The 47,610-nt window shown below is 61.7% G+C and carries 40 protein-coding genes and 3 pseudogenes; 11 read left to right on the forward strand and 32 right to left on the reverse strand.

What is annotated here, in order from left to right:
- Positions 1 to 155: 155 nt before the first annotated feature.
- The 14 genes and pseudogenes from IWX65_RS13915 to IWX65_RS13980 form a co-directional block, all read right to left on the reverse strand.
- Positions 156 to 365, reverse strand: a complete 210-nt coding sequence (locus IWX65_RS13915) for a toxin (protein ID WP_334683864.1) — start codon at positions 363 to 365, stop codon at positions 156 to 158.
- A 35-nt stretch (positions 366 to 400) separates the two neighbouring features.
- Positions 401 to 673, reverse strand: a complete 273-nt coding sequence (locus IWX65_RS13920) for a ribbon-helix-helix domain-containing protein (RefSeq protein WP_196883728.1) — start codon at positions 671 to 673, stop codon at positions 401 to 403.
- Between the two features lie 617 nt (positions 674 to 1,290).
- Complete coding sequence (locus IWX65_RS13925) at positions 1,291 to 2,031, reverse strand: GntR family transcriptional regulator (protein WP_196883729.1); 741 nt, start codon at positions 2,029 to 2,031, stop codon at positions 1,291 to 1,293.
- 412 nt (positions 2,032 to 2,443) lie between these two features.
- Positions 2,444 to 3,457: a Gfo/Idh/MocA family protein gene (locus tag IWX65_RS13930; RefSeq protein WP_196883730.1), complete on the reverse strand. Its 1,014-nt coding sequence runs from the start codon at positions 3,455 to 3,457 to the stop codon at positions 2,444 to 2,446.
- A 32-nt stretch (positions 3,458 to 3,489) separates the two neighbouring features.
- Entirely contained in the window at positions 3,490 to 4,407 is a 918-nt protein-coding gene (locus IWX65_RS13935) for a sugar phosphate isomerase/epimerase family protein (RefSeq protein WP_196883731.1), read from the reverse strand.
- Between the two features lie 180 nt (positions 4,408 to 4,587).
- Positions 4,588 to 6,093, reverse strand: a pseudogene (locus tag IWX65_RS13940) (CoA-acylating methylmalonate-semialdehyde dehydrogenase); the annotation flags it as partial.
- Between the two features lie 60 nt (positions 6,094 to 6,153).
- On the reverse strand, positions 6,154 to 8,106 hold the full coding sequence (iolD, locus tag IWX65_RS13945; protein WP_196883732.1) for a 3D-(3,5/4)-trihydroxycyclohexane-1,2-dione acylhydrolase (decyclizing): 1,953 nt from the start codon (positions 8,104 to 8,106) through the stop codon (positions 6,154 to 6,156).
- Between the two features lie 7 nt (positions 8,107 to 8,113).
- Complete coding sequence (locus IWX65_RS13950; RefSeq protein WP_196883781.1) at positions 8,114 to 9,043, reverse strand: Cgl0159 family (beta/alpha)8-fold protein; 930 nt, start codon at positions 9,041 to 9,043, stop codon at positions 8,114 to 8,116.
- Positions 9,044 to 9,078: 35 nt separating this feature from the next.
- Entirely contained in the window at positions 9,079 to 10,077 is a 999-nt protein-coding gene (gene iolC, locus IWX65_RS13955) for a 5-dehydro-2-deoxygluconokinase (RefSeq protein ID WP_196883733.1), read from the reverse strand.
- A gap of 311 nt (positions 10,078 to 10,388) precedes the next feature.
- The gene (locus IWX65_RS13960) at positions 10,389 to 11,321 is read right to left on the reverse strand and encodes an ATP-binding cassette domain-containing protein (RefSeq protein WP_196883734.1); all 933 of its coding nucleotides are present in this window, start codon (positions 11,319 to 11,321) and stop codon (positions 10,389 to 10,391) included.
- 13 nt (positions 11,322 to 11,334) lie between these two features.
- Positions 11,335 to 12,390: an ABC transporter permease gene (locus tag IWX65_RS13965; protein ID WP_196883735.1), complete on the reverse strand. Its 1,056-nt coding sequence runs from the start codon at positions 12,388 to 12,390 to the stop codon at positions 11,335 to 11,337.
- Positions 12,391 to 12,442: 52 nt separating this feature from the next.
- Positions 12,443 to 13,435, reverse strand: coding sequence for a substrate-binding domain-containing protein (locus tag IWX65_RS13970; RefSeq protein ID WP_334683865.1), 993 nt, complete (start codon positions 13,433 to 13,435; stop codon positions 12,443 to 12,445).
- Positions 13,436 to 13,534: 99 nt separating this feature from the next.
- The gene (locus tag IWX65_RS13975; protein ID WP_196883736.1) at positions 13,535 to 14,326 is read right to left on the reverse strand and encodes a TIM barrel protein; all 792 of its coding nucleotides are present in this window, start codon (positions 14,324 to 14,326) and stop codon (positions 13,535 to 13,537) included.
- On the reverse strand, positions 14,323 to 15,444 hold the full coding sequence (locus tag IWX65_RS13980) for a Gfo/Idh/MocA family oxidoreductase (RefSeq protein ID WP_196883738.1): 1,122 nt from the start codon (positions 15,442 to 15,444) through the stop codon (positions 14,323 to 14,325). The genes IWX65_RS13975 and IWX65_RS13980 overlap by 4 nt, the downstream gene beginning before the upstream one ends.
- Before the next feature lie 105 nt (positions 15,445 to 15,549).
- Between IWX65_RS13980 and IWX65_RS13985 the strand changes: the two genes are divergently transcribed.
- Positions 15,550 to 16,584 carry a LacI family DNA-binding transcriptional regulator gene (locus tag IWX65_RS13985; RefSeq protein ID WP_196883740.1) on the forward strand — a complete coding sequence of 345 codons (1,035 nt, stop codon included), beginning with the start codon at positions 15,550 to 15,552 and terminating at the stop codon, positions 16,582 to 16,584.
- 79 nt (positions 16,585 to 16,663) lie between these two features.
- Here IWX65_RS13985 and IWX65_RS17855 read toward each other — a convergent pair.
- From IWX65_RS17855 to IWX65_RS14040, 12 genes and pseudogenes are all read right to left on the reverse strand, one after another.
- Positions 16,664 to 16,780 (reverse strand): annotated as a pseudogene (locus IWX65_RS17855) (AMP-binding enzyme); the annotation flags it as partial.
- Between the two features lie 70 nt (positions 16,781 to 16,850).
- Positions 16,851 to 17,246, reverse strand: coding sequence for a DUF4913 domain-containing protein (locus IWX65_RS13990; protein ID WP_196883742.1), 396 nt, complete (start codon positions 17,244 to 17,246; stop codon positions 16,851 to 16,853).
- A complete protein-coding gene (locus IWX65_RS13995) occupies positions 17,243 to 18,931 on the reverse strand; it encodes a type IV secretory system conjugative DNA transfer family protein (RefSeq protein ID WP_196883743.1) in 1,689 nt (562 codons plus the stop codon). The genes IWX65_RS13990 and IWX65_RS13995 overlap by 4 nt, the downstream gene beginning before the upstream one ends.
- On the reverse strand, positions 18,928 to 20,463 hold the full coding sequence (locus IWX65_RS14000) for a hypothetical protein (RefSeq protein WP_196883745.1): 1,536 nt from the start codon (positions 20,461 to 20,463) through the stop codon (positions 18,928 to 18,930). The genes IWX65_RS13995 and IWX65_RS14000 overlap by 4 nt, the downstream gene beginning before the upstream one ends.
- The gene (locus IWX65_RS14005) at positions 20,463 to 21,995 is read right to left on the reverse strand and encodes an SCO6880 family protein (protein ID WP_196883746.1); all 1,533 of its coding nucleotides are present in this window, start codon (positions 21,993 to 21,995) and stop codon (positions 20,463 to 20,465) included. The genes IWX65_RS14000 and IWX65_RS14005 overlap by 1 nt, the downstream gene beginning before the upstream one ends.
- Positions 21,992 to 23,719, reverse strand: a complete 1,728-nt coding sequence (locus IWX65_RS14010; RefSeq protein ID WP_196883747.1) for a hypothetical protein — start codon at positions 23,717 to 23,719, stop codon at positions 21,992 to 21,994. Before IWX65_RS14010 ends, IWX65_RS14005 begins: the two co-directional genes overlap by 4 nt.
- A complete protein-coding gene (locus IWX65_RS14015; RefSeq protein ID WP_196883748.1) occupies positions 23,719 to 24,534 on the reverse strand; it encodes a hypothetical protein in 816 nt (271 codons plus the stop codon). The genes IWX65_RS14010 and IWX65_RS14015 overlap by 1 nt, the downstream gene beginning before the upstream one ends.
- Positions 24,535 to 24,585: 51 nt before the next feature.
- The gene (locus tag IWX65_RS14020) at positions 24,586 to 24,891 is read right to left on the reverse strand and encodes a hypothetical protein (protein WP_196883749.1); all 306 of its coding nucleotides are present in this window, start codon (positions 24,889 to 24,891) and stop codon (positions 24,586 to 24,588) included.
- 16 nt (positions 24,892 to 24,907) lie between these two features.
- Complete coding sequence (locus IWX65_RS14025; protein WP_196883750.1) at positions 24,908 to 25,960, reverse strand: DUF6668 family protein; 1,053 nt, start codon at positions 25,958 to 25,960, stop codon at positions 24,908 to 24,910.
- Complete coding sequence (locus IWX65_RS14030) at positions 25,960 to 27,558, reverse strand: hypothetical protein (RefSeq protein WP_196883751.1); 1,599 nt, start codon at positions 27,556 to 27,558, stop codon at positions 25,960 to 25,962. The genes IWX65_RS14025 and IWX65_RS14030 overlap by 1 nt, the downstream gene beginning before the upstream one ends.
- The gene (locus IWX65_RS14035) at positions 27,555 to 28,190 is read right to left on the reverse strand and encodes a hypothetical protein (RefSeq protein ID WP_196883752.1); all 636 of its coding nucleotides are present in this window, start codon (positions 28,188 to 28,190) and stop codon (positions 27,555 to 27,557) included. Before IWX65_RS14035 ends, IWX65_RS14030 begins: the two co-directional genes overlap by 4 nt.
- On the reverse strand, positions 28,187 to 29,350 hold the full coding sequence (locus tag IWX65_RS14040; protein WP_334683866.1) for a transglycosylase SLT domain-containing protein: 1,164 nt from the start codon (positions 29,348 to 29,350) through the stop codon (positions 28,187 to 28,189). Before IWX65_RS14040 ends, IWX65_RS14035 begins: the two co-directional genes overlap by 4 nt.
- Positions 29,351 to 30,116: 766 nt before the next feature.
- Here IWX65_RS14040 and IWX65_RS14045 point away from each other — a divergent pair.
- From IWX65_RS14045 to IWX65_RS14070, 6 genes are all read left to right on the forward strand, one after another.
- The gene (locus IWX65_RS14045) at positions 30,117 to 30,740 is read left to right on the forward strand and encodes a phosphatidic acid phosphatase (RefSeq protein WP_196883754.1); all 624 of its coding nucleotides are present in this window, start codon (positions 30,117 to 30,119) and stop codon (positions 30,738 to 30,740) included.
- Positions 30,741 to 30,968: 228 nt separating this feature from the next.
- Positions 30,969 to 31,463 (forward strand): hypothetical protein, encoded by a 495-nt coding sequence (locus IWX65_RS14050; RefSeq protein ID WP_196883756.1) that lies wholly within the window; start codon positions 30,969 to 30,971, stop codon positions 31,461 to 31,463.
- Entirely contained in the window at positions 31,460 to 32,434 is a 975-nt protein-coding gene (locus IWX65_RS14055) for a hypothetical protein (protein ID WP_196883757.1), read from the forward strand. Before IWX65_RS14050 ends, IWX65_RS14055 begins: the two co-directional genes overlap by 4 nt.
- Positions 32,409 to 32,987 carry a hypothetical protein gene (locus tag IWX65_RS14060; RefSeq protein ID WP_196883760.1) on the forward strand — a complete coding sequence of 193 codons (579 nt, stop codon included), beginning with the start codon at positions 32,409 to 32,411 and terminating at the stop codon, positions 32,985 to 32,987. The genes IWX65_RS14055 and IWX65_RS14060 overlap by 26 nt, the downstream gene beginning before the upstream one ends.
- 7 nt (positions 32,988 to 32,994) lie before the next feature.
- Positions 32,995 to 33,423 (forward strand): hypothetical protein, encoded by a 429-nt coding sequence (locus IWX65_RS17860; RefSeq protein ID WP_334683867.1) that lies wholly within the window; start codon positions 32,995 to 32,997, stop codon positions 33,421 to 33,423.
- 1,022 nt (positions 33,424 to 34,445) lie between these two features.
- Positions 34,446 to 36,266 (forward strand): MarR family transcriptional regulator, encoded by a 1,821-nt coding sequence (locus IWX65_RS14070; protein WP_334683868.1) that lies wholly within the window; start codon positions 34,446 to 34,448, stop codon positions 36,264 to 36,266.
- Between the two features lie 87 nt (positions 36,267 to 36,353).
- Here the strand turns inward: IWX65_RS14070 and IWX65_RS14075 are convergent, their stop codons facing one another.
- From IWX65_RS14075 to IWX65_RS14095, 5 genes are all read right to left on the reverse strand, one after another.
- Complete coding sequence (locus IWX65_RS14075; protein ID WP_196883762.1) at positions 36,354 to 36,947, reverse strand: hypothetical protein; 594 nt, start codon at positions 36,945 to 36,947, stop codon at positions 36,354 to 36,356.
- A 3-nt stretch (positions 36,948 to 36,950) separates the two neighbouring features.
- Entirely contained in the window at positions 36,951 to 37,610 is a 660-nt protein-coding gene (locus IWX65_RS14080) for a ParA family protein (protein ID WP_196883763.1), read from the reverse strand.
- Positions 37,611 to 39,602: 1,992 nt separating this feature from the next.
- Positions 39,603 to 39,941: a histone-like nucleoid-structuring protein Lsr2 gene (locus IWX65_RS14085; protein ID WP_196883765.1), complete on the reverse strand. Its 339-nt coding sequence runs from the start codon at positions 39,939 to 39,941 to the stop codon at positions 39,603 to 39,605.
- 104 nt (positions 39,942 to 40,045) lie between these two features.
- Positions 40,046 to 40,348, reverse strand: coding sequence for a hypothetical protein (locus IWX65_RS14090; protein WP_196883767.1), 303 nt, complete (start codon positions 40,346 to 40,348; stop codon positions 40,046 to 40,048).
- Positions 40,349 to 40,436: 88 nt separating this feature from the next.
- Positions 40,437 to 40,796: a hypothetical protein gene (locus IWX65_RS14095; protein ID WP_196883769.1), complete on the reverse strand. Its 360-nt coding sequence runs from the start codon at positions 40,794 to 40,796 to the stop codon at positions 40,437 to 40,439.
- Positions 40,797 to 41,052: 256 nt separating this feature from the next.
- Here IWX65_RS14095 and IWX65_RS14100 point away from each other — a divergent pair, with 256 nt between their 5' ends.
- Both IWX65_RS14100 and IWX65_RS14105 read left to right on the forward strand, forming a co-directional pair.
- A complete protein-coding gene (locus tag IWX65_RS14100; protein WP_196883771.1) occupies positions 41,053 to 41,448 on the forward strand; it encodes a DUF6221 family protein in 396 nt (131 codons plus the stop codon).
- Entirely contained in the window at positions 41,435 to 41,797 is a 363-nt protein-coding gene (locus tag IWX65_RS14105) for a hypothetical protein (protein WP_196883773.1), read from the forward strand. Before IWX65_RS14100 ends, IWX65_RS14105 begins: the two co-directional genes overlap by 14 nt.
- A gap of 68 nt (positions 41,798 to 41,865) precedes the next feature.
- Here IWX65_RS14105 and IWX65_RS14110 read toward each other — a convergent pair whose 3' ends face one another.
- Positions 41,866 to 44,385, reverse strand: coding sequence for a hypothetical protein (locus IWX65_RS14110; protein ID WP_196883775.1), 2,520 nt, complete (start codon positions 44,383 to 44,385; stop codon positions 41,866 to 41,868).
- A gap of 1,149 nt (positions 44,386 to 45,534) precedes the next feature.
- Here IWX65_RS14110 and IWX65_RS14115 point away from each other — a divergent pair.
- Both IWX65_RS14115 and IWX65_RS17865 read left to right on the forward strand, forming a co-directional pair.
- A pseudogene (locus tag IWX65_RS14115) lies at positions 45,535 to 46,517 on the forward strand (DDE-type integrase/transposase/recombinase); the annotation flags it as partial.
- A 747-nt stretch (positions 46,518 to 47,264) separates the two neighbouring features.
- The coding region (locus IWX65_RS17865) for a hypothetical protein (RefSeq protein WP_334683869.1) at positions 47,265 to 47,610 on the forward strand (346 nt) is incomplete at its 3' end.

Below are 47,610 nucleotides of genomic sequence, written 5' to 3' on the forward strand. Positions count from 1 at the left end.
CCCGCCACGACGCGGAACTCAATGCTCAAGCACTAGGCCGAGGGGGAGTCGTATCACTGAGTCCCATTCAGCAGATTCTGCAATAGGATCACTTCTACCTGACATAACGATAATTATCGGCGATAAGCGGAAGGGGTGCTCGGCGGTGTTCAGTGTCACTTTGTGAGGAGTTTCAGGTACTGCTTGCGTGCCGGCATGGCATGGATGATGAGCTCGTTGCCGCTGTCGAAGACCAGTAGAACGAGTTCCAGCAACGCTCCTTCGGAGCTGAAGCCGAGAATAAGTCGACGCGCTGGGTTGCCGTCGTCCAGGTAGCTTTCGTGGACCATGTTCGTCACGGCATGCAGGGCGTCTTTTTCGCTCACGCCATGTTTGCCGGCCGACGCGTGAACGCTCCTGATCACGAAGCGTGTAGGTACTGACGCACTGCTTCTCGGACCACGTCTGACTTGCTGACGTGGCGTTCCGCAGCGTTCTGGGTCACCAGGTCCATCAGATCCTTTTCGAAGCGCACCGAGAGCTGAGCTGCAGGCGCCAGACCCATAGTTGGTCGCCCGCGCCGAGGAGCATGAAGCTGGTCGGGTGCGTAGCCAGCCTCCGCTTCGCCTGCCCAGGCTTCAATCATCTCCTCAGTGATAGGCACGCCATCGATGGTTTCCACCTTTTTCGTCATACAAAAAGCATACTCGCCCCAACTTGGTGTGCAACCCGCCCTCGCGGGCTCAGGCGGCAACAGCACCTGGCGGCAGTAGGTTTCCTGCGCTGCATCCCGGCTTGCGCATCGCCGTCGACAAAGATGCTCAGGGAGTGTCGCTGGGCTCCAACATCGCAGTTGTCCAGACGTTGTCTGGACAACTGCGATGTTGACAGAAAAAGCTGTCGGCGCTTCGAGACACGGAGGGAGACGGGTCATTCATGCCGTGTTCGAAACGATCTAAGCCGCTACCTGAAGCGACGTAGTCCGGAACTCTGTAAGTGCGTGACTTGTGCACGCAGCCAGCAATTGAGGTTCGTCAACTCCAGCTGACAGAAGATAGGTTATCGGCGATTCAGGCGTTGCTCGGAAGGACCCGAATTGTGTACATCTCCTGCTCCTATTTAGAACGTGCCGCAGACGTGGGACGGTCTCCACTTAACTGTCCGCACAAGGTATGGCTTATCTTCAGGCCCGTATGGGCGCAGACGTTTACGGTCGGCACAGAATTAGAGGTTCCGAATGAAATGTCCAATGGCCGTTGCCGTCGGTTTCCAGAGGATAGACCCGGTTAGTTATTGGAAAAAGTCCTTGCGTCAGCGCTCTACGAGTGTCATCTCGAAGCTGTAGGAATCGGCGCGGTAGACATGATGACCAGTCTCTATCCGGCGGCCCGTATCGTCCACGGCGGTGCGTTCCATGGTTACGAGAGCGGAATTAATGTTCGTCTCAAGTAGGGGCGCTTGATGGTCGTCGGCGATCGTTGCGCCGATTCGCTGCGTTGCCAGGCGGAAGTCGACACCGGCGCGGCGCAGAATCGGGTAAAGGCCTTCGGCGGCAAGAATGGCTTCGTCGAGGGCTGCGATGTCATCGCGAACCCAGTTCTCCATCAGCGCCAGCGGCTTGCCGGCCACTTTGCGTAGGCGGGTGAAGTGGTAGACCTTGGAACGGGCGGGCAGTTGAAGGCTGGCGAGTATGGGGGCGTCCGCCTCCATATGCGAAAAGCTCAAAACCTGAGTGGTGGGTTCTTTGCCGTTGTTAATAAGGTCGTCGAATAGGCTGGAAAGCTCCAGCGGTCGACGGACCTGACCGGAAACCACCTGCGTTCCCACACCCCGCTTACGGACCACCAAACCGGATCGGACCAATTCGTCCATAGCCCTGCGCATGGTTGGGCGAGACAGGTTGAGCCGAGCCGCCAAATCGATTTCGTTGTCCAAGCGACTGCCCGGTTTTAGGGCGCCGCTGAAGATGGCGTCCTCGATGCCCTGAACGACTTGGTGGTACAAGGGCACCGGGGATGAGCGATTGATGTTGAAGCCAAGGTGGTTGCTCACTGAATGTTCCCCGTGTTCCGTGCTCAGCCCATGGGCCTTCCATGACGGGAAGCGCCGAGCTTGTCACTGTTTGTTCTTTTGATAAGACATATTTCGGACGCCCGCCCCATCGACGTATCAGCCGAAATTCGCAAGGACGATGTTGTGCTGGTCTCCTATGGCTGGACCGGGCTCCGTAAGCGAGTGGCTCTTCAGTGGCAACTCCACCATGGCTGGGTACGGCAAATCGGAGGGGCAGGACAGTTACATCCGGCTGCCATTTGGTGCCTGGCAACGGTGCCGCCGGCAGAAAGTGCCCCTTCCTGAAAACGGTTGGGACGGGGCACTTCTTACGCGAAGACAGCGCTAACAGACCACTCAAATCGTCACCGTGACCGGAACACCACTCAACCGTCCGCACTTCCGCGAGTTGTTAGTTGTAAAGCTCAGGCATGACGTTGAGCTGGACCTTGATCTTTTCGCCCGATTTCTGGGCTTCGACGCCGGCTTCGCAGCAAGCCGCTGTGGCGTAGCCATCCCAGGCCGTGGGGCCACCAACCTCACCTCGGCGGGCAGCATCAACCCAGGCCTGTACTTCCACGTCGTACGCCGCACCGAAACGGTCCTCGAAACCCGGCGTGACCGTGCCGCCCCAGCGGCCGGCGCTGCGGACATAGGCCCCGGTATCACCACCGATGTCCACGATCCCGTCCTCGAAGGACGCCTGCGTGGTCACCTGGTATCCAAACTTGGCGTTGACGAAGATCTCGACATCCGCGAGGATGCCCGACTCACTCTCGATCAGGATGTGCTGGGGATCGTGCTGGCCCTCCGGCGCGTTTCTCGTCGCCTTGCCCTTGCGGACCTGCACCGAGGTGATCTCCTCACCGGTGAGGTACCGGATGACGTCGAACTCGTGCACAACGGAATCACTGATCAGCATCTCGTTTGTGAAGCCGGGCGGGGTAGTGGGATTACGGTGTTGGTGGTGCAGCATGAGCAGCTCGCCGAGCTCGTGATCGCGGATGATCTGGCCCAGAGCGGAGTATTCGGCGTCGAAACGGCGCATGAAGCCGACCTGGATCCGCTTGCGGTCCAGCTCAACCTCCGCCTGGACAATCTTCCAGGAGGACTTGGCGTCCGGAGTCAGCGGCTTCTCGCAGAGTATCGGCAAATCCTTCGCCAGGGCTTTGTAGAGGATGTCCTCGTGCAGGACACCAGGGGTCGCAATAAGCACGGCATTGACGTCGCCGTTGTTAAGGGCTTCATCGGCGTTCACGAGGGCGACGGCCCCGTCGATGCCTTTGATAGCGGCTTCTGCCCGGGCGAGGTCGACGTCCACGACGGCGGCAACTTCGGCTCCATGAATACGTTTGTGGAGACGCTCGATGTGATCAGCGCCCATGCGTCCGGCGCCGATCACAGCTACGCGGAGGGGTTTAGCCATGGTTCAGTCCTTTATGTCTGGCATGGATGCGGTCAGCTGACGCGGGTGCGGGAGCCGCAGGAGAGGAGGTAGTCGCGGGTCCTCGTGGCGATGGGGAGCGGCACGTCGAAGGCAACCGGGTACATGTCCTGCTCCACGATGCCGAAGATCGGACGGTTCAGGGCCTCGACCGCCTCGATCACGGCCCGGAGGTCCGGCAACCCGTGCGGCGGCTCGGTCATGACGCCGGCGAGATTCGCTGCCGCCCACGTCATGTTCTCCTCATTGACCTTCGCCAGGATGTCCGGGTTGATCTGCTTCAGGTGCAGGTACCCGATCCGCTCCGGATAGTTCTTGATCAGCTCGAGGCTGGACGCACCGCAGTACTCGGCGTGGCCGGTGTCCAGGCACAGGTTCAGATATGTAGGGTTCGTGGCGGCTAGGAGGGTTTCAATATCTTTTTGCGCTCCAACGTGGGAATCGGCGTGGGAGTGGAACTGCTGGTGCAGTCCGAAGTCCTCCAGCAACACCTTGCCCAACCGATTGTGCCCTTCGAACAGATCGCCCCATTGCTGGTCATCGAGCGTCCCGGATTCAACGGGTTCACCCGTGACGTCGTCCCGCCACATCGCTGGAATGACGACGATGTGCTTGCCGCCCATGGCCGCTGTCAGCTCCGCCACGTCCCGGGCAGGCTTCCATGCGGCGTCCCACTGGTCGAGTCCCCGGTGGAATGCGGTGAAGACCGTTCCGGCGGAGACGGTCAGGTTGCGCTGGCGCAGTTCGTCGGCCAGGCGGATCGGATCGGTCGGCAGATACCCGTAGGGGCCCAGTTCGATGCAGGAGTACCCGGCTTCGACGACCTCATCGAGGAAACGTTCCCAGGGCGTCTGCTTCGGGTCATCCGGGAACCAGACACCCCAGGAGTCCGGCGCCGTGCCAATGATGAGCTTGTTCTCTATTTCCGTCATAACAGCATTTCTTTCTGTGTGTCCTCGGTGATCGGGTGTGGCAGCGGAAGTTCAGTCGCGCTGCACGCGGCCTTCGGTGGTGTCGTCGGCTCGTCCGGGAACCGTGTCCTGACCTGCAGTGGAAGCGTCGACCAGATGGCCTACAACGCCTTCGGGGCGTGCCGCAGTGTTGTCGTCGGCGTGGGAGGGGAAGTTGAACGAGGCTCCGGAGGCTGCGGATGGTTCGGGCCAGCGGGAGGTGATGACTTTGCCGCGGGTGTAGAAGGAGACGCCCTCGGGCCCGTAGATGTGCTTGTCGCCGAACAGCGAGGCTTTCCATCCACCGAAGGAGTGGTAGGCGACCGGCACGGGCAGGGGTACGTTGATGCCGATCATGCCCACGGTCACGGAGCGCTGGAAGGTGCGGGCGTGGGCGCCGGAGGAGGTGAAGATGGCGGTGCCGTTGCCGTAGGGGTTGGCGTTGATGAGTTTGATGCCGTCGTCCAGGTTGTCGACCCGGACCACGACGAGAACGGGGCCGAAGATCTCCTCGGTGTACGCGGTCATCTCGGTCTTCACGTGGTCGATCACGGTGGGTCCGACCCAGAAGCCTTCCTCGTGGCCGGGGACGACAAGGTTGCGTCCGTCGACCACCATGGCCGCACCGGCTGCTTCTGCTTCGGTGACGATCGTTTTGATCCGGTCCCTGGAGGCGGGGGTGATCACCGGACCCATCTCCGAATCGGAGGCGGTGCCGTTGCCGACCTTCACGGCCAGGGCACGCTCTTCGACGTTCTTCACGAGCAGGTCGGCGGCCTCACCGACGGCCACGGCGACGGAGATGGCCATGCAGCGTTCGCCGGCGGAGCCGAAGGCAGCTGCAGCCAGGTGATCGGCCGCGTTCTCGAGGTCGGCGTCGGGCATGATGATGGCGTGGTTTTTCGCCCCGCCCAGCGCCTGGACACGCTTGCCGTGCGCGGTCGCTGTCTCATGGACGTACTTCGCGATCGGCGTGGAGCCGACGAAGGAGATGCCGTCCACATCGGGGTGGGTCAGTAGCCCAGCGACTGTTTCCTTGTCGCCGTGCAGGACCTGGAAGACACCGTCGGGTAGGCCTGCGTCCTTCCAGAGCTTGGCCAGGAGCATGGACGCGGAAGGGTCGCGTTCGGAGGGCTTGAGGATGAAGGCGTTACCGGTGGCGATGGCCATGGGTGCCATCCACAGGGGCACCATGACCGGGAAGTTGAAGGGTGTGATACCCGCGACGACGCCGAGGGGTTCACGGAAGGAGAAGACGTCGATGCCGGTGGAGACCTGGTCCGAGTAGTCACCCTTGAGGAGGGTGGGAATGCCGCAGGCGAACTCCACGACCTCGAGGCCGCGGCCGATCTCACCCTTGGCGTCGGAGAGGACCTTGCCGTGCTCGGCCGTGATCAGTTCAGCGAGCTCGTCGACGTGGGAGGCGACGAGTTCGCGGAACTTGAAGAGCACCGCGGTGCGCTTGGCCAGGGAGATGTCCCCCCAGGTGTCAGCAGCTTCGCGCGCCGCGGCAACGGTAGCGTCGAGGTCTTCCCGGTTGGCCAGCCGCAGTTCGCCGCTGACGGCGCCGGTGGCCGGGTTGTAGACGGAGGCGGTGCGGTCGCCGGATCCGGCCGTCTCCGCACCGTTGATGAAGTGGTTGATGGTGGTGGTGGTCGTCGTTGACATGGTGGACTTCCTTGGTCTGTGAAGGGGAGTTTCTGTGTGCCGCGGGTGCTCAGGTGTTGCTCAGCGGAGCAGTTTTTGCTGGCGGGACTTGTGGTCGGTGTACGCCTGGTAGGCCTGCTGGGTAGATTCAATATCCGAGACCTGGGAGACGGGGACGTCCCACCACGATTCGGAGCTAGGAGCGTCGAGCAGCGGGTCGGATTCGATGTGGATCAGGATGGGCCCAGAATGATCCGGTGCTGCCTTGGCATCACGGACGGCCTGCTCAAGTTCAGCGATGGCCTTCTCCCCCGGTTCGATCCGGAAGACTCTCACGCCCAGGCTTTCGGCGTTCAGCGCCAGGTCGACGGGCAGGGTTTCACCTTCGTCGAAGCTGTGTCGTTCCTCGTTCAGCTCCCGGTACTGGGTGCCGAACCGTTGTGAACCAAGGGACTCGGACAGGGCTCCGATGGAGGCGTAGCCGTGGTTCTGGATGAGGACGACGATCAGCTTGATCCGCTCGGCGACGGCCGTGACCAGTTCGGTGTGCATCATCAAATAGGAGCCGTCGCCCACCATGACCACGACGTCGCGGTCCTCGCCGCCGGCAGCGGCTTCCGCCAACGCCGCCCGCTTAATCCCGAGTCCGCCGGGTATCTCGTAGCCCATGCAGGAGAACGCGTACTCCACGTGATAACCGAACGGGTTCCGGATGCGCCACATCTTGTGCAGATCACCGGGGAGGGACCCCGCGGCGCACACCACCACGTCCTGGGAATCCATGGCCCGGTTGGTCGCGCCGATGATCCCGTTCTGGGAGGGTAATGGCGCGAAGCGCTTATCGAACACCTCATCCACTGTTGCGTCCCAGCGGGCCTTTTCCGAGGCGATCTGCTCCTGAAGATCAGCGCCCACCCGGTAGCTGCGGCCCAGGGCCTGGTTCAGTTTCACGAGTGCCTTGCGGGCGTCGGCCACGATGGGCAGGGACGTTCCGTGCTTGTAGGCGTCAATTGGTGCGACGTTGATGTTGATGAATTTCACGTCCGGGTTCTGGAACGCGGTGCGTGAGGCGGTGGTGAAGTCCTCGTAACGGGTGCCGATGCCGATGATCAGGTCCGCTTCGGCGGCGATGGCGTTAGCCGCTGTCGTGCCGGTGGAACCTATGGCGCCGAGGCAGTACTGGGAGTCCCAGGGCAGGACGCCTACGCCGGCCTGCGTGTAGCCGACCGGGATCCCCGTCAGTTCAGTGAAGCGGGCGAGTTCATCGTTGGCGTAGGCGTACAGCACACCACCGCCGGCGATGACAAGGGGCCGCTTGGCACTGCGGATCGCCTCGACTGCCCGGCGGATGTCGTCGTGGTCCGCGTCGGGGCGGCGGATTCGCCATTCCCGCTCCGCCAGGAATTCCTCGGGCACGTCCAGGGCTTCGGCCTGGACGTCCTGGGGCAGCGAAATCGTCACCGCCCCTGTCTCGGCCGGATCGGTCAGTACGCGCAGACCGTTGTGGAACGCCGAGAAGATCTGTTCTGGCCGGGAAACCCGGTCGAAGAATTTCGACAGGGGCCGGAAGGCGTCATTGACGGTGAGGTCGTACGCGTAGGGCTGCTCGAGTTGCTGAAGGACCGGGTCCGCGACACGGGTGGCGAAGGTGTCACTTGGCAGCAACAGCACGGGCAGGCGGTTGGTGGTGGCCAGCGCTGCACCGGTGAGCATATTGGAAGATCCAGGACCGATTGAGGCGCTGATTGCGAAGGTCTGGCGTCGCCGGGTGTGCCGGGCGTAGCCGACGGCCTGGTGGACTTGTGCCTGCTCATTGCGGCCCTGGTAGTACGGCATGATTGTCGGGTCCAGTTGCTGGTACTGCTTCAGCGCTTGGCCGATACCGGCGACGTTGCCGTGTCCGAAGATTCCGAAGGTTCCCGGAATCAGCCGTTCCCGGACATCATGGTGGCTGATGCGGTCTACCGTGTACTGCTTGGAGAGGTATTCGACGATGGCCTGGGCTACGGTCATCCTGCGTGTTGCAGTTCCCATGGGTGGTTTACTCCGATACTTCTACGACGTGGTTGAGGAGGGACGCCGCGGCAGCGACGGCGCCTGCAACGTCTCCGTCTTGGGGGTAGAGAAGCGTGCGCCCAACGGTCAGGCCCTGCACTCCGGGCAATGCCAGTGCTGCCTTCCAACTGGAAAAGACTTCGTCCTGGGTTCCTGTCGGGTCCCCGCCCAGCAGGACCGTGGGCATCGTGGTCGCGGCCATAACGCGTTCCATGTCGGCCACGACGGGAAGTTTCATCCACGTGTAGGCGCTGGTGGACCCCAGTCCTTCTGCGATGGCGACGGACTTGATGACGGCGTCGGTGGAAAGGTCATTGCGGACTTTTCCGTTCTCGCGAACCGAGAGGAACGGTTCCACCATGGCAATCAGTTCGCGCTCAGCGAGGGAGTCGATGACCCGGGCGGTGGCCTCCAGCGTGGCGACCGTGTCGGGATCGCCCAGGCAGATGCGGGTGAGCATTTTGCCGCCATCAGCTCCCACAGCCTCCAGAGCCGCAGCGGTGTGCCCGGTAAAGCGGTCGTCAAACTCGTTGACTAGCCCCGCGAGGCCGCCACGGTTCATTGAACCGAAGACCAGCTTGCCTTCCAGGGCGCCCAGCAACAACAAGTCGTCCAGGATGTCCGGGGACGCCAGGACACCATCGACAGCGGGATTCGCCAACGCAATCTGCAGCCGATCCAGAAGTTGCCGGCGATCGGCCATAGCCACTGGATTCGACCCCACAGCAATGGCACCGCGGGCAGGATGGTCTGCTGCCACGATGAAGTTCTGCTTGCCATACTTCAGGCCAAGGTGGTGGCGTCGGGCCTTGGCCGCGCGGGCAATAGCAGCCGGGTCCTCAAGCCGCAGCGCGCTCAGGTGCTCATAACGCCGCGGATCGTCGTCCACCCCGGCGGCACCTCCGGGGGTGCCCATGCTTGTCCTTGCATCGCCGGTGGTCATGTTGGTGCTCACAGTGTTGTTCCTTCTTCGGCAAGCTGCGGAACAGCACGGCCGCGTTCGGCCAGCAGTGAGGTGACTTCGTCCGGGGTTGGCATCGCATCCGCGCAGGACAAACGGGAAGCCACAATGGCTCCGGCTGCGTTGGCATAATCCAGGACCTGCGCCAGCGGCCACCCGGACAGTAACCCGTGGCAGAACGCACCGCCGAAGGAGTCCCCAGCACCCAGGCCGTTAACCGTCTCGACCGGGACCGGGGCGGATACCACCCGCTCGCTACAGGTTTTGGCCATCACGCCCTCAGGGCCAAGCTTGACCACGGCGATTTCCACGCCGGCGGCGAGCAGACGGTCCGCCTGCTCATCCGGGGTGCCCTCCCCCACAACCACGGAGCATTCCTTGTCATTACCGATCGCGACAGTGACGTGCGGCAGGATTCGGGCCACCTGCTCCCGGGCTTCTTCCTCGGAGGCCCAGAACATCGGCCGGTAGTCCAGGTCCAGAATCGTGTGCTGGCCCGGTTTCAGTTCCTCACGCTTGCGTGCCTGGTGCGCCTGGATGTGCGCCTCGCGGCTGGGCTCCTGGCACAAACCGGTCACCGTGGTCCAGAAGATACCTGCATCCCGGACGGCATCCAGATCAAGCTCGACCGCTTTGATCTGCAGATCTGGGGCAGTAGGAAAACGCCCATAGAAGTACAGGGGGAAGTCCTCCGGGGGCTTGATCGCGCAGAAAGTGACCGCCGTCGGATACTCCGTGACTGAGGAAACGAGGGCATCATCCACGTTGAACTTTCGTAGCTCCCGGCGCAGGTAGGTGCCGAAGGCATCGTCTCCTGTTCGGGTGATCACTCCGGCCCGGCGCCCGTGGCGAGCTGCGGCCACGGCGACATTGGACGGGGAACCGCCGAGGTACTTTCCAAAGGACGTGACATCCTCCAGGTCCACGCCAATGTCATTCGGGTAGATATCAACACTGATACGCCCCATTGTTAGCAATTCGTGGGTCACGGTAATCGCGAACCTTTCTGGTATGAACTCTGGATTTCTATGTATGGGGAGCTCGGGAACTGGCACTCTGTGATGAAAACACCGGCACCACTTCGCTCCCATAGCAGCCAGCGGTAGGGACGAGTGCCTCGGAGGTGTCCAATCCGAGCAATAGACCCCTGAACGTGGCCCATGAGCGCGATGACGCTGAGCCAGGCCGTGCTTCCGGGACATGAAGGGTGCTTTGTCTCGACGAAAATTCAATCAGTAGCCGATTTGAGGCGCGTTCCTGCAGCCGGAAAGGCTACCGGCTCCCGCGACAGGGTCCTCATTCACGGCCGCGCGTGAGCCGATCCAGAAGGTTGTGCTCCGCCCGCGACGTCAGCTACTTCGTTCTGGACCTCCTGGACGACAGTGGAGTGTCCTCCGAGTTGTTCGAGTTCGTGAGCGAGTTCGGCCAGTTCGGCGCCGCCGGCCATCTGGGCGGTGAGCTCGTCCAGGGTGATGTCCTTTTTGTCGTAGTAGCCGATCGATTTGCCGCGCTTGAGGAGGAGGAACCGGTCTCCGACGGGGAAGGCGTGGTGCGGGTTGTGGGTGATGAAGATGACGCCCAGTCCGCGGTCGCGTGCCTGCAGGATGTATCGCAGCACGACGCCGGACTGTTTGACGCCCAATGCGGCCGTCGGCTCGTCGAGGATCAGGACTTTGGCCCCGAAGAACACGGCCCGGGCGATCGCCACGCACTGGCGTTCACCGCCGGACAGTTGCCCGATGGGTTGCTCCACGTCGCGCAGGTCGATGCCCATCTCCGCGAGTTCGTGCTTGGTGATGTCCTTCATCTTTTGGACATCCATGCTCTTGAACGGCCCGAACCCGCTGGTCAGTTCCGAGCCGAGGAAGAAGTTCCGCCAGATCGGCATGAGCGGTACCACGGCGAGGTCCTGGTATACCGTGGCGATTCCGGCGTCGAGCGCGTCGCGGGGGGAGGTGAATCTCCGTTCCTCGCCCATGACTTTCATCGTTCCGGCGTTGTGTTGGTGCAGGCCGGCGATGATTTTGATCAGGGTGGACTTGCCTGCGCCATTATCACCCAGGACGCAGGTGACCCGGCCGTTGTCCACGGCCATGGTGACGTCGCGGAGCGCCACGATGTTTCCGTAGTTCTTGCCCACTTCGTCGAGGGAGAGCAGGTGCACGGGGGTGTGGGTCAGCGGGTCGCCCTCGTTCTGGAGCAGGGTTTGCTGGTCGATTTGTTTGGCATTCATTTCTGGGGCCCCTTTACTTCTGTTCCGCGCGGCGTTTGACGATCAGGTTCACGATGGTGGCCAGGAGCAGCATGAGGCCCAGGAAGAACTTGAACCAGTCCGGGTTCCACTCCGCGTAGACGATGCCCTTGTTGGCCATGCCGAAGATGAAGGCACCGATGGCGCCTCCGATCGCCGAGCCGTAGCCGCCGGTGAGGAGGCAGCCACCGATGACGGCGGCGATGATGTAGAGGAACTCGTTGCCCACGCCTTCACCGGATTGCACGGCGTCGAATGCGAAGAGGTTGTGCATGCCTAGGATCCAGCCGCAGAAACCGACGGCTATGAACAGGCCGATCTTGGTGGCTCTGACGGGTACGCCGACTGCCCGGGCGGCGTTTTCGTCGCCGCCGACGGCGAAGATCCAGTTGCCTACCTTGGTGCGCAACAGGACCCAGGATGCCACCGCGACGAGGGCGATCCAGATGAAGACCGTATTTTGCACGTCGATGCCGCCGATGTTCACGGAGGAGGAGAACACCGCCCGGGCCGACTCGTAGCCGTCCATTGAAGAAATTGACGGGGAGGACACGCCGCCGCCGATCATGCGGGTCAGGCCCAGGTTCAGGCCGGTCAGCATCAGGAACGTGGCGAGGGTGACGATGAAGCTGGGCAGCTTGGTCTTCATCAGAATCCAGCCATTGATGTAGCCGATGGCCAGCGAGACCACGAGGGCCAGGACTACCCCGACCCATACGTTCATGCTGAAGTACCAGCTGAACATCGACGCGGTGAGGGCTGAACTGATGACGGCAACACCGGTGGAGAGGTCAAACTCACCGCCGATCATCAGCAATGACACACCCACGGCCATGATCCCGATGGTGGAGCTGCCGTACAGGATGGTGGCGAGGGAGGTGGGCTGGATGAACGTCTGGGAGACCGAAGCGAAGAAGATGAACAGGACGATGGCGCCCACCAGGGCACCGACCTCCGGCCGGCCGAGAAGCTTTTGGAGCGGGTTTCTTTTGGCGACACGCTCGTCGGCTGCGGCGGGGGGTGTCTTGGGTTTTGTCTGTGTGGCAGTCATGATGATTCTCCTTGCTGCCGGGCCGGCGATGGCCGGCCCGGCGAGCGGGCTGTTAGCGGATGCCCTCTTGGGCGAAGGCGAGGACGTCGGCCACGTTCTCTTCGTCGACGATCGCCGGTCCCGTCAGTACGGGTTGGCCACCGCCGATCTTGAAACCGCCGCGCTTGTTCTGCCAGAGGGCGTCAATCGCGCCGTAGCCCTGCAGCCACGGCTGCTGATCCACGGTGAAAGCGACTTCACCGTCGGTGATTGCCTTGCCCAGTTCGGCGTTCATGTCGAAGGAAACGATGGGTGCCTCGCTGTTGGCAGAGGCAGCGGCGTCGACGAGGGTGAGGGTCACGGGTGCTGCGAGTCCGATCACTGCGTCGGCCTCGGACGTCGCCTGCAGTTTGGCCGTGACGGTGGAGGAAACGCTGGTCATGTCGGTGCCGGTTACGTAGAGGTTCTCGGTTCCTGGGACCTTCGCCTTGACGCCGGCGCACCGGGCTTCCAGAGCGACGTTGCCTTGTTCCTGGATGACGCAGATCGGGTGTTCGACGCCCATCTCCACCAAGCGGTCACCCACCGCGTTCCCGGCGATGCTTTCATTTGAGCCGAAGTGGGTGAAAGCTCCAAGTTGCGCTGAGACATCGCCGCCGGCGTTCAGGCTGACAATGGGAATGCCGGCATCCGCGGCCTTTTTCAGGACATCCTCGAGCGCCTCGGGTTTCGCGAGGCTAACGGCTATCCCGTCAACTTCCTGGTCGATCGCCTGCTGGATCAGCTGTGCCTGCCGGCCGCCTTCGGGATCGGAAGTGTAAAGAAGCTCGGCATTGTCCTTCGCCGCAGCCTCTTCAGCGCCCTTGCGCACGATGTCCCAGAAGGTGTCTCCGGGGGGAGCATGAGTCACCAAGGCGATCTTGATTTGGGGAGTTGAAACGACTTGGCCGCCTGCTGCGTCAGCGGTGTCGGCCGGCTTGCCGCCCTGACTCGAACACGCACTCAGGGCGATCATGGGGATGAGCGCGGCAGCGGCTGCCAGTTTGCGCATAGAAGTTTTCTTCACGGTGGATCTCCTTTGATTCCGGTGGATGAGTCAGCTGTCTGCCTGCCACGGGGAGGCAGGGACAAACCGACTTGTTACTACGAACGGGGTAAAGCTTTGTCAGTCTTCGAAGGCGGCGCGGAAGGCCGCAAGTGCGGTGTCGCCAGATGGTAGGCCCGGGCCGGAAACGGCTCCGGCCTCGAGGCCGATGACGCCTGTGTAGTCTGCGTCCCTTAGGGCCGCGGCTACGGCACGGTAATTGATTTCTCCGGTGCCGGGCTCGAACCTGCCCGGTACGTCGGCGACCTGGATCTCTCCCACACAGGGCAATGCGGCCCTGACGAGTTCGATCAGGTTTCCCTCACCGATTTGGGCGTGGTAAAGATCGAGCATCATTTTCACGTTGGGGTGGTCAACTGCCGCGACCAGTGCCAGCGTGTCTTTAGCCCGTGCCAACGGTATGCCGGGGTGGTCCACGATGGTGTTCAAATTCTCCAGTGCGAAGATCACACCGTGCTGCTCCCCCAGGACAGCGAGCTTTTCCAAGGTGCGCAGACCGGTCAGCCACATCTGACCGGTGGATCGCTGGAGAGGGCGGACAGCTTGTCCGCCCTCCCCAAGCTCGGCGGGGTGGACGACCATGCGCTCAACACCAAGTTCCAGAGCCACAGGAATAAGCTTCTCCGCCGAGGCAAGTACTTCACTGGCACTGTCGGGGTCGATGAGGCTCCCGCCGAAGTAACCGCTCATCGAAGAGAATCGGGCCCCTGTTGCGGCGAGGGCGGCAACGTCCCGTCCCCGCATATCCCAGAGCTCAACCTCAAAGCCTTGCTCGTTGATCCTCTTCACGCGTTCAATCAGGGGCAGTTCGCCGTAGACCATTTCGGCGCACACGGCCAGCCGGAAGCTCATGCGTTCTCACCTGTCAGCTGGAGTTCAGGCTCAGCAGGACGGAGTTCGGCGATCGATGCGACGTCGACCGGGGTTCCAGACTCAGCAGAGCGAAGCGCCGCCAGGGCTACCGTCAGGGCGTTCCGGGCGTCGGCGCCTCCGGGGCCAGGCGCCCCGGCCGCCTTGAGGCCATCGCGGCGGTTCTTCACGGCGTCGACGAAGTGCGCGAGTTCCGCGGTGTAGGCATCGTGGAAGAGATCCACGTTCAGGCGGACGGTGGCTGAACCGATTCCAGCGGCCGTGTAGGCCGTAGCGCTGGACGCCTGAGGTCCTCCCGCTGCTACCATTCCGGCGGACCCGAACACTTCCCCGCGCACGTCGTAGCCATACAGCGCATTGAAGTTCGCCTCGGCCACGGCGATGGCCCCGTTGCTGTACGTGATTGTCACTACGGCCGTGTCCAGCAGGCCCGTAGTCTTTGCTTCTGGCGCGACCAGTGCGTCAGCGACCGCATGCACACGAACAGGAACAGCGCCCGGGTTCAGCCAGTTCAACGTGTCGAAGTCGTGGATGAGGGTTTCCAGGAAAATTGTGCCCGGCGGAATGCGCTCCGGGTTTGCGATTCCAGCGCTGCTGCCCGGGTCGCGGGTCAATGATCGCAGTAGCTGTGGGGTTCCCACGGCACCCTCATCGATGAGCTTCCGTGCTGCAGCGAAATCCGACGCATATCGCCGGTTGAAACCGAACTGGACAACTACGTCCGCCGTTTCGGCTGCGTCCAGGGCTTCATCGAGCTCTTCCACTGTCCGGCCTCCGGGCTTTTCGCAAAACACGTGCTTGCCCGCCTTCGCCGCCTCCGCGATCAGGCCGGAGTGGAAGCGTGCCGGTGCCGCGATCAGGACCGCATCGATATCCGGATCAGCAATCACGTCTGCTGGGTCTGTGCTGATCTTGGTGACGCCCAGACGGTTGGCCAACGCCTCGACAGTGGGAAGCATCGGATCAGCAATTGCTTCAAGGCGAGCATTCGGGATGCGCTGCGCGATTGATTCGGCATGGAACTTACCAATCCAGCCAGCCCCGATTAGGCCAACACGAACCGGGCGGTTTTCGGTAACAGGATGCTGAAGGTATGACATGAAACTCCTGAAGACGTTCTTAGATCGTTCTAGTGACAATAATTCTTACATGTGATTTGGATCATGTCTAGATCGTTCTATATACTGATCGAGTCGAGGAGGAATATGACAGAGCAGCAACGGCGCACGACTTTGATAGACGTGGCTCATGCCGCCGGAGTCTCACGTGCTCTGGTTTCCATTGTTATGCGCGGTGCTCCCGGCGCCTCGGAATCCTCCCGCCAAAAAGTTCTTCAAGCAGCCCAGGACCTGGGCTACCGACCGGACTCCCGCGCGCGGTTGCTGCGCAGCAGCCGGACCCGGCTCCTGGGCCTGAGTTTTTCCAGTTCCCAGCCCTTTCACACAGAAATTGTCGACGCCGCGTACGCCAAAGCCTCCGCCAAGGGTTACGAAATAGCGCTCAGTGCAGTCGCCAACGGCCGGCCTGAATCGCGTGCGGTCGAGGCGCTGCTGGATGTCGGCTCCGAAGCGCTCCTCCTAATCGCACCCACTCTGAGCACTCAGGAGCTCACCCGGTATGCAGGCCAAGTCCCCATGGTGAGCCTTCTCCGCGACGATGTCGGCGATCGTGTCGACTCGGTAAGCAGCGACAATTACGCCGGAATTCGAATGGCTGTCGACCACCTCACCAGTCTCGGCCACCGCCGAATTGTTCACGTCGATGGCGGAACTGCCGTCTCGGCAGACCAACGCAGGGCGGCTTTCAGCGCGGAAATGCTCAGCCACGGGCTTGCGCCCGTAACCGTCCACGGCGGCCCTAATGAAGAAGACGGCCTCAAAGCCGGGCGCCTCCTTCAGAGCGACATGCCCACAGCCATTATCGCCTTCAATGACAGGTCCGCCCTCGGCATCATCGAAAGTCTCCGGGCCGCCGGACTGCAGGTGCCCTTTGATGTGTCGGTTCTCGGCTATGACGACAGCCAATTCGCCCGGCTCAGCTACGTGCAATTATCATCCGTTAGCCAGGATGCAGCGCTCCTGGCCGCTGCCGCAGTTGACCGCGCAGTCGATAGAATTGAAGGCACCCAACCGCCGTCACACGTCGTCAGAACCCCACACCTAGTGGTCCGCAATACAACAGCGAGCCCCCGCTTTCAGCAAAGTGCAGAAGCTGCAGCCCTGCTGCCAACGAAGGTGTAGTCCTAAGGTAAGAAGCCATTCAGAAAGCTGACCCGCCCCAGCACCCGGGACGCCCGTAAATGCGGTGTTGGAATCGCGGGGAGAGCCGGCGCCCGGAGACGTTCATGACAGCGTCCACCCGGCCCGCAAGCCAGCTGTCGTCGCCATCCTCGTTCTTTTTGGTGGCGTCCCCGGCGAAATACCTGTTATCGAAGCGACCTCAGCGGCCGCCGCTGCACCTCGTTCTCAAACCCACGCTTGTCGGTCTCACACGTTCTGGTAAAGCCTCACCACTCCCAGCCGTGCGGCGGTTGCTCTGTAGCAAGAATGCGGCGTGCCGTTTTCTCCGTATGGTTGGTGCCGCATTCTCCAAACGGGCCGCGTTTGGAGAAGAGGATGGTGGCGTGGCGATCGTAGTGGTCAATCCACCAGGAGGACATTCCCCCGTTCGCCTGTGCTTCCAGCCACTGCTCGTACAGGGCGCGGAGCCTGTCGACGGCTTCGGGATGGTTCCACCACTGGGAGCACCAGTACTGGTTCTGCGACCTGTCCACGGATTCGAGCATCGCGACCAGGCCCTCCACCCAGTCCACCAACTCCTCGGGTGTGAAGGCGAAGTCCTCTCCCCCGCTCTGACCGTTAGGTTCAGTGACATCTGCAGCATTGTCGATTGCGTCGGTCATGCGAGGTGTCCCGTTTTGACTGTCCTGATGCGTTCGACCGTGGGTCCGATGCGGGCGGTGATGGTCTTGTCGCGGAACCAGGGAACGGTGCGGACGATAATTCCTCCCCCAGTGGAGGTTTTCACCCAGGCACGGTTGGTGGGGAGTTCGGAGAGTTGGGCGACGGACATGATGTCCCGGCGCTGGGTTTGCACGGATCGGGAGGAGCCGTTCCTGGAGGTGGAAGTGCTGCGGATCTTCGCGTCGTACTGGCCGATGACTTTGGCTAGTGAGTCGAGGAACGCCGTGTCGTCGGATCCGCCGCCGTACACCTTGATCGCGGCCGCGGACCAGAGGGTGTCCCACCCGGTGCGCTCGAGCATGGCCACACCCTGCCCGCGGGTCTGGAAGTAGGAGCTCACGACGATACCCATGGACCCGAAGTACGAGTACCACTCGGGCAGCTGCTTGAGCTTGACCACGTTCCCGACCTCGTCCAAATCAGCGACGAGTGGCACCGGCAGGCGCCCACCGGCCCGCCGTGCGGCCTGCTGGGCTGCGGTAAACACCGCGTAGACCAGCGTGGAGACGAACGCTGCCCCGGAGCCGGCGGCGTCCTGTGAGAGAAGGATCAGGGTGTCTTTGCTGGTGACAAACCGGGCCGGGTCGAAGACCGGCACGCCGGGGGTCGGAGTCGACCACGCCATCAGTTCGTCGTGGACGAGGGCCGAGGCCATGCGTTGGGCGCTGGCGGCCACGGACCCACGGGTGTCCTCGGGCTGGGCGCTCATGCCCTTCAACGCCGACGCCGGACCCGTATGCCCTGCCCGTTCGAGTAGTTCTGCCGGTTCCATGAAGTCGGCCGAGGATACCCAGCGCAGGACCTCTTTCATCGTGGCGTTGTTCTTTGCGGCGGCGAGGAGGCACCAGGACAAGAAGTCCCGACCCTGCGAGTCGAACTGGGCGTCTCCCTTGCCCTGACCGGCGTTTGGTGCGGAGGAGGTTTCGAAGATCGAGGCGACTTCGCCGGCGCTTACCGTGTCGGTGACGATCGTGAGCGGGTTGAAGATCATCGCGGGCCGGGAGCTGTCGCGCCAGATCCGCTGCGGGTCGAACAGCCACACTGTGCCGGTCTCGGAACGGGCGGCGAGGACTTCGGCGACGCCGTCGACCTTGTTGCTGGTCATGAGGTACGCGCCGGGTGCCTCGGTGGTGTGCCGGATAACCTGTGTTGTGGTCTTGCCGCGCCCGGTCCCCCACACATGTGCGGAGCATTCCCGCCAGCCCTGGATGACGGCCTTGGTTCCGGTCTCGCCGGTGTAGCCGATGGTCAGGCCCGGGCCGATGTCTCCCGCGTCCGGGTGGAGCCGGGCCGCTTCGGTGAGGCGGGCATCGAGCATGGCCGGGCGCATCCTGCCGCCAGGACTCATACGGCGTGACGCCGCTGCCGTCCTGGACACCGGTCGGGTACACCACCACGCGAGAGTGGCGGTCACGATGACCGCTTCCGCGCCGAGCAGCCAGTTCGCGGCCGCCGGCCACGGATCCCCTGTGGCAAGTCCGATCACCAGCGTGATTGGGTTCCACGACAAATCGGTCGCGACCGGCGTGAGTGCTTCCCCGAGGTGGATCAGGGCCACCGCGACGAAAGCGGCGAGGACCAGAAATGAGAACAGGACGACCGACGCGTTGTCCTCGTTCTTCATCGGTTCACCTTTGCCTGCGCGGCGGCCCACGCCTTGTTCGTGTCATGAGCCCGGAGCTCGCCGGCGGTGAGGTTCACCCGGAACGGCACCCCGGGTTCGGATCCGGTTTTCAGCATGAACCGTCCCCTCCCCGGGGGAGAAGAGACGGTGTTGGTGTTCGGGTTCATGGATCCTTCGGCGGACCAGCCGACCAGCATCGTCTTCTCCCGTTCGGAGACGGGGAACACCGTTTCCAGCAGGTCCATTTCGTTCTGCGCGAGCCCACCAAGAATCTTCACGGATGAGCGTTCCACAAAACCGGTGGCGATCTTCGTCAACTCGTCCGTGGACAGCTGCAGATCCTTCATGGAGTGCGTGATCATCAGCTGCCCCAGCCCTTTGGTTCGGTTGAGGCGGGTGATGGAGTCGATCTGGTGGACCAGCAGCTCACTGGCCCGCAGGGACTGCCACAGCTCGTCCATGATCATCAGGTGGTGGCGTTCTTCCATTAGACCGGCGTCGGCGAGAGTTTTAGCGGCCGAGATGCCTGCCTGCCCGTAGGACCAGCACACCGTCTGCACCGCGGCCCGCAGGGTCAGCTGGGACTCGTCGATCAGGGAAATGTCGAAGTCCACTGAGGTGTCGATCTTCATTTCCTTGGTGGTCTGCTGGCAGAACACGTCCCCGAAGGGTCCGTGCTCACCCAGGGCGTTCAGACCTGCGAGGAGATTCTTGACCTGCGGCAGGTACTCCTTCTCGTCCTCGATGAGCAGCGCCGACTGGATTTGCGGTGGCGCGGACTTGATGGCGTCGACGACGTCGCCGACCAGCGGCTGCCGGTCCTTTGCCTCTATCTTCTCGGCGGCCATGGCGATCGCCATGGACAGGACGGTCTGTTCCTGCTTTTTCGCATCCAGCGGTTCCTTGAACACCAGTTCGATGAGTCCGGTGAGGGTCATTAGGCGCCGGGCGTGGATCTCGGCGCGCATCTGGCGCTGCATCGGGGCTGGAAGGCGTTCCAGTTCCCGCCAGAGCGGGCCGGCGTCGAGCGGGTTGATCGCGCCGACCCCGGGGGCGACCTGCACGACCTGCCCGTTGGTTTCCAGGACGACGCCGGCGAAGTCCGGTTTGAGGTCCCCTGCGACCAGGATCAGGAATCCCTGGTCAATGAGCGCCAGTGCCATGCGGACGGCGACCGACGATTTCCCTCGACCGTTCAGGCCGAGGATGAACCCGGACGGCGAGGAGATGATGCCGTGCAGGAACAGGCTGATCGGGTCCCCGCACACCACGGAGCCGTTGAGCAGGTTCCGGCCCAGGACCGCACCGACCAGCGGGGAGGACGTGCCCACGCAGAACGGCCACAGGCCGGCGGTCTGGTTCGAGGTGGCCGTGAACTCCGGCGGTGTTTCGACCCAGGTCACCATCCCGCCGTCCTGGACCTTCATGCCCTTCTCCGTGAGCTGCGGGAAGGCCGAACTGGTAACTGCGGTCTCGGACCTGCCCAGGAACCGATCCAGAACCTTGTCCACGAGCGTGTCGATCGCGGACATTAGAGGGCCTTCCTAACATCGGAGGAAATCGTGGCCAGATGTTCGGGAACCAGTCCCAGCCCGAGGTTGAAGGAGAACGCGGCATCGTCGTTGTAGTCACAGGACCGCACCCGAATCTGGATGCCCGTGGCCGCGTTACGCATGATCTTCGCTTCCACCGCTTGTAGCTGTTCTGGGCTCTCGACCGTCGCGGTGACACCGATCGCGAAGCGCACCAGCGCAGCGCCCTCGGCCTGCTCCCGCTCGGCCTTGCGCGCCTTCTCCAGCGCAATGATCTGCGAACTGGTCGGACGTCGGCCCTTCTGGTTCGTAGCGAACTGCGCGTTGGTGAGCGCCTGCGCAACCTGCTGCGCCGACTTCTCCGGCGGCTGCGGGCGGTAGAACACGGTAACGCGCTTCTGGAGCATGCTCGCATCAGGGCCCAGCAGAGCGACCAGTGCGTTCTCCCGAAACGTTCCGGCCGGGGGCCGGAACATCTGCCACGACTTGCTCGTTACGCCGGCGTGGTCGTACCGGCCTGGGTACCCGATGGTCCGGGCCGCGGAGGGTCCTACTTCGTGCCAGCTCAGGCCGGTGCCGTCGCCGGAAAGTCGGGCGCGTTCGACGGCGGCCGCGGCACGCGGGTTGAACGCGACGTAGGTCTGATCGGTGAGGTCAGCGGCCCGCATCAGGGACACGCTGCCCGCGCCGACGTCCTCGAGCTCTTCCTTGAACCCTTGCAGGAGCGACTTCACATCGGCCACCAGCTCCTCGGCGGAGCGCTCCGGTGCACGGTCGCCGTCGTTGGCCTTGCCGCTGAACGTCAGCGCCACCCACTGCTCGAGCTTGGGCACATCGAGGTTCAGGTTGTTCACCACATCATCCATCACCTGACGCGCGAAGGCGGGCACCTCATGGGATCCGGCCTGCTGCCGTGCCACCGCAATCGCGTCCGGCAGGCGTTCACCCGGGTCAGTGGTCGACTGGGTGGTCACGGAAATCTGCTCCACCCGCGCATTGGAACCGGCGTCACGCTGAAACGCAGCCCACGAGCCCACCAGCCGGTTCACCCGGTCCTGATCCAACAGGCCAAGGCCCGAGGAATTGGTGGAGAAGAACACGGTGCCGGTCTTCAGCTTCGGATGCCACAACATAACACCCTCATTGCCGAACAGGTCCTGAAAGTCGATCAGCTCGGACGCGGCCAACAGGCCCGGAGCGCGGAAGGAACCATCCGGGATCTGCGAAACAGGCCCGGACTTGTAGACGGTCTTCCCAGTCTTCTTGCCCTTGGTGTGCAGGCTGCGGGCAAGCCACCGCTCAGGCTTGGACCGTCCGTGGCGATCCTTGGACTCCAGGATGGTGGCGGCAATGAACGCCACCACGGCGATCCCCATGGCCACCCAAATCTGGGAGGCCATGATGAAGATAAAGACACCGACTGCCCCTGCGCCCAGGAGGACGGTCGAGGCCATCGAGAAACCCAGCAAGCCGGCGGTCCGGTCCTCCGCGATGTTGCCGTACTGCCGAACAATTGTCTGCTCCGTGCTCACTGGTCGTCCCCACTTTCCATTCCGTGTTCCATGTCCCTTGCTGCTTCCCGTAGCGCGTACTCCATCCGCTGCCTGTTCAGCGCCGCTTTGTCCGATGACTTGTCCGCCCCGCTGGGGGCCCCGTCTCGGTAACCCTCCGCCGTGGGCGAGTTCGAAGGTTCAGCACCGAGGGCTTCCGCAGGAGCCCTATCGCTTGGTGCGGCAGGCTCGGCTCCGGACGGTGCGCCCGCTGCCGAGGTATCTCCCCCACTACCAGCTGCTGCTTCTGTCGGTGCGCCGGTCCGCTCGGCTTGTCGTTCCGCGCCCGTTGGACCACCGCCGGAGCCCCCGCTACTTCCACCAGATCCCGCACCACTCAGGGTGCCAGTCTCAGCCGAATTTTCTGGCGAGGCATCGATCCGTTCCGGTCTCTGCTCCGCACCTGTTGGACCACCGGCACCCCCGCCGGTGCTGCCACTACCGGCGCTGCTTCCCGCCGAGTCACTGCCTATCGACCCGCTGGAACTTCCGCCAGCACTACCGCTCTCACCGGTGCCAGCGGGACTTCCGCCGTGACCGGTTCCGACGAACCCACTGCCACCAGCACTCCCACCCCCACTACTGGCTCCGCTGGCTTCACTGCTGCCGCCGGTACCGTTGGTCAGGGAAGGTGTGCTGCCGGAACCATCAACCGCCGCTGTACCAGCGGTGCCAGTTGCTTCCGTGGCACCTGCCGTCCCTGTCGTTGCGGCCCCTCCCCCACCGGCTGCTGCGGCGCCGCCTCCCCCACCGGCTGCCGCCGCGCCGACACCTGCTGCACCAACACCGGCGGTGACCGCGCCAAGTGCAACCGCTCCACCGATCATGGCCAGCCCCGATGTTCCCATGCCCTGCGGCCCGGCGCTGACCGCCGGGACGAGGACACGTGCCAGGGCCGGCATCGCGACGCACGCACTGGAGATGATGACGAGCCCGGTCAACAGGCCGATCATGGTGTTACCGATCTCGTTCTCAGCGGTCCCGTTGATCCCTTTCATGAGCGCGAGCCCGGCCCCATACAGGATGGCTGCGGCAGGCTTGAAGAGAACAACGGCCGCCAGCCACCCCACCGCCTTATCAAAGGACTTGCGCCCCCGCTCGGTCTGCGACGCGGCGGCGAAGATCGGCAGGATCCCGCACAGCGCGATCGCCGCCCCGTAGGAAAAGATCACGATGACCGCATTGATGATCGCCCCGAGCAGGGCAAGAGGTGCGACGAACAGGATGAGACCGGCCAGTTGAAGGCTCATTCCGGTCCCGGCAAGAGCCTCCAGTCCCATTGCTTGCCCGAGTCCGTCTTCCTGCGCGGAACCGGAAATCGTCCTCACCAGCCAGGGCGCGAGAACGTCGGTCACTCCGAACAGCAGGCCCACCACCGGAACCGCCAATGCGGTGGTGAGGACGGTCCGCATCATTCCCATGAGCAGGTTCTCCGTAGATGCACGGTCCTGATCCCGGGCGAGCTTGATGAGGGCGAAAGCCGTCCCGATGACACCGGCCATACCAACGAAGATCAACGTCGACTGCCCTACCCGCTCAGTTGCGGAGCCTTCCGCCATAGACGGCGCCCCGATCTTCAACCACCAGGTACCGACGAAATTGATCATCTCGGTCAGTACTTGAATGAGCCATCCGGCCAGAAACTGGATCAGCTTCTCGATAGCACTACCGGCAACACCCTCCACAACACCTTTGAACCAATCCATTAGGTCCGCGGCCCCCATGCGATGTAGGGCTGGCCCTGATACCGGCTACCCGAAATGAACTCGGTACCCGAGGCCGGATCAAGCTTCCAATCGCCGTCCTCCCACACCACGTCGACTTGCCCGGCAACTTTCTGCTCCAGTCCATCAGCACCGGTCAGAGAATAGATCAGCTGGTAAGACGCAGAGTCCGCGCGGTAACTGTTCTGGATGTACCCGATAAGAGTTGCCCGCGATAGCGCCACTCCGTCACTGCCCTCTTCAAGTCCGTCGCGGATGCGCTGCGCTCTCTCCCCCAGCAGGACCCGATTCGATCCTTCCGCCACCGCCACCTCGAGGTCCTGTGCTGCTTCCTCGCTGATGGACGGGTCGAGGGCCACCGAGTACGTGGCAGCGGCCATGAGTGCCCCGGCCTCGTTGTGGGCATACCCAACGCGCAGGCCGGAGGGCTGCTTCTGGCAGCCGCCGAACTTCGAAAACGGAACGACGTTGTACCCGGCGGCTACCCATTCCTCGACTACCGGGGCGTTCTCTGCTACCGACGTGGTGTCGTCGTTGAGGTCCGCCTGACAATCCCAGGCGGCATCCGCGTCCGCGACGGGTCCTGTCGTCGCGGACGCGGATGCTGAGGCTGACGGGATTGCCGTTTGCGTGGCAGAGGTGGCTGGCTCCGCTGCCGGTTCGTCGTCGCTGGGGAAGAGGAAAACCCGAAGGCCCCATGCGACGAGGCCGACCAGCACCAGTGCCAGCAGCATCACGGCGGCTCCGAACCACTTCGGGCGGTCCTTGGGCTGGTGGGTGGTGTCCTGTGTGCTCATTGTCTGTCCTTTTTTCGTCGCGGTGACTGGGGGTAGTTGCGTGTTTTTCGCTCAGGTGATTGCGGCCCATACAGCGCCGGAGGCACCCAGTAGGCAGGCGGCCACCATGGGCCAGATGGGTGCCTCGATTTCGTTGCCCTGCCGTCGGTTCCTGCCGGCTGAGACGAGACCGAAGATGAAGAACACGAACAGGACGAGTCCCGCGCCCCACAGGACCCACCCGATGATTTGGGTCAGATTCTCTGTGCCGGGAGGTTGCGTGGGGGTGAAGGTCTGGGCGGGAACCGATCCCTCCCAGGCTGGGGTCAGAGCGTTGATGGTGGTCAGGGTGTGTGCTGCCAAAGTGTTTCCGAACATGGGAGTTTTGCCTTTCTCAGTGCCCGGAGCGGGCGGTCTTTTCGATTTTCCGGAGCACGCTTTTGAGTCGCGTGCCGGAAGCTTGGGGGGTGACGCCGACCTCACGCCAGGAGGGTTCGTACGGTGCCGTCATGGCCACGGGGAACATGCGTGCCACCCCGCGCGCGAAGTCGAGCGTCGGTTTGGTTAGCCGGTTCTTTGGCCGGTCGTGGACGATGACCAGTCCGACCAGTTCATAGGGCAGCTGCCCGGACGCGGATTTGCGGGCGAGTTGCTGCGCGGCTTCGAGGGACGACGCGCTGGTGGAACACACCAGCAAGGCCCGTCCCGCCCAGGTCGGACGCCGTTCGGATTCATCCACGATGCTCTCCGAACACAGACCCGCCAGGGTGCTGGTCCCGACCCCACCGGATGCGCCGACCAGCCACAGGGTCGTGCTGGTGACCGCGACAGGCGGAGCAGATTCCTCTTCCTCGCCGACCGGTTCGCTGGCGAGGGTCTGTTGAATGTTCCGGGGTCCCCGCACCGACTCGCGGTGTCCGAGGATCGGGTCATCGTCGATCGGGTCTTCCTCCGAAGCTACTTCCGGCTCCCTGACGAAAGGATTGCCCTGGGACGTCACGGTCACAGTCCCTCCGCGATCAGGGCTGTGGCCCGCACCCATGCACGACGGGTGCGCGGGAGCATCGAGGAGAACCGGATACGATCCTCGACCAGCGACAGGCGCGGGTGTAGCTGCTGGGGCAGCGTCCTCGGTCTGCTTCAGCACAGGCGGGGCCGTTGGCACCTGTGGTGTCTCCTTGGCGGGGAGCTGGTCCTTCCCGTTCGGGGTGTCGGTAGTCGTCTGCTCGACGATGTCGCCGTCGGTTTGCATGAGGATCGTCCGGGAGCCGGAGGGGTCCTCGATGTGCAGTTCAGTGGCGGTGCTCGTCTCGGCCGCGAGTTCCGTGGCGGTGCTCATCACGGAGCGTCGCGCGTCCATGACCGAGGCGTAGAGCGCTGTGGTTTTCTCGCCTTCCAGATCCAACTCGAGGGTGCCAGTCGGATCGATGACAGCGGTCATTCTCATCAGGGGTTCTCCTTCGGGGAAACAGTCGGGGTCGAGCTCGGGGTAGAAGCCGGGGTGTCAGATGAAGTGGAGGTAGAGGCCGGGGATGGTGGTGCGGTGGGCCGGGGAGCGACCTGCGTCAGCGCGTACAGCAGGCCCGAGGATGATCCTTCGGCGCGGGTGATGGCTTTGCCGTCCTTGGTGATGACATCGGGGATCGCGGCCCGCGCGGCGTCGGTGGTCGCTTCGGTGACGCCCTGTGCGTTGATCCGCAGTTGCTCGTTTCCGGTGGTGACCCAGGCGTAGCCGGCCGAGAGTTTCCCGGCGCCGGGCAGGCGGTGGGCCTGCAGGGCGTCGACGTCGACGAGGACGGTGCCGGTCAGGAGCAGCCCGTGCTCACGGTCCACCTGAATCCCGGAGGCGGGAACGTCCGTGCCTTCGATGTCGGCCAGGCCGACCTGCGTGGCTTCCGTGGCATCGGCAGCAGATCCAAGGTCATAGAAGCCGAGGGTGACCCCGTCATCGTTCTTCCACGCCGCGACCACCCGTCCGTCGACGGAACCGAGGACCGAGATCAGTTCCGCCTCCGCGGAAGGTGCAGACAGCGTCGCGGGAGCGGGCAGGGCCGCCGAGTCCATAGTGATGCGCCAGATCCGTCCGGCTCGCACATCGGCGGCCACCAGGTCATCCCCAAGGGCTTCGATAGGTTCCGCGGCCGCAGGGACCACACGCGCCGAGGTACTGCCGTCAGCTGCCACGATCAGCGACCGCTTGTCCGGCAGGTCCACGCGAGGCGCCGTCCCACCATTGAGAACGACCGTCCCGTCCTTGGGGACGTTCACGCGGATCGGGTCCGCCCCGTCACCGAACAGCACGAGTTCGTGTGCCGCTGAGGCGGCGACCCGCGATTTACCGTCGATGGTGAACAGTGCCAGTTCTCCGACCGTGAAGGGAGCGGTACGGCTCCACCGCTCCACACCCGTCCGAGGGTCATGGGCGATCAGCGTCGATCCATCCACGCTCACCGGCTGACCCGAGGGATCCAGGATCGCGCGAACGGTCGCGCCGGTCATCGGAGTCGTCCAGTCCCCATAGGTGTCCCACCCCGCAGGAGCCGGAACCGGCAGCTGGGCGGGAGGCGGCGTGAAGACCGTAGCGACGGGCTCCGCCGTCCCTTCCTGGACGGTGGAGAAGGTGCTCAATCCCACCGTGACCACCAGGATGCCCGCACTCCCCCACAGCACAGCCCTCCGGTGCGCAGGACTCCGCCGCCCGCCTCGCCCGATCCGGTGGCCGGTCCGTGACCCTGAGCGAGCAGCATCAGGACCAGAGTTAGCACCTGCAGCATCGGTGGTGCCGGCGTCCCGTTCCTCGAGGGTGCCGAGGTCGGCGTCGACGACCATCTCATACACCTCGCCGTCCTCGGTGTGGCCCTGCACCCGGCACGCCGCAAGGCCCAACCGGCGGCACGCCTCGACTGCCGCATCGGCCGCGACGTCAGCAGTTGAGCTATCGTCCAGCACGGGGTAGGTCAGGACGTCACCGTTCGCGTCCGCGACAATCTCCCCTTCCCCGATGGTGAGGCGGATGACGGGCCAGGAATGCACTGCGGGCGTCACTTTCCCTCCCCTGTCATCGAGGCGCTCATGTCGCGGCTCTGGTGCACCACGACATCCCACCAGTCAGCGGTCTTCTCGAGGTAGAGAGTCACCTGCCGGTGACCGGCGCCCTGCAGGGGTGTCTCATCCCGGGCCACCCATCGCCACGTCACGTCGAGCACCCGAATGGCCCTATCGGGGGTGACGTCCTGCGCGGAGTCACCGATCGCAGGAACCACCCGGGGAACGCTATACGCCTGGTGCTCGGATGGTTCTAGCCATTCACCGTTGCTCGCGTTGCGTTCAGGTTCAATCTGGTTCGCCGCCCACGCCTCCGACATCAGCGGCCTGGCGCGCACCGCGGCCGCCGTCTCGGTTCGATCAACGGTGGTGTCCCAGGAGTGCAGCATCAGCGCAGCTACCCTCGCCGTGGAGTCGACGTCGGAACGATCAGCGGCCTCGGGCCAGGTGAAGGTGTTTCCGCCCAGGATGTCCTCGGCCGGGGCCGAGGTGTACGAGCCCTCGTAGATCGTCGTGGGGGCCGAAACCGGTGCGACGTCCTCGGATGCCGGTGTCTCAGCGGCGCAACTGGTGAACGCGACCAGGCACGCAGAAAGAGCAATCGTCCGATAACTGTGTGAGTGAACCGTCATCGCACCCACGCTCCTTTCTCTTTCAGAATCGGTTCCGGATCCAGGTTCCAGCCCTGATACGGGTAGACGACTTCCGGCGCTTCCGGCTTGTAAATCTCGAGGTGAAGATGCGTGGCCACCAGCCCGAGGCCGGCCCTGTTGCCCTCGGTGCCGACGACGTCGCCGCGCTTCAACCTGTCCCCCACCGCCACGCTGTAGGCGTTGAGGTGGCAGAACGCGAACCCGAAATCGGGATCGTTCCCGTCTTCCTTGGCGATCACGCAGCCGTCCTTGTCGTTGAACCCTGTGATCCGCAGATCGGTCGGAGCGATCACCAGGCCTCCGTTGCTGTACCCGGCGCCCGGGGTCGACAGGTCAACCCCGACGTGGTCCTGCGCCCACGCCGGCAGATTAGAGATGTTGCGGTGCCCGTAGCCGGAAGTGAAACCGCCGCCCGGCAGCGGGTTGGTCCACTCGCCGTCCCCCAGGTCGCCGTCCCACGCGACCGTGCCCGCCGGGGCCGCGCAGTCGGCGGAGAACTCGCCCTGCCCGGACGCCAGGATCTTCTCGACGTACTGCTGGGTCTCGGTGAACGGCGGGACCCCTCTCGCGTTTTGCACGGCACCCGGGCCCGCGTTGTAAGCAGCCAAAGTGAGCCGCACGAGAAGGTCAGCATCATCCGCTGCCAGCGGTTGCACTCCTGCTTTCAGTGCTGCCATGTAGCGGCCATAGGCAGGGATTGCGTCCTCGGCCGAGAACGGGTCGCCACCCTCGCCATACAACGCCCAGGTGCCGGGCATGAACTGAGCTAGGCCTTGAGCACCTGCAAGGCTCCGTGCGCCTTCGTTCCAGCCCGATTCCTGCTTCAGCTGCGCCGCCACCACGCTCACCTGTAGACCAGCGGTCCTCGCGGCGGCGTCGACCAGCGCACCCCAGTTGTTCGGGATGGCCGGAATCGAGGTAATGTCCCCGGCAGCTTCACCGACCGCCGAGACGACGCAGGCAGCGGATTTCTCCTCGGCCTGAGTGAGAATCGCCGCACCGGTGATGCCCATGACAGGTAGCCCAGCCAGGAGAGGTATAAGGATCACCAAGGCCAGCAGCGGCAACGCCCCGCGTTTCTCGTTCTCGTCCATCTGCTCTCTTCCGATCTGGGCATGGTCGGCGGTTCTGATATTCACGTGTCCATGGTTTAAGGAAAAGTATCATGTTTTATTCATCAACTACAGGGCGAATCGTTTTTCCCTGCAGGAGTGGAGACAATGGGCTGTATGCCCCGCATGGTTCCGCCCAGTAGTGACTGGCCCGAAGCGCTCGAAGCGGCTATTTTCTGCTTCGGCAGTAGTCCGAAGGCGATGGTTATTGCTTTCCTCGAGCGCCATCCCAACTCGTTCAAAAGTGAGATAGCAGAAGGCACGGGGTTGAATGCCGCAACTCTGCAGAATCAAATCGAGCAGTTGCTGGCGTGGGGGGTTGTTATCTCTGACATACCCGAGGGAAAGCGAGGTCGAGGGCGTGCAAGTCGTTACTCGACCGACACCAGGCGCATAGCCCTTTTATTGGACACCTTGCGCAACTATCTGCTCTCTGAACAATCTTCCCTATAGGAATGTTGGAGGCAGCTTCGTTGAACCACTGAAGGAGCTTTCACAGATTCACAACTTTCGGGCTTCGACTACTCGCACATGACTAACACATGTGTGACTTATGTACGACTCTACACTCTCACGCTCGGCACTACGAAGACCTCACCCTTGTGACTTGTGATGACTATGCCGCAAGTGCTGTATGCGCGAACGGCTTCAAACATCCGAGCCTTATAGCAGACGTCCTTGTGTTCCTTGGTGTCAAAAACCCTATGCGCAACCACCGAATCACCTTCTGTACGTAGCCCAACTGCCATCTCGAGCAGGTCGCCATAAGCGTTCGGGATCGTATGATCGTCTGATGCCTGAAACTCAGCGACATGCCGCATCGGAGATCCGCCGCACAAACGAGGCAGGAATCGCCTTAGCGCGGATCATCACCGAGGTCTTCGCGCCAGCGGTGCTCGTGGGCGGACTGCTCCTGGCGCAGCCGCTGCTCACGTCCGGGGTCATCTTGCTGCAGGCTGTCACAGCCGCTGTCTTCACCGTGGGCCTGCCGTTCGTTCTGGTCCTGGTACTCAAGCACAGGGGCGCTGTGGCCGATCATCACGTCAGTGTCCGCGAGCACCGTGCTCCGATCCTCATCGCAGCTGCTGGTTCGCTCGGCCTGGGTGCGCTGCTGCTGATGGTCCTCGATGCGCCGGCAGAATTGTTCGGTGAAATTGGAGGTGTCTTCATCGGTTTGGTGCTGTGCCTGTTGGCGAACCTCGTATGGAAGCTGTCGGTGCATGCGGCCGTCGCAGCCTATGCCGCCCTTACACTGCTGGTTCCGGTGCCAGTCGTCGGTCCGGTGCTGGCTCTGCTGGTGGCCGCGGCCGTCGGGTGGTCCCGCGTGAAGCTGAAGGCTCACACTCCGGGACAGGTCGTCGCCGGCTACGCCGCCGGTAGCCTTGCGTTCGCCGGCGCCTTGCTGCTTCTGCCGTGACGTGCCTGATTGGCCATGGCAGTCGGCCCGCTGATTCAGGTTGGCGAAGTCGAGGGTTGATTCAGTTGCCCATGAGATCTTGCTCGCATGTCCGCACCACTGCTTGCAAAATGGGGAGTAGTGCGTGTCATGGTTGAAATCGTCGAGGCTCCTAGATGAGGGACTGGGACACCATTTGCTTACACAGGGTGACGACTGTGTGGACCGAACAGGACGGAGATGGTAGTCATGCGCTTCAGGAAGGCCGAAGCTGAGGGAAGCCGCACGCCCGAAATGGTGGTCAAGGCACTCAACCTCAGTGAGCAAGCAACGTTAGACGAGCTTTTGGCAGCCGTGACGGAAGCACACGGCAAGCCGATCGAGCTTAAGGAAATCGACAACACGGTGATGCCGACCGTGACAGGTCTCTGGATCGAGAAGGAACACAAGTCGGTCATCGTGTTGCCGGCTCAGGACAGTCGCCTGCATCGTAACCACGCAACCTTCCACGAATTCGGACACATCCTTTTGAGTCACGACGGTTGCGGGCTGTCTCCGACCGACAAGGTGCCGAGTATTTTTAAGCACATCGGCGCCCAGAATGGAATCAAGCGCATGTTGGCCCGCTCGCTGGACTGGAACGACACCGAGTGGGCAGCTGAGCACATTGCTTATCTGCTCTCGCTGGCGGTTCTTCCCCTCGAGCACAAGAGCACCAGCGACTTGGAGCGGATGTTCGGGTGACACTACTCCAGGTCCTTCCGGTCACCATCCTCTGGGTGATGATCGGGATCCGGCTCGTGGGACTGCGGTTCGGTTGGAAGCGCTCCATGATTCCGCCTCTATTGATCGTGACCCTCGGCGTCACTCTCAATGTTGATGCGCTATATCTGGCGCTAGACCCGATCCTCGGTGGTGAAAATCTGCTTAACCTTTTCGTTCACCTCCTGATGGGGCTGGGCATGACGGTGCTGAGCCGTTCGCTACTCCAGGCCACGCGTCGTTCGAGTCGCCACATCAACGGCCTAGTGGGTGCCGGCGTCATTCTGGCCGTGGTTCAGTCACTCCTGTTCCTCGTCTCCGACACCCGGGGATCAGCTAAAGACTTCACAGCCACCTTCGGCGGCACTCCTACGATCGCCCTGTATCAGGCAACCTTCTTCGCCTGGTTCGGGATCATTGCCGGCTACACCGGGATGAAAACTTTCCGCAGGAACCGGTGCGGTGAATCTGCTGCGTTCCGCGTTGGATTCAATGTCCTCAGCGCCGCCTGCCTGATGGGTGTGGTCGCTGCGATCATGAAGATGGTCGAGATTTGCGCAGAACTGCTCGACGGTGTCCGAACCTACGAGGGTGCACTGGACGTCGTCTATCACGTCTTCATCGCCCTGATGACTCTGGGATTCGCCCTCGCGTTCATCCTCCCGTCCTCGGGTCGCATCAGGACGACCCTCGCTGTGCGCACGGAGAACGCCGAAAGCCTAAACAAACTACGGCCAATTCTTCGACGCTTGGCGAGTACTCCGGAGGGTCAGCGCGCCATGGACGCCACCCACATATCCTTGGATGCACACACGTCCAGTGCGCAGCTCTACCGCTGGTTCATCGTTATCGGCGACGTCCGCGTACTCAACTCCGATCTGCTGTCGCCCGAGGAGCTCCAAATCATCGACAAGGTAGGCAACAGAATTGAACGGCGCGGATCAAAGGTCTGAAGTACCGCTTCTAGCTTCCAGCATCTCGAAACTTCTGCCACCGGCATTGATGCTGGTGGTACTTTTGGTGCTCGCGGGATTCAAAGCAGAACTTGATCTGGTGGAAATTGCCCTCCTTTTAGTCGGCATCATCGGTGTGCCTGGGTTGATCTATATGTTGTTGAAAGATCCGTTCAGGCGAAGGAATATCCCGGATCATTTCCGCGTAAACCTCCTGCTAATCTTCACTCTTACCGGATCCGCGGTCTGCTTCCTGATCCCCTTGGCGCCGCCAGTTCCATGGACAGTTGCTGCCTTATTTCTAGGTAACGCATCGCTCGTGTTCTTTCGTCGGTGGCTGAACGTCTCCGGTCACGTGTCAGTGCTTACGTTTGTGGTGTTATGGATCGTCGCCGTTTTTGGGCATGCCTGGACATGGCTGTTGGTACTATCTCCACTGATGGCAGTGAGTCGGGTTTCTGTTCGGGAACACACTGGGCGAGAAGCCTTAGCTGGTGCGTTACTAGGGCTGGCAACGTTCTTGTGTTTTGTGGTGGCGATGACTTGGAGTTGATGAGTACGTGAACGACTTGGATGTATCCCGGGAACGATCCGATGGGATACGGAGAGCAGAGATACTTGCGAGGAAAGTGGGCCTCCTCCTCGACGTCATCATGTCCCCTGCCGGTAAGCCCTACGACTATCCAACAATCCGTGATGCGACTCAGGCATACGGCTACTTTCTCTCGCGCACGAGGTGGTCCCTCCTGAAGGCCGGGAAGGAACAGTACGTTCCTGATGAAGCCCTGGTCGCCATTGCCCGCGTCTTCGACGTCGACCCTGAGTACTTCCTGCAGGAAGGTGGCAAGCTTCCCGAACAGGTGGAAGTTGAGCTGGAGCTGCTTCGCAACCTACGTCGTGCCGAGGTACGCAACTTCGCAGCTCGAGCCCTTGGCCCGGTAGATCCAGATACGCTCCACGCGATAGCGAAGATTCTGGACGAGGCGTAGCACCATCCGTAATTGGTAAAAATTCTCAGAAGTCAGCCTGAGAGACATCGATCTCCGGACTCACACATGCATCAGCTATGTGTGACTAAGATGTACTGTAGCTAGTTATTCAGCTTCGACCTTCTGCTCACGGTCTAGGGCTTACCTGCGGCAGCATGAGGGCGGGTGAGCGCCCGCCAGCGACCGCACGGAGCGAGTTCGTCGGTCGCTGCGACGACACTGATGATTGGAGGACTGTCCTGTACCGAACACGAAGGCTATGCCGCCATCGACACGACGGTGTTGCAACGCTGGCACCCGGACTACTCGGGACCAATCCGTCCAAAGCGGTCCAAAGCGGTCCAACTGAGGGCGCCTCGCAGGAGCGGTTGACTGCCCCTGCACGGACCGAAGCGAGACTCAGCCCGCGACACGACACAAAAACTGATTTGCACGTAATACGTTGCGAGGCATGAGGACCCTGCTAGGTTCGGAATGTCGGGACAATATCTGTTTTCACGTAAGTGGCAGATGTTACCTCCAGACACTGGAACTGATCACGAAGCGAAGGCTCCCGGGCCACCGGATTCAAAGGACAGTGGTAATCATGGCTGTGACAGCAGACGGTCGAGTCGGACCCGGCCGCAGGCACAAGGGTGACCGCAAGCTCATTGGCTTTCGCTTGGCAACGGAGAAGGCCAATGCGGTGCGTGAAATCGCGTCCGCCGAGGGCTTCGAACACGTAAGTGACTGGGTAGCCTCAGTCGTTGAAGATCGGATCCAGCACACAGACTTCTCGAAGAACAACCAGCAGGAGGCTTTGCCTATCGGCCGCATAGCTTCTTAAAAGATGAAGGCCCGCCAACGGCGGGCCTTCGAAGACTTTGACTTACAACCTGCTTTTGCTTGCCGGCTGATCAGGATGCAAGTCCCACAAGCTCTCACCCCCTGGTGGAGGAGCGGTCCCTTGTCATTCCCTTGGGAGGAATACCATCACTTTACCCCAGCATAGCTGGGCCTTGCCAGACTTACAGAGTTCGGGCGTGTCGCTTGTCAAAGACGAGCCCTCGGTCGTATGGGCTGCACTCGCACCCCTCTTGGCAGGCCAGCCCCGTGTGAGGCTGTCGCGAGACGCCGGTAAGAGCTACCCCCAGAAGTTCGAGCGGGACCTCACTGATGCCTTGCCGTCTCTACCTGCCGCCGTCCGCATCTTTGGCAAGGACGGGTCCTGCCGTTCGCTCTTCTTCGACTTCGACTCCTCCAAGGGCGGGCTGAGCCAAGTCGCAGCCGATGTCCGGGCCCTACAGGAATGGCTGCACCGCCTAGGCGCCCGCTGGATCGAGGACTACTCCCCCAATGGCGGCCGGCACGTCTACGTTCCGCTGGCAACACCAGCGACGTTCAGCGATGCCCGCGAACTCGTGGAGGCTCTCGGCAACCGTCTCCCAAGCCTTGACCGGACGCCCCACCAGAACCTCATCCACGGCTGTATGCGTGTACCTGGTAGCCGACACAAGACCGGCGGCCACCAGCAGCTCGCCATGAGCCTGTCCATGGCCTACGACATCGTCAAACGGCCCAACTCCGGCACGGTCTGGAAAGCCATGCGACAGGACCTGCACGAGGAAATTCGCGCGACCAAGGCCATGCGCCTCGAGCTGGCGCCCCCAGTTCTCGACGATGCTATTGAGCTGGCGTGTGAAGTCACCCCTGCCACTCGCATGTCGCAGGCGATGCAGGCGATCGCGCGCACGGGCCTGTACGACACGAACCGATACGGCAGCAACTCAGAGGCGCGCCAAGCGGTCATTACAGGTGCGGCCGCAGCAGGCCTTACCGCCACCGACATCTACCGCCGCATGACCCAGGGTATCTGGCCCGGCCTAGCCTCGTTCTACGCCCGCTACAGCGCAGGCAACCGAGTAACAGCTCTTCAACGAGACCTCGACGCGGCCCGCCGCTACCTCAAAACGACGACTACCAATGGCAGCAACAAGCAAACTAACCGTAAAAACCCCACTAGCAAGCCAAATACACAGCCCCCCGCATTACATGGTGGTAGTTCTCAGCTTGTCGACTCCGCGTCTCAGCATCGATTCATCAGGGTGTGGCGAAACGCAGCGTTCCTTATGGAGAGCACGATGGGATCTTCAAGGGCTGACCTGGCACGACGGATGGTACTTAGAGCGATCGGTGCAGCTGCTCACATGACAGGCGGATCAGTTATCGAATTCGGTGTCCGATCACTGGCAGTTGCGACCGGGCTCGACCACACCACCGTCGCCGCACACCTCCGAGCCCTCCGTTCAGCTTCGCAACCCTTGATCGCGCTGCTGGAAAAAGCGAAGGGAACCCGAGGCGATCAGTACGAGCTTGTGGTCCCCTCGTCTATGAAGGACAGTGCGAGTGAGATTTCTTGGAAGAAGGGCAAGGTCCATGCGTTGCGGCCCGTCTTCAGGGAGCTCGGTTTCCCCGCGGCGATCGTATATGAGGCTCTGGAAGCTGCGACTACTTCTCTATCTACAGCCGACCTTGTCCCGATTACGCGACTCTCCCGCACCGCCGTGAGCGAATCACTAGAGTGTCTCGCAGCGTGGAACCTCGCGGTCCGCAGCCCGGCCGGTTGGAGACTGGTCTCAGTGACAAGTCTGTCTACCCTGGCTGAGAGTTTTGGCGTGCTTGAGGACGTTGCCCGCCAGGTAACGATGTACAGGGAACAGCGTGCCCAATGGCGGACATGGCTTTCCAGACGGGCGACGGAGGTTTTTATCCCCTCCCCCGACGACGACTACCCCTGGGAAGCGTACGAGGGCCCGCCGGATGACTTATCCCTAGCCGACCTTGTGTTTCGGCTTACCGGTTGACCCCAGACTCACAGAGTTTGCTGGATAAGCACGCTGGAAGCTCGAAGTCGCGAACTTCGGAAGTTCGGCACTCCGAATGTTCCAAACTCAGTAGCGGGGGTCGAGCCCACAGGAAGCCCGGATCTCATTTTCCGTCACTCCCCCGATGTCTTCCTGGCGTTCCAATAGCAAGTCGATCGCCGTGCGGATCAGGGTGTTGTCCGTGATGCGTTCGGATCCCTTCTTACCCTTGTTGATTTTCAGCCGGAGTGTGGTCAGCGCGAGGACCTGGTCGCTGTACACACGTACCTCCTTACGGTCCATCTCCTCCCAGGATGGCTTTTTCGACGGCAGCGGATCAGGTTCGGCGGCGGGAGTATCCTGCGGCGCAATAGGCGCCGCACGAATGTGCGACGGCCCCGGGCGTGCTGGAGATGCCATCGGGACTGGCGCTGCCTCCTTCTGGGGCTCCTGTGCGGCCTCTAGTGTTGCCAGTGTCAGCTTGCCATCAGGCGACACAGCGGTCGGAGCGGAGTTCACCGGAGAGGCAGGACCAGTCGGCGCTGAAATAGGAAGAGTCGCCGCCGCTCCCCCACCGGAGCCCGGATCGGATGTTTCGGGCTCCGGATCACGCTGCATAGCGGCGAGCATCTCCTGGCTGCCCTGGTTCAGCAGCCCCTTCAGTCCCTTCTTGACCGCCATGGTTTACCTCTGTTCCTGGTTGGCCCAGATGCTCAGGAGCTCCCGGGAAACGTCTTTGTAGTCCCCGCCGGCCTTCTCGGCCGCTCGGGTTTTGTCATAGGTGGTCACAACCTGGCCGGTGAGCGGTGCACGCTCGTGGACCTTATAGGAGCGAACAAAGGATTTGCACACCATTAGTCCGGCTCCGCGGAGCTCTTCCTGGGCGTCCGTTGCATCGACGAGGGAGCGCGAATCCACCTTGGTAATCACCACCCTGTAATCCACTCCCCCGGGCTCGACGATGCTCCTGTAGGTGTTAACCAGGGGCAGCATCGCAAGTGCTGTCGGCTCGGTAGGCAAAATAACGAAGTCGGAATTGGCTACCACGGCTTTCAGTACCGTCATGTTCTCGAGGTTGCCGGGTGTATCGACGAAGATCGTGTCGTAGTCCGCACCACGCAGCTGGGCAAGAACCTTGACGTCTGTCTCGGCGACGACATCGAAGGGCAGTTTGCGGTCTTCCGGCAGGTCCTCCGCTGTGGTCGCCCATGATGTCACCGACATCTGTGGGTCGACATCTACGACGAGTACACGTGAATGCTCGGCGACGACGGCCGCCAGGTTCATGACGGTCGTCGATTTACCGGCGCCGCCCTTTTGGTTGATGACAGAGACAACCCTCATGTCGCACGGATCCTTCGTTGCAATGGCAAAATGGTCCGGCTGCAGTGGGCATCTGCGTATAGCTGATTGAGGCGGCCACTGGCTGCCCAAAGTACGGAACTTACAGAGTTCCAGCTGTCAGCCGGCAAGCTAACTGTTACAAGTTATCAGTGAGCCACTCCCCTACCTGGTAGGAATCGCCGACAGATTTCGAGAGTACCGAACTCTGTATGTTCCCAAGCCCATAACTCTAAACCTGCGAATACCCGAAGTCTGTAAGTTATCGGTGTCTAAGCAGGTTCTTGGGATGGCTGATTTGTCGAAAATGCGGAGTTCCGAGGTTCGGTGGATCGTCGATCTTGGTCGAACTCCGAACGTCCGGGTGAGGAGGTGCCCTCCCCTGGCATGAGGGTCGGGCATCACGTATGAGTTTTAACACTGAGCTTCGGTACCTACAGAGTTCGTGAATCAATAAACTTCACACTCCAGCTTGTGTCTGTCATTGAAGGACTCAGGACTCAGGACTAGGACTTCGGTAGTTCGGTAGTTCGGTAGTTCGGTAGTTGTCAGTCAGAGCTTGCAGGGCTGCTCGTGCCGTCGTTACGTATGTCCGACGACGTGCCACGACTAGATACTCGCGATACTTCACTGCAAACTAAATTGCCGAACTCTGTAACCTTGGTATTTTAAGCGGATTTTGCATTTGTCCCTTTCGCCTAACAACCGAACTACCGAACTACCGAACTACCGAACTACCGTCTTCGTACCAGGATTGGATCTCGATGCCCTCAGACGCAGATCGGATCAGATAATTTTCATCTGGCATTACTCTGGGCATGTCGCCAGATATGATAGTTCTTTGTTTCTCGAGCTCGGGATTACGGAGTACCGAAGTTCGGAAGAACGGTATTGCTAGGAGCGGATGCTGACATTGGCGGCTTCGGTAGTTCGGTGCTCTGTAAGCAGACAGTCAGAGCTTACAGAGATGCTGGTGCTGTCCTCGCGTGGATCCGAGGACCTGCCGAGACTGATCGACTCGCCACACTTCTCTGCGAATTACACTGCCGAACTCTGTCATTTCGGCGCTCCGAAGCAGAGTGACACTCAGCCGTTCTACCGGACTAACAAGCCGTCGAACTGCAAGACTCCTGATTTGCCGAACTACCAAACTACCGGACTACCGGGGTTAATCCATCTACGCCATGACAGGTTCTCGATGGCCTTTGGAGTGGGTCAGATAAGAGGCTCTTGATGTGGTGCCACCCCGGACAAGTTGTCAGGCTTAACGGTTGGTTATTCCTGTAGTCGGTACTTCGGGAATACCGAAGTTCGGGAGTAAGTAGTACAATCTCACGTACTTCGGTAGTCCGAAATTCTGTGAGTGAGCACACGGAGCTTGAAAGGCTGTTGATGTTGTCTTTATGCCGGCCCGAGGACGTGCCACGACTGGTTAAAGCGCGACGCCTCGCTGCGATCCAAACGGCCCAAGTCTCTAGTTCGGTATCTCGAGACGAGATTAGAAGGAAACGCGGGGGAGCGGTCTTTGCCGTAGGACATGAGCGTAGGAGGCTGGCAGAGGAGATCCTGGCATGGTGAAGGTGAGGCAACGCAGCATTCCGCAGCAGGGGCGAGCAGCGGAAGAGTTTGCAGCGAAAGCAAAACAGCCTGAGATGCCGCGTCGGAGGATCGTCCTTCCTGTCCGGCCCAGCCCAATCAGGATCTGTCGACGCGCCCTCGCCGCGGCGGAGAGGGAAGCGGCCGCTTTCGAGCTCGACTATGCCAAGCTGAGCCTTCAGGAAGCCATCACTGTCGCGCTTGCACCACGGGGAGGATCCAAAGGTCATCACCGACGTGACCGTCCTGGAGCCGGAGGAAGTGCTCCAACTCGCTGGGGGAGCGGAGGAACCTGCACTAATACCCTTGGAAAAAATCTTTCCGCCGACCCCCAAGGATTTTGTGGCGGACGCTGTGCGCGACGCCGGGTAGTTAGCTTTCCTTGGGTGGCGGGGTTGTTTAGCGGCTTTTATTGTAGGCGTCGATAATCGACTGAGTGATCCTGCCGCGTGAGTTGGGGCTGTACCCGTTAGCCTGCGCCCACTGACGGATCTGCCGTGTGTCCTGGCGCGCGGCACGACTCGTCGACGACGGCTTCTGTCCACCCTGACTCTTTCGTCCACCGCTGGCTTTGCGGGCCTTGTCCACATATCCGGACAGTGCCGAACGCAGCTGTTCAGCGTTCTCGGCACTGAGATCGATCTCGTAGTCGGTTCCATCAAGCCCGAACCGGATGGTTTCCTGGGCATCCTCACCATTGAGGTCATCCACTAAGTGCACCTGCACGCGTTGCGCCATTTTTCTTACTCCCAAGTGATCTGAACCTGCGAACCAATGAAATCCCCGGGAAATGACTCTATCGCAGCACCTTCACAGGAGGTGTGTGCCTCCCTGCTAGGGAGTTATCCGGCGTTTCCTTTTTCTTCCGACTCATTGTCGGGGACCGGTGTGACGGAGCTGAGCCAGACCCAGCCTTCGCGTTGGATCATGATCAGGGATTCGAAGAACCGGATTTTCACGGCTGTTTTCGTGTAGGCGATGGCGTGGGCTTGGATTCGGATGGCTTTGGAGGGGTAGCGGATCCACGCGTACACCCGCCGCGGTTCCGGGAAATCAATGGGCCGGGTGTTCTCGAGGTTGAGTTCGGCTGCGGTGAGCATGATGAGTTCCTCGCGCATCACGAATTCCTCGATCCGCTGATCCATCAGGTGCGCATAATATTTTGGGTACCTTTTACTGCTGCCCATGTCCTGACACTCGCCCCGCCTTTAGCTCTCGTGACGAACTGGTCACTCAGAAACCGGGGACGCCGGCGACGCGGCGTAACCGCCAGTCCTGCCATCGTGGATTGGCGCTGATGTCGAATTCCAGGACCGGGGAGGCGGGCCCGGTCTGGGCCTGAAACCGCCAGAACCGGGTCCTAATGAGACTCTCTCGACCACCCAGGGCCGTGGTGTCGGGTTCCCACCAGCTGCTCGAGCTCGACCAGGAGACAGGGTTACCGATGATCTGCCAGATACTGCCTCGCCAGCGCAACGCCAACGGTGTACCGCTGGGCAGGAAGCGGATGACTGCGGGCTCGTCCAGGACATGCCAGGCAGCATCGGAACCGGGAGGTGAGCCTCGTGGAGTGTTCATTGGGTGCGTTGTCATCGGTTGCGGTCCTTCCCGTGCTGTCATTTCATGCAGAGTTTAAAATAGAACACAGGTTCGATTATTTGGAAAGCCGCATCACGGCTTTAGGGGGAGTTGTTGTGGGTCATCCATCTATGGGCGGGTGGAGCCCGTCAGGAGTGAGCTCAAAGCCGTCCACCTGTGGGTGAACCGCCCGCACCACGGTGTGACGATAGATTCAGCTGGGAGGTTGTGTTCCCTGTGTGGTCCCAGCATCGGTGGGTACGCTTCGGTCATGAACGAGCTGGCTGCCTTCATCCTTGCCCGCGTGATGGAGGACCATGACCTCGCCCAGCAGGCGTTGGATGACCCCGGAGGCGGGGGGATCCTGGGGATGTGCGTGGAGAGCAGGCGTGCGGCCGATGTCGGCCGTGACATCGGTGTCGCCGGGCAGGAGCTGTTGAGGGATCCGCTGGCTTGCCACATCATGAATCAACGCCCCGAGAAGGTCATCGCGGACTGTGTCGCGAAGCAGCACCTCGTGGCCCATGTGCTGAGCATCGACTGGGATGACGAGTCGGTAGGGGAGCCGGGTTATTTGTACAAAATCCTTGAGCTGATGGCTTTGCCGTGGCGGGAGCACCCGCAGTGTCAGTCGCACTGGTTCAGTGAGGGCTATGAGGTTCGATGACCTGCTCCTGCCGGAGGGGGAATACCCGGTCGGTGTGTGCAAGAACAAGCAGGAATGGTTGTTCATGTACTCCCGAGGTATCCCGGTCGAGCGGATCGTCGCGATGTGCAGGGCGGATGTGCGGCGCGTCCGATACTCGATTCGGGCGGCCGAGAAACGCGACCCCACCCTGTTCGGGCGGCGCCTGATCCTGCATGACCAACCCGCGAACAAGCGAGCAAACGAGTCCGTGATCACGCTGAAGGAGCTGTGGTGGGAACACTCCGCCCGTTTGCTCGGCTTCTACCGACAGCACGGCCGGTTACCGGTGCAAAACCCGCAGGATACCGGTGAGCTTTGGTGGCTCTAACCGTGAAGAGCCCGATATCGTGGCGGCATCACCTCGTTGCAGCTTATACAACGCAGAATCTGCGCTTATTAGCGTTGTACCATCCGGACGCCGGTGGTGGGGGTCCAGGTGAGGGTTCCGGTTTGGAAGGTTTGGGTGCATTGGGTGGTGGTGGGGCAGGTTTGGGTCGTCATGGGGTAACCGAGGGCACCGTTTTCGGCTCCTTGTGTCCGGTAGGTGGTGCGGATAGGTCCGGTGACGGTCGAGTGGGCGTTGGTCGTGGCGGACCAGAGGATCTCGCCATTTTGGAAGGACTGATAGCAACCGTTATCGCGCAGCCCACAAATCTCGATGTTGACCGGGTAACCGAGAACACCGTTCTCAGCTCCTGCGGCCCGGTAGGCGTTGCGGATTCCGCCTTGCCGGCTGATCTGCGCCCCGGTTGTGGCGGACCAAAGGATCTCGCCGCGCTGGAAGGACTGGTAGCAGCCACCATCTCGCAACCCACAGATTTCAGCGTTTGTCGGGTAACCAAGAATTCCGTTTTCGGCTCCTGCGGCACGGTAAACCTGGCGGATTCCGCCTTGCCGGCTGATCTGCGCCCCGGTTGTGGCGGACCAAAGGATTTCCCCGCGCTGGAAAGACTGGGAGCAACCGTTATCTCGCAACCCACAGATCTCAGCGCTTATCGGGTAACCAAGAATTCCGTTTTCGGCTCCCGCCGCACGGTAAACCTGGCGGATTCCGCCTTGCCGGCTGATCTGCGCCCCGGTTGTGGCGGACCAAAGGATCTCACCGCGCTGGAAAGATTGATAGCAACCACCCTCACGCAACCCACAGATCTCAGCGCCTGTCGGGTAACCGAGGATACCGTTCTCAGCACCCGCCGCACGGTACGCGGTGCGGGTGGCACCGAACCGGCTGATCTGGGCACCGCTGGCAGCAGACCAGAGAATTTCCCCACCCTGGAAAGACTGGTAGCAGCCATTGTCCCTGATCCCGCATATCTCACGGTTGGTGGGGTAACCCATAAGCCCATTCTGCGCACCGGAGTTAACCCACGCGGTACGGGTTGGTCCATTGACACTTGCCACGGCACCAGTGCCGGTCGACCACAGCACTGCACCATTGGCATAGTTCCGGTAGCAACCGTTGTCTTTCAACCCGCAAATAACCTCCGACACCGGCACACCCAGGGCCGACACCAACGCGGCAGCACCATCAATAAACGGCGCCGCCACCGCCTCCCGCGACAACGTTCCAGTGATGGTAATGCTTGCGCTCGTGCTGCCGATGGAGTCGATGCGCACCGTCGTTCCGCGAGCGGTGCGGAACGTCGAGCCCTGCTGCCAGGCGTGGTTCTGGTTGTAGTACCCGGTGAACGGGTAGCTCGAAGGGGTCAATGCCAGGGACGCGGCGTCCGGCCAGTCCCCGCGCGCATCCTCCTTATGAATCATCACACCACGGTTATTGTTGATCGCGCCGCCGTCGTTCGCACCGACGGGTGTGCGGAACTCGAGGTAGTAGGTTTCCCTGGTTGCGGGGTCCACGAACTTCACTGCCCGCCGGGCCGCGGTTCCCGCCCAGGGCTGAAGGGTGAAGGATCTAGGGCCTTCGACCACACCTGCATCAAGGATTTCATCCCCGCGGCCGAATCCTCCGTATTCCCAGAGGTAGGCGTTGATCGGCGGCGTGGTGTACTGGGCCAGGCCCATCAGGTCCATGGTGTCGCCGTAGCCCCTCGAGTCGCAGGCCGAGTCGCCCCAAGTGCCATCTGGAGACTCGACATCAGCGCTTCCATTGGAGCACTGCAAGCTGTTGGCGTGGTTCAAACCGAGCACGTGCCCGAATTCGTGGCTGACCACATTGTTGGTGAACCCGGAGGGGACCGGCATGATGACCCGGCCGCTGTTGAAGCCGTCCATGAAACCGCCGCCGAGCACTCCGCCGGCGAACTGCGACACCGGAACATAAACGACCATCGCGTCATTCGGTGTAGCCGTCCACTGCATTCGGGCGGTGATTTTGGCCATGAGGTCGTAGTACTGGTCAGTGCTGTTCGCCGTGATCGTCACATCCCGGTACTCGTCAGTGATTTGCATGCCGAGGCGGTCGTTCGAGGCGGCCCGCCAGTACTTGTTAGAAGCGGCAATCGAGGCCCGTGCCTGATCGAGTTGGAAATCGGAGATCCGGTTGTTCGGGGAGCCCGAAAGAATCACGGTGACGAGCGTGACGTTGAAGGTGCCACTTCGCTGGCCGAACGCGGCTGCTGACCCCTCAGGGCTACCAAACGGGATCTTCACCGAGTCCGACGGCGCCGCCAGGTGCTCTCCCAGAATCGGGTTGAAACCGGGCTGACCCATGGGGTCCGCCACCGGCTCCACCGTGACCGCGCTGCCCTTCGTGCCCGGCTCCGCGGAGGGCGAAGCCGTCGCAGGGGTGCTCAGTGCTTCGCTCGGGACCGTCGCGGAAATGCTCGGCGGAACGGTCGCCGACTCACTTGGCGGAACTGCAGGTCCGGGGAGGGGATCGACCGTGGAGTCGGGTGGAGACGCTGACGGAGATACGGTCGGCGCAGGGGACTCAAGCGACGCTGCCACAGCAGGCATCGCGCTACTTAGAAGACCGACGGATAGGACAGCCGAAAGGACAAGCCGAGGCGGGAAAGCAAGGAACAAGAGGGTCTCCAACGAAACACGGGCGTAAACCCGGCGAGTAAAATCCCGATAAGACTACAGTCCTGTTACAGATGTGAAAGGGGTTCCTGAAGTAAATGAGCAATGCTAGTCTCGTGTCCCAGTTTTCCGTGACCGCGTGAAGGGTGAAGCGGCCGCCGTGACCCTCTCCACGATGCTGGTGGCGGTCGAGGTCAGACTAGCGGCCTCGGCTTGCTCTCTGAGGCCGTTAACTAGCCCCTGACCGTTAGTCCTCGTCCATACATACCCGAGTTGATTTGCCGAGCAAGAACCGACTCTAAACCAGAGTTGAGGGCAAGAAAGCCGCTAACCTGACCGATGTCCTCATCGGGCTAGTCAATGCCCTGTTGGCGCTGATGCGCGGATCCCTGACCTGGGACCAAGGCACTGAAAGGCCCGTTACGATCAACTGGCCGTCACCCCGAACCTGTCAATCTACTTCGCTCAATCCTAGTCACAGTGGCAATGGGGCTCGAATGAGAGCACAGTGAGTTTTTAGGTGGTCCTGGAAGGGCTGATCAGGAAGGGTTGATGTTAGCAGCAAGAGGTGACCCTTGAGAATACTGGCCGCAAATACTGATGTGTCCCTTGAACTGCCAACGCCGGCCTGCCCGCTGGTCCTGGCTGGGTTAGGAGCTTGTCCACCCAGGGGCATGACCCTTCAGTGCTGCCGCGACGAGTGGTCCCCTGTGGGCCTGGCGTGGACCGTGTTGGTCAGTTCAGTGAAGGGATCAGAGCAATGACGAGGTTCGCGGAAAACTATGACTACGGCTAGGCAACAGCATGGGCCAGATTTCGTCTTCCTGCGCCAATAAGCGGCTGGGCTTTCTCAGCTCCTGCATCTCGATCACTTCCGCCGGTCGCGGACCAGTTCCGCAGTCCTTCGGCTTAACGACCGAGGTCCAACGTCGTGACCGAGAGCCTAAACATTTTCGCAACATGCACCAGCGTTACTCACTCATCTGGGCTACGCCAATAACGTTTTGGCGGAACCGGGTCTGCTGCACCGATAGGTGACATTTGGTTTGGCTTGCCGGAAGGCTGGCCTGGAAGGATGTTGCTGTGCCTAAGCCCTACCCCGAGGTATTCCGTGATGATGTGGTGCGCGTTGCGAGGAACCGTGAGCCCGGAGTGACGATTGAGCAGATCGCGAAGGACTTCGGCGTTCATCCGATGACGCTCACGAGATGGCTGCGTCACGCCGAGACCGAGGAGAGCGTCAAGCCTGGTCAGGCGCGTAGCGAGACGGTAGAGAATCGTGAATTGCGGAAACGGGTCCGGTTGCTGGAGCAGGAGAATGAAGTGCTGCGGAGGGCGGCAGCGTATTTGTCTCAGGCGAACCTGCCGGGAAAAGGCTCTACTCGCTCGTGAGGGAGCTCGCTGTCGATGGGGTCCCTGTGACGGTGGCGTGCCGGGTCTTAAAGCTCTCCCGCCAGCTCTACTACCGGTGGCTGGCTGATCCCATAACTGACAGTGAGGTTGTCGAGGCGTATCGTGCGAACGCGCTGTTCCACGTGCACGCGGACGACCCCGAGTTCGGTCACCGGCTCCTGGCGGACGAGACCCGCGACGCTGGGGAGGCGATGGTTGACCGGACGGCGTGGCGTATTCCCGCGGTCAATGGTTGGTGGAGCTCGTTCGGGAAGAAGCGTGGGAAAAACGGGAGGAAGCCCGGCCCGGCAGTCCGTGATGACCTCTGCACGATCAAAGACGTGTTCTCGAACCGGATTGTGGGCTACTCTATCGGTTCGAGGATGAAGTCGAAGCTGGCCGTAAACGCGCTGGAGAATGCTCTCGCTCGTCGTGGTGATGTCGCTGGCTGCGTGATTCATAGCGACCGAGGATCACAACTTCGAAGCCGAAAATTCGTCCGAGCCCTGACCCACCACCGCATGGTCGGCTCGATGGGCAGAGTTGCCTCCGGCGGCGACAACGCCGCCATGGAGAGCTTCTTCAGCCTGCTGCAGAAGAACGTCCTCAACCGTCGCTCCTGGACCACCTGCGAGCACCTGCGTATGGCGATCGTGACCTGGATCGAACGCACCTAGCACCGGCGCCGTCGGCAACACCGTTTGGGTCGTTTGACGCCTATCGAGTTCGAGACCACCATGGACACACCAGCCGCCCTGGCTGCGTGACTAGAGACTGTCACCTATCCGTGCAGCAGACCCTCTCCATCGACCGTGGGCATGGTGAGCATCTTACGGGCACTCGTTAGGTCAACATAAGCGGCGACAGCCAAGGGCAGCATGGGTTTTATCGGTAACTTTATCCGATTGTCTTCCGGCATTCGCGCCAGCATCAATCTTTGCTTTATCGAGTGCGGAATGGCGAAGCGCATAACAGACTAATTTCAGCTCATCTCTGCGGCTGTGCATATGCAAAGGAAAAACAATTTGAAGGAGCCGACGGCGGCTGGGGGATCGCCTTTGTCTCACGAAGGCTTAACGCCGCCGGCTCCATTTGAAGGAGCCAGCAACGGCTGGGGATTGCCTTGGTCTCAAGAAGGCTTAGCGTCGCTGGCTCCATGTGTGGTTTCAACCCACATCCCAAAGATAACCCCCGGTTGCTAGCGCGTCCTGAGTACCTTCTACCTGTTAACCCGCCGAGCACTACTCGCGTCCCCCCAGTAGTTACCTGACTCTCAAGACCAGCTACCTGTCTTCAGTTTCAGGGGTTAACTTCCCGGGAACCCGGGTGTGACATGAAGCGCAGGAGCTGGTTGACAGTCTGATTGCTCCAGGTTTTCTGGGCCCTCCGGAAATCTTTTCATTTCGTGCTGGGAGATTTTGATGATCACTCGTAATCGTTTGCTCGCTGCAGGTTCCACGGTGGCTCTTGCCTCCGGCGGCCTGTTCTTCACTGTTGCTCCTGCTTCCGCGGAGCCCGGCAATCCGGGCGTCGGTACTCCTCCGAGCATCGGCAATCCGGGCGTCGGTACTCCTCCGGTCGACAATCCGGGCGTCGGTACTCCTCCGGTCGACAATCCGGGCGTCGGTACTCCTCCGGTCGGCAATCCGGGCGTCGGTACTCCTCCGGTCGGCAATCCGGGCGTCGGTACTCCTCCGGTCGGCAATCCGGGCGTCGGTACTCCTCCGGTCGGCAATCCGGGCGTCGGTACTCCTCCGGTCGGCAATC

The sequence above is a fragment of the Arthrobacter sp. CAN_A214 genome (assembly GCF_015751955.1).
Classification (GTDB): Bacteria; Actinomycetota; Actinomycetes; order Actinomycetales; family Micrococcaceae; genus Arthrobacter_D.

Bases quoted from the DNA above. Each gene is read 5' to 3' on its own strand.
- IWX65_RS13920 (WP_196883728.1), bottom strand. From the start codon at position 673: ATGACGAAAAAGGTGGAAACCATCGATGGCGTGCCTATCACTGAGGAG.
- IWX65_RS13930 (WP_196883730.1), bottom strand. From the start codon at position 3,457: ATGGCTAAACCCCTCCGCGTAGCTGTGATCGGCGCCGGACGCATGGGC.
- IWX65_RS13935 (WP_196883731.1), bottom strand. From the start codon at position 4,407: ATGACGGAAATAGAGAACAAGCTCATCATTGGCACGGCGCCGGACTCC.
- iolD (WP_196883732.1), bottom strand. From the start codon at position 8,106: ATGGGAACTGCAACACGCAGGATGACCGTAGCCCAGGCCATCGTCGAA.
- IWX65_RS13950 (WP_196883781.1), bottom strand. From the start codon at position 9,043: ATGGGCACCCCCGGAGGTGCCGCCGGGGTGGACGACGATCCGCGGCGT.
- IWX65_RS13960 (WP_196883734.1), bottom strand. From the start codon at position 11,321: ATGAATGCCAAACAAATCGACCAGCAAACCCTGCTCCAGAACGAGGGC.
- IWX65_RS13965 (WP_196883735.1), bottom strand. From the start codon at position 12,390: ATGACTGCCACACAGACAAAACCCAAGACACCCCCCGCCGCAGCCGAC.
- IWX65_RS13975 (WP_196883736.1), bottom strand. From the start codon at position 14,326: ATGAGCTTCCGGCTGGCCGTGTGCGCCGAAATGGTCTACGGCGAACTG.
- IWX65_RS13980 (WP_196883738.1), bottom strand. From the start codon at position 15,444: ATGTCATACCTTCAGCATCCTGTTACCGAAAACCGCCCGGTTCGTGTT.
- IWX65_RS13985 (WP_196883740.1), top strand. From the start codon at position 15,550: ATGACAGAGCAGCAACGGCGCACGACTTTGATAGACGTGGCTCATGCC.
- IWX65_RS13990 (WP_196883742.1), bottom strand. From the start codon at position 17,246: ATGACCGACGCAATCGACAATGCTGCAGATGTCACTGAACCTAACGGT.
- IWX65_RS13995 (WP_196883743.1), bottom strand. From the start codon at position 18,931: ATGAAGAACGAGGACAACGCGTCGGTCGTCCTGTTCTCATTTCTGGTC.
- IWX65_RS14000 (WP_196883745.1), bottom strand. From the start codon at position 20,463: ATGTCCGCGATCGACACGCTCGTGGACAAGGTTCTGGATCGGTTCCTG.
- IWX65_RS14010 (WP_196883747.1), bottom strand. From the start codon at position 23,719: ATGGATTGGTTCAAAGGTGTTGTGGAGGGTGTTGCCGGTAGTGCTATC.
- IWX65_RS14015 (WP_196883748.1), bottom strand. From the start codon at position 24,534: ATGAGCACACAGGACACCACCCACCAGCCCAAGGACCGCCCGAAGTGG.
- IWX65_RS14020 (WP_196883749.1), bottom strand. From the start codon at position 24,891: ATGTTCGGAAACACTTTGGCAGCACACACCCTGACCACCATCAACGCT.
- IWX65_RS14025 (WP_196883750.1), bottom strand. From the start codon at position 25,960: ATGAGAATGACCGCTGTCATCGATCCGACTGGCACCCTCGAGTTGGAT.
- IWX65_RS14035 (WP_196883752.1), bottom strand. From the start codon at position 28,190: ATGACGGTTCACTCACACAGTTATCGGACGATTGCTCTTTCTGCGTGC.
- IWX65_RS14045 (WP_196883754.1), top strand. From the start codon at position 30,117: ATGCCTGAAACTCAGCGACATGCCGCATCGGAGATCCGCCGCACAAAC.
- IWX65_RS14050 (WP_196883756.1), top strand. From the start codon at position 30,969: ATGCGCTTCAGGAAGGCCGAAGCTGAGGGAAGCCGCACGCCCGAAATG.
- IWX65_RS14075 (WP_196883762.1), bottom strand. From the start codon at position 36,947: ATGGCGGTCAAGAAGGGACTGAAGGGGCTGCTGAACCAGGGCAGCCAG.
- IWX65_RS14080 (WP_196883763.1), bottom strand. From the start codon at position 37,610: ATGAGGGTTGTCTCTGTCATCAACCAAAAGGGCGGCGCCGGTAAATCG.
- IWX65_RS14085 (WP_196883765.1), bottom strand. From the start codon at position 39,941: ATGGCGCAACGCGTGCAGGTGCACTTAGTGGATGACCTCAATGGTGAG.
- IWX65_RS14090 (WP_196883767.1), bottom strand. From the start codon at position 40,348: ATGGATCAGCGGATCGAGGAATTCGTGATGCGCGAGGAACTCATCATG.
- IWX65_RS14095 (WP_196883769.1), bottom strand. From the start codon at position 40,796: ATGACAACGCACCCAATGAACACTCCACGAGGCTCACCTCCCGGTTCC.
- IWX65_RS14100 (WP_196883771.1), top strand. From the start codon at position 41,053: ATGAACGAGCTGGCTGCCTTCATCCTTGCCCGCGTGATGGAGGACCAT.
- IWX65_RS14105 (WP_196883773.1), top strand. From the start codon at position 41,435: ATGAGGTTCGATGACCTGCTCCTGCCGGAGGGGGAATACCCGGTCGGT.
- IWX65_RS14110 (WP_196883775.1), bottom strand. From the start codon at position 44,385: ATGCCTGCTGTGGCAGCGTCGCTTGAGTCCCCTGCGCCGACCGTATCT.